This window comes from Sphingobium sp. DEHP117, assembly GCF_030867385.1.
Classification (GTDB): domain Bacteria; phylum Pseudomonadota; class Alphaproteobacteria; order Sphingomonadales; family Sphingomonadaceae; genus Sphingobium.
In genome coordinates this window covers 278,534-336,204 of the sequence record NZ_JAPFBJ010000003.1, presented here as the reverse complement: position 1 = coordinate 336,204, position 57,671 = coordinate 278,534, and the positions used below count along the sequence as shown (strand labels likewise).

General features: G+C 60.4%; 45 protein-coding genes (2 of these 45 running past the window's edge). 33 read left to right on the top strand and 12 right to left on the bottom strand.

The genetic code is table 11. From position 1 onward, the window contains the following. The 18 genes from npdG to OOT33_RS14070 all read left to right on the top strand — a co-directional run. On the top strand, positions 1-490 hold the 3' portion of the coding sequence (gene npdG, locus OOT33_RS14155) for an NADPH-dependent F420 reductase (protein ID WP_307750667.1). Its footprint begins 188 nt before the window's first position; 490 of the gene's 678 nt are visible here — the last part of the coding sequence; its start codon lies off the left edge, out of view; its stop codon occupies positions 488-490. Further along, a complete protein-coding gene (locus tag OOT33_RS14150) occupies positions 487-960 on the top strand; it encodes a MaoC family dehydratase (RefSeq protein ID WP_307750666.1) in 474 nt (157 codons plus the stop codon). Before npdG ends, OOT33_RS14150 begins: the two co-directional genes overlap by 4 nt. Continuing rightward, the gene (locus OOT33_RS14145; RefSeq protein WP_307750665.1) at positions 947-2,353 is read left to right on the top strand and encodes an MFS transporter; all 1,407 of its coding nucleotides are present in this window, start codon (positions 947-949) and stop codon (positions 2,351-2,353) included. Before OOT33_RS14150 ends, OOT33_RS14145 begins: the two co-directional genes overlap by 14 nt. Beyond that, positions 2,350-3,099, top strand: coding sequence for a glucose 1-dehydrogenase (locus OOT33_RS14140; RefSeq protein WP_307750664.1), 750 nt, complete (start codon positions 2,350-2,352; stop codon positions 3,097-3,099). Before OOT33_RS14145 ends, OOT33_RS14140 begins: the two co-directional genes overlap by 4 nt. A gap of 33 nt (positions 3,100-3,132) precedes the next feature. Continuing rightward, positions 3,133-4,311 carry an acetyl-CoA C-acyltransferase gene (locus OOT33_RS14135; protein WP_307750663.1) on the top strand — a complete coding sequence of 393 codons (1,179 nt, stop codon included), beginning with the start codon at positions 3,133-3,135 and terminating at the stop codon, positions 4,309-4,311. Between the two features lie 143 nt (positions 4,312-4,454). Further along, positions 4,455-5,465: an LLM class flavin-dependent oxidoreductase gene (locus OOT33_RS14130; protein WP_307750662.1), complete on the top strand. Its 1,011-nt coding sequence runs from the start codon at positions 4,455-4,457 to the stop codon at positions 5,463-5,465. A gap of 55 nt (positions 5,466-5,520) precedes the next feature. Further along, positions 5,521-6,918 carry an acyclic terpene utilization AtuA family protein gene (locus OOT33_RS14125; RefSeq protein ID WP_307750661.1) on the top strand — a complete coding sequence of 466 codons (1,398 nt, stop codon included), beginning with the start codon at positions 5,521-5,523 and terminating at the stop codon, positions 6,916-6,918. Then, entirely contained in the window at positions 6,915-7,226 is a 312-nt protein-coding gene (locus tag OOT33_RS14120) for a hypothetical protein (protein WP_307750660.1), read from the top strand. Before OOT33_RS14125 ends, OOT33_RS14120 begins: the two co-directional genes overlap by 4 nt. Continuing rightward, positions 7,219-8,433 carry an acyl-CoA dehydrogenase family protein gene (locus OOT33_RS14115; RefSeq protein ID WP_307750659.1) on the top strand — a complete coding sequence of 405 codons (1,215 nt, stop codon included), beginning with the start codon at positions 7,219-7,221 and terminating at the stop codon, positions 8,431-8,433. Before OOT33_RS14120 ends, OOT33_RS14115 begins: the two co-directional genes overlap by 8 nt. Next, on the top strand, positions 8,426-10,540 hold the full coding sequence (locus tag OOT33_RS14110) for an acetate--CoA ligase family protein (RefSeq protein ID WP_307750658.1): 2,115 nt from the start codon (positions 8,426-8,428) through the stop codon (positions 10,538-10,540). Before OOT33_RS14115 ends, OOT33_RS14110 begins: the two co-directional genes overlap by 8 nt. Positions 10,541-10,544: 4 nt before the next feature. Continuing rightward, positions 10,545-11,351 (top strand): enoyl-CoA hydratase-related protein, encoded by an 807-nt coding sequence (locus OOT33_RS14105; protein WP_307750657.1) that lies wholly within the window; start codon positions 10,545-10,547, stop codon positions 11,349-11,351. Further along, positions 11,351-12,400: a phosphotransferase gene (locus tag OOT33_RS14100; RefSeq protein ID WP_307750656.1), complete on the top strand. Its 1,050-nt coding sequence runs from the start codon at positions 11,351-11,353 to the stop codon at positions 12,398-12,400. The genes OOT33_RS14105 and OOT33_RS14100 overlap by 1 nt, the downstream gene beginning before the upstream one ends. A gap of 31 nt (positions 12,401-12,431) precedes the next feature. Continuing rightward, positions 12,432-13,721 carry an acyl-CoA dehydrogenase family protein gene (locus OOT33_RS14095; protein WP_307750655.1) on the top strand — a complete coding sequence of 430 codons (1,290 nt, stop codon included), beginning with the start codon at positions 12,432-12,434 and terminating at the stop codon, positions 13,719-13,721. Continuing rightward, positions 13,721-14,488, top strand: coding sequence for an SDR family NAD(P)-dependent oxidoreductase (locus OOT33_RS14090; RefSeq protein WP_307751009.1), 768 nt, complete (start codon positions 13,721-13,723; stop codon positions 14,486-14,488). Before OOT33_RS14095 ends, OOT33_RS14090 begins: the two co-directional genes overlap by 1 nt. A gap of 11 nt (positions 14,489-14,499) precedes the next feature. Then, positions 14,500-15,261, top strand: coding sequence for a crotonase/enoyl-CoA hydratase family protein (locus OOT33_RS14085; protein WP_307750654.1), 762 nt, complete (start codon positions 14,500-14,502; stop codon positions 15,259-15,261). Between the two features lie 11 nt (positions 15,262-15,272). Next, positions 15,273-16,337, top strand: coding sequence for an acyl-CoA dehydrogenase family protein (locus tag OOT33_RS14080; RefSeq protein ID WP_307750653.1), 1,065 nt, complete (start codon positions 15,273-15,275; stop codon positions 16,335-16,337). Further along, positions 16,334-17,485 carry an acyl-CoA dehydrogenase family protein gene (locus OOT33_RS14075; protein WP_307750652.1) on the top strand — a complete coding sequence of 384 codons (1,152 nt, stop codon included), beginning with the start codon at positions 16,334-16,336 and terminating at the stop codon, positions 17,483-17,485. The genes OOT33_RS14080 and OOT33_RS14075 overlap by 4 nt, the downstream gene beginning before the upstream one ends. A 26-nt stretch (positions 17,486-17,511) precedes the next feature. Next, positions 17,512-18,258 carry an SDR family oxidoreductase gene (locus OOT33_RS14070; RefSeq protein WP_307750651.1) on the top strand — a complete coding sequence of 249 codons (747 nt, stop codon included), beginning with the start codon at positions 17,512-17,514 and terminating at the stop codon, positions 18,256-18,258. Between the two features lie 9 nt (positions 18,259-18,267). Here the strand turns inward: OOT33_RS14070 and OOT33_RS14065 are convergent, their stop codons facing one another. Further along, a complete protein-coding gene (locus OOT33_RS14065) occupies positions 18,268-19,029 on the bottom strand; it encodes an SDR family oxidoreductase (RefSeq protein WP_307750650.1) in 762 nt (253 codons plus the stop codon). A gap of 111 nt (positions 19,030-19,140) precedes the next feature. On the opposite strand from OOT33_RS14065, the gene OOT33_RS14060 reads away from it, so the two are divergent. From OOT33_RS14060 to OOT33_RS14050, 3 genes are all read left to right on the top strand, one after another. Then, positions 19,141-21,606, top strand: coding sequence for a TonB-dependent receptor domain-containing protein (locus OOT33_RS14060; protein ID WP_307750649.1), 2,466 nt, complete (start codon positions 19,141-19,143; stop codon positions 21,604-21,606). A gap of 151 nt (positions 21,607-21,757) precedes the next feature. Further along, positions 21,758-22,564 carry an SDR family oxidoreductase gene (locus OOT33_RS14055; RefSeq protein WP_307750648.1) on the top strand — a complete coding sequence of 269 codons (807 nt, stop codon included), beginning with the start codon at positions 21,758-21,760 and terminating at the stop codon, positions 22,562-22,564. Positions 22,565-22,724: 160 nt separating this feature from the next. Continuing rightward, the gene (locus OOT33_RS14050) at positions 22,725-22,940 is read left to right on the top strand and encodes a DDE-type integrase/transposase/recombinase (protein ID WP_307750647.1); all 216 of its coding nucleotides are present in this window, start codon (positions 22,725-22,727) and stop codon (positions 22,938-22,940) included. 299 nt (positions 22,941-23,239) lie between these two features. Here the strand turns inward: OOT33_RS14050 and OOT33_RS14045 are convergent, their stop codons facing one another. The 5 genes from OOT33_RS14045 to OOT33_RS14025 form a co-directional block, all read right to left on the bottom strand. Beyond that, positions 23,240-25,264 carry an FAD-dependent oxidoreductase gene (locus tag OOT33_RS14045; protein WP_307750646.1) on the bottom strand — a complete coding sequence of 675 codons (2,025 nt, stop codon included), beginning with the start codon at positions 25,262-25,264 and terminating at the stop codon, positions 23,240-23,242. Between the two features lie 16 nt (positions 25,265-25,280). Beyond that, entirely contained in the window at positions 25,281-25,691 is a 411-nt protein-coding gene (locus OOT33_RS14040) for a DUF4286 family protein (RefSeq protein ID WP_307750645.1), read from the bottom strand. A gap of 379 nt (positions 25,692-26,070) precedes the next feature. Further along, a complete protein-coding gene (locus OOT33_RS14035; RefSeq protein WP_307750644.1) occupies positions 26,071-28,008 on the bottom strand; it encodes a glycoside hydrolase family 3 N-terminal domain-containing protein in 1,938 nt (645 codons plus the stop codon). 22 nt (positions 28,009-28,030) lie between these two features. Next, a complete protein-coding gene (locus OOT33_RS14030) occupies positions 28,031-28,981 on the bottom strand; it encodes an SUMF1/EgtB/PvdO family nonheme iron enzyme (RefSeq protein WP_307751008.1) in 951 nt (316 codons plus the stop codon). A gap of 134 nt (positions 28,982-29,115) precedes the next feature. Beyond that, positions 29,116-31,014 carry a sulfatase-like hydrolase/transferase gene (locus OOT33_RS14025; RefSeq protein WP_307750643.1) on the bottom strand — a complete coding sequence of 633 codons (1,899 nt, stop codon included), beginning with the start codon at positions 31,012-31,014 and terminating at the stop codon, positions 29,116-29,118. Between the two features lie 273 nt (positions 31,015-31,287). On the opposite strand from OOT33_RS14025, the gene OOT33_RS14020 reads away from it, so the two are divergent. From OOT33_RS14020 to OOT33_RS13985, 8 genes are all read left to right on the top strand, one after another. Then, positions 31,288-32,592, top strand: a complete 1,305-nt coding sequence (locus OOT33_RS14020; RefSeq protein ID WP_307750642.1) for a glucose/galactose MFS transporter — start codon at positions 31,288-31,290, stop codon at positions 32,590-32,592. A 195-nt stretch (positions 32,593-32,787) separates the two neighbouring features. Then, positions 32,788-34,089 carry a sulfatase-like hydrolase/transferase gene (locus tag OOT33_RS14015; RefSeq protein WP_307750641.1) on the top strand — a complete coding sequence of 434 codons (1,302 nt, stop codon included), beginning with the start codon at positions 32,788-32,790 and terminating at the stop codon, positions 34,087-34,089. A gap of 258 nt (positions 34,090-34,347) precedes the next feature. After that, positions 34,348-36,069 carry a sulfatase-like hydrolase/transferase gene (locus OOT33_RS14010; protein ID WP_307750640.1) on the top strand — a complete coding sequence of 574 codons (1,722 nt, stop codon included), beginning with the start codon at positions 34,348-34,350 and terminating at the stop codon, positions 36,067-36,069. Positions 36,070-36,160: 91 nt separating this feature from the next. Continuing rightward, positions 36,161-37,237, top strand: a complete 1,077-nt coding sequence (locus OOT33_RS14005; protein ID WP_307750639.1) for a substrate-binding domain-containing protein — start codon at positions 36,161-36,163, stop codon at positions 37,235-37,237. Positions 37,238-37,509: 272 nt separating this feature from the next. After that, positions 37,510-40,455, top strand: coding sequence for a TonB-dependent receptor domain-containing protein (locus OOT33_RS14000; protein WP_307750638.1), 2,946 nt, complete (start codon positions 37,510-37,512; stop codon positions 40,453-40,455). A 192-nt stretch (positions 40,456-40,647) separates the two neighbouring features. Further along, positions 40,648-42,141 carry a sulfatase-like hydrolase/transferase gene (locus tag OOT33_RS13995; RefSeq protein ID WP_307750637.1) on the top strand — a complete coding sequence of 498 codons (1,494 nt, stop codon included), beginning with the start codon at positions 40,648-40,650 and terminating at the stop codon, positions 42,139-42,141. Between the two features lie 43 nt (positions 42,142-42,184). Continuing rightward, positions 42,185-43,684: a sulfatase-like hydrolase/transferase gene (locus OOT33_RS13990; RefSeq protein WP_307750636.1), complete on the top strand. Its 1,500-nt coding sequence runs from the start codon at positions 42,185-42,187 to the stop codon at positions 43,682-43,684. A gap of 97 nt (positions 43,685-43,781) precedes the next feature. After that, positions 43,782-44,738, top strand: a complete 957-nt coding sequence (locus OOT33_RS13985; RefSeq protein WP_307750635.1) for a hypothetical protein — start codon at positions 43,782-43,784, stop codon at positions 44,736-44,738. Between the two features lie 29 nt (positions 44,739-44,767). Here the strand turns inward: OOT33_RS13985 and glk are convergent, their stop codons facing one another. Together glk and OOT33_RS13975 are read right to left on the bottom strand one after the other, a co-directional pair. Beyond that, on the bottom strand, positions 44,768-45,733 hold the full coding sequence (gene glk / locus OOT33_RS13980; RefSeq protein WP_307751007.1) for a glucokinase: 966 nt from the start codon (positions 45,731-45,733) through the stop codon (positions 44,768-44,770). Between the two features lie 844 nt (positions 45,734-46,577). Further along, positions 46,578-47,513 carry a helix-turn-helix domain-containing protein gene (locus OOT33_RS13975; RefSeq protein WP_307750634.1) on the bottom strand — a complete coding sequence of 312 codons (936 nt, stop codon included), beginning with the start codon at positions 47,511-47,513 and terminating at the stop codon, positions 46,578-46,580. Between the two features lie 112 nt (positions 47,514-47,625). Here OOT33_RS13975 and pobA point away from each other — a divergent pair, with 112 nt between their 5' ends. Beyond that, positions 47,626-48,795: a 4-hydroxybenzoate 3-monooxygenase gene (gene pobA, locus OOT33_RS13970; protein ID WP_307750633.1), complete on the top strand. Its 1,170-nt coding sequence runs from the start codon at positions 47,626-47,628 to the stop codon at positions 48,793-48,795. Positions 48,796-49,117: 322 nt separating this feature from the next. Here the strand turns inward: pobA and OOT33_RS13965 are convergent, their stop codons facing one another. Next, a complete protein-coding gene (locus tag OOT33_RS13965) occupies positions 49,118-50,881 on the bottom strand; it encodes a cation:proton antiporter (RefSeq protein WP_307750632.1) in 1,764 nt (587 codons plus the stop codon). 387 nt (positions 50,882-51,268) lie between these two features. Then, a complete protein-coding gene (locus OOT33_RS13960; protein WP_307750631.1) occupies positions 51,269-52,534 on the bottom strand; it encodes a DUF3422 family protein in 1,266 nt (421 codons plus the stop codon). Positions 52,535-52,713: 179 nt separating this feature from the next. Here OOT33_RS13960 and OOT33_RS13955 point away from each other — a divergent pair, with 179 nt between their 5' ends. Continuing rightward, positions 52,714-53,325: a c-type cytochrome gene (locus OOT33_RS13955; RefSeq protein WP_307750630.1), complete on the top strand. Its 612-nt coding sequence runs from the start codon at positions 52,714-52,716 to the stop codon at positions 53,323-53,325. Here OOT33_RS13955 and OOT33_RS13950 read toward each other — a convergent pair. Then, positions 53,297-53,857, bottom strand: a complete 561-nt coding sequence (locus OOT33_RS13950; RefSeq protein ID WP_307750629.1) for a rhodanese-like domain-containing protein — start codon at positions 53,855-53,857, stop codon at positions 53,297-53,299. The two genes, OOT33_RS13955 and OOT33_RS13950, sit on opposite strands and share 29 nt — an antisense overlap. 74 nt (positions 53,858-53,931) lie before the next feature. Here OOT33_RS13950 and OOT33_RS13945 point away from each other — a divergent pair, with 74 nt between their 5' ends. Together OOT33_RS13945 and OOT33_RS13940 are read left to right on the top strand one after the other, a co-directional pair. Further along, entirely contained in the window at positions 53,932-54,741 is an 810-nt protein-coding gene (locus tag OOT33_RS13945; RefSeq protein ID WP_307750628.1) for a quinoprotein dehydrogenase-associated SoxYZ-like carrier, read from the top strand. A 20-nt stretch (positions 54,742-54,761) separates the two neighbouring features. Further along, positions 54,762-55,715 (top strand): quinoprotein relay system zinc metallohydrolase 1, encoded by a 954-nt coding sequence (locus OOT33_RS13940; RefSeq protein ID WP_307750626.1) that lies wholly within the window; start codon positions 54,762-54,764, stop codon positions 55,713-55,715. A 7-nt stretch (positions 55,716-55,722) separates the two neighbouring features. On the opposite strand, the gene OOT33_RS13935 is transcribed toward OOT33_RS13940, so the two are convergent. Beyond that, on the bottom strand, positions 55,723-57,671 hold the 3' portion of the coding sequence (locus OOT33_RS13935) for a TonB-dependent receptor domain-containing protein (RefSeq protein WP_307751004.1). The gene runs 337 nt beyond the window's last position; the window shows 1,949 of its 2,286 coding nt (coding positions 338-2,286); its start codon lies beyond the right edge, outside the window; its stop codon occupies positions 55,723-55,725.

Sequence of the window (57,671 nt, the reverse complement as noted above, 5' to 3'; positions counted from 1 at the left end):
CGAAATCGCCAGGCGCGCAGATGTCGTCGTTCTGGCCGTCCCCTACAAGGCGCAGCAGGCGACCGCGATGTCTGTGGCGGCTGAGCTGGACGGCAAGATCCTGATCGACGTAACCGCGCCGTTGGTGCCGCCGAAGGTTGGCACAGTACAGTTGCCCGAAGGTGGTTCTGCCGTGGCCGCGTTGCAAAGGGAGCTTGGCGCCAGCGTGCGTGTCGTCTCCGCATTCCAGAACATTTCGGCTCATCACCTGCGCGATCTGTCGCATGAGATGGACTGCGACGTGCTGGTCTGTTCCGACGATGCCTCTGCGGCGCAAGTGGCGATCGGTTTGGTCGAGGATGCGGGTATGAAGGGCTGGCACGCGGGCCCCCTGGCGAACTCGGTCGCGTCTGAGGCGCTGACGTCGATCATGATCACGTTGAATCGCAAGTACAAGATCGATGGCGCGGGCATCCGCATCACCGGTATCCCTGCCGGAGAAACCAAATGACAGACAAGCGCGAGCGCCAGCTTGGCCAAGGCTTCTACTATCAGGAGATCAGTGTCGGCGACCGTTTTCGCACTCGCCGCCGCCTGATCACCGAGAGCGACCTTGTTGGCTTCATAAACGTGACCGGCATGCTCGAGGAGCTGTTCGTCGATCCCGGGCATGGCGGCATCATCGAAGGGCGACTGGTTCCGGCGGCGCTGACCTATGGCCTGATCGAGGGGCTAATCTTCCAGACCATGATCCAGGGGACTGGTCTGGCGCTGCTCGATGTGACGATGAAGGCGTTGAAGCCCGTCCGTGTCGGCGACGTGGTCAGCGCGGGGATCGAGATCACCCTCGTCAAGCCAACGCGCGACGGAACACGTGCCGTCGTTGCCTCTCGCGTCACGGTGGAGAATGGCGAGGGCGAGGCGGTTTTGACCTATGATGTGACCCGCATGTTACAGGGCCGTCCCGATGACCGGAGCTGAAGCGACGCGGCCTCCCGATGTCCGTGCCGACATTCCGCCTGACCTGACCGGCCCACCAGCGTCGGAGGGCGGCGCGCCCTGGATGGCGCTCCTTGTCCTTACCATGTGCTTTGCGCTGGCCTTTACCGATCGTCAAATCCTGAATCTGGTGGTAGACCATATGAAGCGCGACTATTTGGTTTCGGACAAGCAGATCGGATTCCTGCTCGGCCCCGCTTTTACAATCACCTATGTTTCCGTCGGGCTCTTCGCGGGGTTTTGCGCCGACCGGCTCAACCGCCGCAACCTGCTGGTGGTCGCGGGACTGATATGGAGCCTGGCGACCTTCGCTTCGGCGCTGGCTCCCAACTTCGAAACAATGGTGGCCACCCGCATGCTGGTGGGCGCGTCAGAAGCGTTCCTCTTCCCCTCCGGCATGTCGCTTGTCGCCGACCTGTTCGACCGGCGGCGGTTGCCGTTGGCGACGACGATATTTCTGACCGCGCCCTATATCGGAGGCGGTATTGCGTTGATCCTGGGCGGCATTGTCATCGGCCAGACTGAGGGCATGGCTCCCATCAGCCTGTCGTTTGGTGTGATGCGCGACTGGCAGGTCGCCATCGCGCTGGTCGGCGTGCTGGGCGCAATCCCGATTCTGTCGTTGCTGCTGCTGCGCGAACCGGGACGGGCCGAAAACGCGGTGGCGGGCGAGGACCTGAAGACCTTCGGGTTCTGGGAAGGCACCATCTACATGTTCAAGCGTTGGCGGTTCTTCATCGCTCTGTTTATGGCGGTTTCTTTCAACTCCGTCCTGCTCAATACCGTTCCCGCCTGGGCGCCCACCATGTTCATCCGGCAATACGGCATGGATGCGCAGGGGATCGGGGTGATTTACGGCACCATGATCCTGGTGCTGGGCATCGTGGCGGGGCTGGCATCGCCAGCGGTCAACAGCATTTTTGCACGCAACCATGCGGATGCCCCGATACGCACAACGCTGATTGGCCCTGCGATTCTTCTGGCTGCGGGCCTGGGGCTGGTGCTGGCCGGGTCGCCCACGCTGGCGCTGGTGTGCATCGCCATCATTACCTTCGGCTACGTCTTCCCTCTGCCGATGGCCGGAACCGCCTTGCAATTGGCCTCGCCGCCGCGCCTGCGCGGGATGGCTTCCGCCTATTACTTCGTCATCGTCAGCGTGATCGGTGTGGGCATCGGCCCCACGCTGGTGCCCTTCACGGCAGACAATTTGCTGCGCGATGCCGACAACCTCAACACCGCGATCGCGATTGTCACGATCGTCTGCGCCATCGTTTGCTTCGTCTTTATGCGCGTCGCGCTGGGGGGCTTCCGCATCGAGCGTGGGCTCGCGGGCAAGACGGCCGCGAGCCGAAATGAAACGGGAGTGATCAAGTGAATCTCAAACTGCAAGATAAGGTTGCCATCGTTACCGGGGCGAGCCGAGGCCTAGGCTACGCCGCCGTGCTTGCCTTGCTGGAGGAAGGCACGCGGATCGTCGCGACCGCCCGCTCGACTAAGGATCTGGAGGAGCTGGCCGCCCGCGCGCCCGATCGCATCCTGCCGGTTACCTGCGACATGCGGGACATGGATGCGGTCGCTGCGCTGGTGCCTCAGTGCATTGAGCGTTTCGGGCGCATCGATATCGTGGTGAACAACGCCGGTATCGCACCGGCCGGCGCATTCCTCGACCAGACCGTGGAGGGGCTGGAGGAGCTGATGGCCGTCAACGTCATCGCGCCGGGCGTATTGTCGAAGGAAGCGGGGCGCCACATGATCGAGCAGCGCAGCGGCAAGATTATCAACGTCGCGTCGATCTCCGGCCTGCGCGGCAAGCCGGTGCTCGTCGGCTATTCGGCATCGAAGGGCGCGCTTATCCAGATGAGCAAGGCGCTGGCGGCGGAGTGGGCGCGCTACAACGTGCAGGTCAACGCCATCGCACCCGGTGGCTTTGTGACCGAGGCGCAGGCCGCCGTCGTCAACAACGAGGACGTGTTCAAAAAGCGCGTCCGCAAGATCCCCGCCGGTCGCATGGCTGACCCGACCGAGATCGGACCGATGGTCTGCTACCTTGCCTCGGAACTGTCCGATTTCGTGACCGGCGCGGTGCTGGTCATCGACGGCGGCGAGACTGCCAAGATCTGATCCGTCGCCTATCCCGTTCAAGGAGTTCCCATTATGCAATCGCTGCGCAATCCCCAGCAATCCGCCTACATCGTCGACGCCATCCGCACTCCGGTTGGGCGGGGTCATGCCGACAAGGGCATGTATCGCGACATCCACCCCGCTGATCTGCTGGGCCGCACATTTGTCGGCCTGCTGGATCATGCTGGCCTCGATCCTGCGGCAGTCGATAACGTCATCGCCGGTTGTGTCCACCAGGTGGGCGAACATTCGAGCGGGATTACCCGCACGGCATGGCTGATGAAGGGCCTACCGATTGAAACCGGCGCCACCACCGTCGACATCCGCTGCGGTTCGGGTCAGCAGGCAACCAACTACGCCGCGCTGACAATCGAGGGCGGGATCAACGAAATCGTCGTGTCCGGCGGGGTCGAGAGCATGACCCGCGTGGGCTTTCGCGTGAACGAGGGTTCGCAAAAGCAGTATGGTCAGGCTTTCCCGCCCGAACTGTTCGAACGCTTTCCGATCGGGTCGCAGGGGCTGGGTGCGGAAATGCTCGCCGAGCAATGGAAGCTTTCGCGCGAGGATCTCGATTCATTTTCTGCCCGTTCGCATGCGCGTGCCGCCGAGGCGACCGACAGCGGTGCTTTCAAGCGCGAAATCCTGCCGATCGAAACCGCAGAGGGCATGATGACGGAAGACCAGGGTATCCGCCGCGGTACCAGCGTCGAGACGCTCGCGAACCTCGCGACAGTGTTCAAGGAAGGCGGCGTCGTCACTGCGGGCAACGCCTCGCAGATTTCAGACGGCGCCGCTGCCATCCTGCTGGCCAGCGAGGCGGCGGCGGCGAAACATGGTCTGAAACGGCGCGCGCGTATCGTCGATCAGGTCGTGCTTGGCGTCGATCCGGTTTCGATGCTGAGCGGACCGATTCCGTCGACGCTGCGGCTGCTGGAACGCAACGGGCTGACCGTTGCGGACATTGACGCATTCGAAGTGAACGAAGCATTCGCCTCCGTCGCGCTGGCCTGGGAACGCGAGCTCGGTGCGGATCCCGACAAGGTGAACCCGCGCGGCGGCGCCATTGCGCTCGGCCATCCACTTGGGAGCACCGGAGCTCGGCTGATCACCACATTGCTTCACTACCTTGAAGACACCGACAAGGAATTGGGTGTCGTAACCATGTGCTGCGGTGGTGGCCTTGGCACTGCGACGCTGATCCAGCGTACCTGAGCTCTACGACGCATGCTGCCCCCGAGGCCCGGTCGCAAAAATGCCGGGTCGCGTTTAGGGGGTCTTGCGTAACCGTGCGAACTATGCATATAATTATCTCAATTAGAATCTGAGGGGATAGACAGGTGAAGTACGGATTATTGTTGACCGCAGTATGGAACCGCAACGATCCACCACAGGAACAATTCGCCCAGCACCGTGAACTGCTGCAGGAAAGCGAGAAGCTTGGCTTCGGCCTGATGGTTGCCGGGCAGCATCTGCTCGGCAACGAGCTGCGCTATTACCAGCCCGTTCCTTATCTAACGTACATGTCGCAGTTCGCGCCTTCGATGGAAGTGGCCACCGGCATCGTCCTCATGTCCTTGGTCAATCCGGTCGAACTGGGCGAGCAGCTGCTGTTCCTTGACGCCGTCACCAACGGCAAGGCGATCATGGGCGTGGGGCTTGGTTATGCCGAGCATGAGTTCCGGGCATCGGGCATACCGCACAATACCCGCGTAAAGCGGTTCGAAGAAGGCTTGGAGCTGATCAAGGAGCTTTGGTCCGACAAGAAACATGTCAAGTTCGACGGAGAGTTGTTCAAGGTCGACGGGCCACAACCCTCGGTCGCACCGACGCGCAAACCTCGCCCTCCAATCTGGATCGGAGGGCAGGGCGAAAAGGCGATCCGCCGCGCCGCGCGGATGGCCGATGCCTGGTACGCGCCGCCGTTTCCGACCCATGAGGGGCTCGCCCGGTTGCGTGAGGTGTTTCTGGAGGAGCGTGAAGCCCGCGGCATGGACCCTCTCGCAGGCGGTTTCCCGCTACGGCGTGAACTGATCATAGCCGATACCAAGGCAGAGGCGCGAGAGTTGGCGAAGCAGCGCAGCGCCGCCCGCTACGACGTCTACCTGAAATGGGGTCTGGGGGCAAAGCTCGATTCCGACAACTCTGGTTTCGGCAGCCAGGAAGACGAGGACATCGACGCCCGCTTCATTCTGGGCAATCCAGAGGAAGTGGCGGAAGAACTCGATGGTCTACGCCGCAACCTCGGTATGGATACCTTTGTCTTCAAGCCGCAGTGGCTGGGCCTGCCCCATTCCGAGGCCATGAAGCAGGTCGAACTGTTCGGTGACCGGGTCATACCCTTAGTCGAAAAGGCAGAACGAGGCTGAGCCGTTTGCATGCGCCACCCTGACCCGCAAGCGTTGAGATTTCCGGAGTAAGTCGATGAAAAGTGTAAAACTCGGTACGGGACTGGCGTTCTGGGGCGATTCCATTCGCCCCGCGATAGACATGATCGAACGCGCCGATATCCAGTACATGTGCTGCGACCACCTGGCCGAACTGACGATGTCGATCCTCAACAAGCAGAAGTCGCGCAATCCCGACCTCGGCTATACGACCGACATCATCCCGTTTCTGCGCGGTGTTTTGGTCAAGGCACGCGAACGAGGCATCAAGATCATCTCCAACTCGGGCGGTTCAAACCCTGAAAGCTGCACGCGGCAGGTGGTCAAATTGTGCGAGGAGCTCGGGCTTTACGGTACCAAGGTCGCCTGCGTCACCGGCGACGACATCATGGACCGTATCGACGAACTGCTCGAACAAGGGATCGCGCTAGAGAACACGGATACCGGCCAGCCGCTTGCGGAAATCCGCGACAAGGTGACCCACGCCAATGTGTACATCGGCTGCGAAGGCATCGTCGAGGCGTTGGAAAGGGGTGCGGACATCGTGATTTGCGGCCGTGTCACCGATGCCGCGCTCTATCTTGGCCCCATGCGTCACGAATTGGGGTGGGCCAAGGACGACTGGGATCTGCTGGGCGCGGGTACGGGCATTGCCCACTGCATTGAATGTGGCGGTCAGGCGACCGGCGGTCTGTTCTCGGGCGGCTGGCAGGATCAGCCGAACCTGCCGTCGCTGGGTTACCCGGTGACCACCGTGTTCGAAAACGGCGAGGCGATCCTGTCGAAGACCCCACAGACAGGCGGTTCAGTTACTCCGGGCACGGTTTCGGAGCAGCTTGTCTACGAAGTAATGGACCCGGCCAATTACCTGACTGCTGATTCCACTGCCGACGTCAGTCAGATAAAGCTGGAGCAGGTCGCCGCCGATCAGGTGAAGATCAGCAACATCACAGGCAAGGAAGCGCCCGCGACGCTGAAGGTCAATATGGGCTATCGCGCCGGTTTCGTCGGCGAGGCGCAGTTCACCTATACTTGGCCCGATGCCGTCAAGAAGGCGAAGGCGGGTCTGAAGTTTCTCGAGGAGCGTCTGCGGCAGGTCGACTTCAAAGCCAGCGACACGCGAGTGGAATATATTGGCCGTAATTCGATGTGGGGTCCCGAATTGGTGCCCGACCCGACAGAAGGCGAGGAAGACCTCAAGGAAATCGTCGTTCGCTTCGCTGCGCGCTGTCCCACGAAGGAAGATGCTCGCAAGGTCTTCACTGAGAGTGTGCCCCTCTACAACAACGGCCCCGCTGGCGCATCGGGCATCGGCACACGTCCGCCGATCAAGGAGCTTTATGGCATCTGGCCCTGCCTGATCCCGCGTGAGCTGATCACGCAGAAAGTCGAAATCACCGAAGTTGTCAGGAAGGATGAGGAGCAGCCGGCATGACCAGAGTCTGGGATCTGGCCCACGGTCGTTCGGGCGACAAGGGCGACGTCTGCAACATGGGCGTGATCGCCCGCACTCCCGAGGCATGGGAAGTGCTGCGCAAGCATGTCACGGCCGAGCGCGTGAAGGCGCATTTCGGAGATATGATCAAGGGCAGCGTCGAACGCTTCGAACTGCCGAACATCCGGGCGCTCAATTTTGTGTGCCGCGGCGCGCTCGACGGCGGTGGTACGCTGTCACTGCGGTCCGACCACCTCGGCAAGGTGATGTACACCTGGCTGCTTCACATGGAGATCGACGATGAATGAGGCCAGTACGCCCATTCCCGCAGGCCTCGGTGCCTCCCGCGAGGAGCTGAATTCCCTGCGCGACGTGATGCGTTCGTTCGGACAGAACGAAATCCGCCCCAATATCCAGCAGCTGGAAAAGTCAGGCGAATTCCCGCGCGATATCTATCGCAAGCTGGGCGAGCTGGGCGCCTATGGCACGATGTTCCCCGAATCGATGGGCGGCTCAGGAATGGGCTTTGAGGCGCTGGCCATCGTTTCCGAGGAGCTAGCCTATGCCTATCCGCCGCTTTCGGCGGGCATGAACCTGCAGGCGGCGACGGTACCGCTGACAATCCGCAACTGGGGGTCGCAGGATCAGATCGACAAATATGTCGCCAAGTTGATCAGCGCCGAGATCCTGGGTTGCAACGCCATGACCGAACCAGACGGCGGCACCGATTTCCTCGGCGCGATGCGCACGACGGCGGTTCGCGAGGGCGATGACTATGTCATCGAGGGCAGCAAGATGTGGATCACCAACGCGAATGTCGCCGACATCGCTGTGGTCTACTGCAAGACGGATCCCAAGGCCGCACACAAAGGCGTGAGCGCGTTTCTCGTGCCCACCGACACCCCTGGATTTCGCGCCAGCCGCGTGAAATGTCGGGCGCTGGGCAATCTGATGCCCACGAACGGCATCACCTTTTCCAACATGCGCGTTCCAGCCGAATACATGCTCGGTAAGGAGGGCGAGGGCTTCAAGGTCGCGATGACTGCAATGGACTTCGGTCGCCTAACGGTCGCAGCACGCTCGCTGGGGCTGGCTCGAGCCTGCCTCGATGCTTCGCTCGAATATGCAGACATCCGCACCGCCTTCGGGCAGAAGATCGGGTCGTACCAGATGATCAAGCATCAGCTTGCCGACATGGTGGTCGAAGTCTCGGCCGCGACCGAGCTCGTCTACAAGGCCGCGCGCATGTACGATCAGGGCAACATTGCCACGCGCGAAAGCTCTATCGCCAAATACTTCGCAGGCGAGGTTTGCAACCGCGCGGCGCAGGCCACGTCGGAGATATTCGGCGGATATGCCTTTTCGGACGAACTGCCGATCTCGATCTACCTCAACTATGCCAAGCTTTGGCAGACCGGCGAGGGTTCGGCCAACCTTCAGCGCATTCTGATTGCGGACGATGCGCTGGGTTGGAAGTCGATGGATCGTCATGCTCAGAAGGTGCGAAATGGATAAGCTCCTCGGCTCCGAGGACGCGGTCCTGCGGATGTTCAATCCCAAATCGATTGCCGTCGTCGGCGCATCGTCACGCGAAGGTGCGCTCAGCTGGTGGCCGCTGCATCTGGTAGCGACGAAGGGTTTTGACGGCGAGATTTACCCGGTCAATCCTTCGCGTGATGAGCTCGAAGGGATGAAGTGTTATCCCGACATCGCGTCCATTGGAAAACCGATCGACGTTGCGGTTGTGGTTCTGAATGCCACAATGACGCCCGCTGCGGTCGCCCAATGTGCGGAGGCAGGGGTTAAGACCGTGGTGCTTCCGACGCAGGGCCTGGGCGAGATGGGCCCCGAGGGCGTGGAGATTCAGCGCCGCATGGTGGAGAACGCAACCGCCAGGGGCATGCGCATCGTTGGCCCCAATACCGACGGATTCGCCAACCTGACTAATGGCGCGATCGGTTCGATCCAACCTCTTTATGCCGATGCGATGGCACCCGGGCCGGTCGGGCTGGTGACGCAGAGCGGGGCTACCTCGAGCTCGCTGATGATCCGGCTCAAGCAGGAGGGTATCGGTTGCCGCATGGTCGTCAGCGGCGGTAACGAGGTCGACCTTGGCCTTGCCGATTACATGTCGGTCATGGTGCAGGACCCCAACATCAAGATCATCCTCTCGTTCGTGGAGTCGATCCGCAAGCCGGATGATTTCCTCAAGGTCGCCGATCTGGCTGCCGAACTGGGCAAACCGATCGTCCTGATCAAGGTCGGCCGGTCACAGGAAGGCGCACGTCGCGCCGCTGCGCACACGGGCGCCCTTGCTGGGGCTGACGCGCTGTACGACGCGATGTTCGCCGCGCGCGGGGTGATCCGCGTGAGTGAGCTGAGTGAACTCGTTGCCGTGGCTAAGCTGTTCCTGAGCCAGGGCGCGCCGCATACCGCGGGGGTGGGAATCATGTCGGTGTCGGGCGGACAGGCCGGCACTCTGGCTGACAAGGCAGGCGAGGTGGGCGTGCCCGTTCCCGCCATCAGCGATGCTGTCGAACAACGGTTGACCAGTGCGCTGCAGTTCGGCAAGGGCTTCAACCCCTGCGACCTGACCGGCGAGATAGCCAGCAACCCGGGTCTTGCGCTCCAGGTCTACGAAGGCTTCAGCGAAGAGGACGCGCTGGGAACCATCGTGTTTGCGCGCAAACATCTGACTGCGCGGGCCAGCATCGAGGCGGCGCGCATGCTGGGTGAAGCATCGCACAAGGACTGCAACAAGCCGCTCGCCATCTATGCGATGGACGGTGAGATCGTCGGCGAGGAAGCCGCCGCTTACGCAGCGCACAATATTCCGACCTTCGCGAACCTCAACGATCTCTACAGTGCTTGCCGGAAGCTGGCCGACTGGTCAGCTTTCCAGCAGGCGCGCAAGATCCGGAGCCGCGAACCAACTCCCGCGCGCAGCGATCGCAGCTTTACGGGTGTCGTTCCCGATGCCGCAGGCAAGGCTATGCTGACGGACGCGGGGGTGCGTCTGGTCGGAGAAGCGTTTGCTGCAACCCGAGAGGAGGCAATTGCGGCGGCCGGACGGATCGGTTTTCCCGTGGTGCTCAAGGTCGTGTCGGAACGTATCGCGCACAAGACCGAGGCGGGCGGAGTGAAGCTTAATCTGGCCGATGGCGATGCTGTGGGCAAGGCCTTCGATGAGATCATGGCGAGCGCGCGCGAATATCTTGCCGATGCCGATGCCGACGGTGTGCTAGTCCAGGAACAGGTCGTGGGCGGGGTGGAGATGATCCTCGGCGCTCAGGTCGATCCCGACATGGGTGCCTTCGTCGTGGTCGGCGCGGGCGGCATCTTTACCGAACTGATGAAGGACGCAGTCATCCGGCCGTGCCCGGTGAGCGCAGGGGAAGCGCGCGAAATGATCGCGTCGCTCAAATCGGCGGTGATGCTCGACGGCTTCCGTGGAGCGCCCAAAGCCGACAAGGAAGCCTTTGCGCAAACCATCGCCAGCTTCTCGCGCTTTGCTGCGCAGGAAGCCGGTTGGCTCGCCGAGGCTGACCTCAACCCGGTGCTGGTGATGAACGAGGGACAGGGCGTTCGCGTGGTCGACACCCTGCTTATCGGGCGGGGCTGAACAGATGACGATCCATCGTAACATCATTGTCGATCGTCAGGGGACGCTGGGGCGGATTATCCTGAATCGCCCGGAAGCCCGCAACCCTATGGACAAGGTGACCTCGGGCGAAATCCTTGCAGGGCTGAAGCATCATTTTGCCGATCCGGAAGTGCGGTCGGTCGTGATCAGTGGTGAGGGCGACGCCTTTTGTGCAGGTGGCGACCTGAAGCAGATGGCTGCATTTCAGGAAATGTCACCGGTCGAGGCGTGGCACTGGCCTGCCGCCATCGTCGAAATGCACCAGCTTATGCTGAAGGCCGACAAGCCGGTGATTGCGGCTGTGAACGGCCCTGCGTCGGCGGGCGGCATGGGCCTGGCGGGGATGTGCGACGTAATCGTCGCGCTGCGCGGCGCGACCTTTGCGGTACCTGAGGCCAAGGTCGGCCTGTTTCCCATGATCATCGTGGCGCATCTGGCTCGGGCGATCCCGCGCAAGATCCTGCTCGACATGATGCTTACGGGCGATCCTATCGACGCCGACGAGGCGTGGCGCATAGGTTTCGTCAACCGCGTTGCTGTCGACCGCGAGGAGATGTGGGCCGAAGTCGAGCGTTACGCCAAGCGGTTCGCCGCAGTCGCGCCCACCGCCATAGCGCTGGGCCGCCGTGCCTTTACACTCCTGTCCGACATGCCCGCCCATCAGGCATTGGATGCCGCGCAGTTTCTCAATCTGCCGTTCTTCTTTGGCGACGATATGAAAGAGGGTGCGAACGCCTTCCTCGAACGTCGCCGTCCGGAGTGGTCGCAATATCCGCCTACGGACGACTGATGAAAGCGGCTGCCCCGCACCGTGCCGACGCACTCGATTGCGATGCGCTGGCCGCTTGGCTGGCCGACATTGGCGCGGGCGCAGGCGACATCCGCGAAGTGCGCGTTTTAACCGGGGGCACCCAGAATCTGATCCTGCGGTTCAGCTTCGACAACCGCAATCTTGTGCTCCGCAGCCCGCCGGTTGGTAGTGCTGCCGCTGCCAAGCTGGTCGCGCGCGAGGCCAAGGTTCTTTCCGCACTGGCGGGCAGTGATGTGCCACATCCGCGCTTTGTGGGGTTCAGCGAGGACACGGCGATCATCGGCGGGCCTTTCGTGGTGACCGACGAGGTGGACGGGTTCAACGCCGTCGAGGAGATGCCGGGTGCGGCCGGCACTTCACCCGAGTATCGCCATGCGATGGGGCTTGCGCTGGTCGACGGGATCGCCGCCATCGCGCAGGTTCCGCCGGACGGGCGATTGGAAGGGCTGGGCAGACTCGACGGCTATCTCGAACGTCAGGTCGAACGCTGGGCTTCGCAGCTGGAAGGCTATGCCCAGTATGATGGCTGGCCCGGCCCTGCCGAGCTGGGCCCGGTCGATCGGATCGGTCGGTGGCTCGACGACCACCTGCCGGACGATTTCAAGCCCGGTCTGATGCATGGCGACTATCACGTCGCCAACGTACTTTACCGCCGAGACGCGCCGGGCCTGGCCGCGATTCTCGACTGGGAGATGGCGACGCTCGGCGATCCGCTGCTCGATCTGGCGCGGCTGACCACGGCCTGGCCCGATGCCAACAACATCGGCCTGCTCAGCCTGAAGGTCGAGCCGTGGGACGGCTGGCCTTCGGCTATTCAGCTGGTTGATCGCTATGCCGAGCGCACCGGGCGGTCGATGGATGCGCTGCCCTGGTTCGAGGTGTTGGCCTGCTACAAATTCGCCCTCATCCTTGAGGGCACCTACGCCCGCGCCTGTTCGGGGCTGGCCGAGATGACTGTTGCCCGCCGTCTCCACGCATCTGCCGTGGGGCTCATTGCGCGGGCTGCCGCAACAGTTGGCGCGAACTGACAATGACGACTTCCTAACGAGGACCGAAGATATGACGTGGAGTTTCGAAACCGACCCTGATTTCCAGCAGGAACTCGACTGGATCGAGCGGTTCGTCGAGGAGAAGGTTGCGCCACTCGATTTCGTGCTCGAAAATCCGTTCGACGTGACCAATCCCGCCAACCGCAAGCTGGTGCCTCCGCTTCAGCACGAAGTGCGCAGGCGCGGCCTGTGGGCCTGTCATCTTGGCCCCGAACTGGGCGGCAAGGGCTACGGCCAGGTCAAGCTGGCCCTGATGAACGAGATCATCGGTGCGGCCAAGTTCGGTCCCATTGTCTTCGGCAATCAGGCGCCCGACAGCGGCAACGCCGAAATCCTCGCCCGCTTCGGCACCGAAGATCAAAAGGCGCGGTATCTCCAGCCGCTGCTCAATGGCGATATCGTATCGTGCTTTTCGATGACCGAGCCGCAGGGCGGGGCTGATCCGCTTCTGATCGACACGACCGCCGTGCGCGAGGGCGACGAATGGGTGCTGAACGGTGAGAAATGGTTCTCCACCAACGCAAGCACCGCCGAGTTCTTCCTGGTCATGGCGAAGAGCGAATTCGACGCCAAGCCGCACGACTCGATTTCGTGTCTGATTGTGCCCGCCAGCACGCCGGGCCTGACGGTGATGCGCGATGTGGGTTATGGGAATGCACATCCGACGCATGGCTATGTGCGCTACGAGAATGTGCGCGTTCCGGCAGACCATATGCTGGGCAGTCCGGGGCAGGGCTTCAGGGTGGCGCAGACGCGACTGGGTGGCGGGCGTATCCATCATGCGATGCGCACGATCGCGAAGGCCCGCAAGGCGCTCGACTATATGAAGCGGCGCGCCGTGTCGCGGACGACCAAGGGCGAGTCGCTGTCGCGCAAGCAGCTGGTGCAGCAAAAGATCGCTCAGTCGTGGGTGCAACTGGAACAGTTTCGCCTGCTCGTGCTGCAAACCGCGTGGAAAATTGACAAGGAAGGCGATTACTACAAGGTCCGCAAAGACATTGCCGCAGTGAAGTTCGCCATGCCCAAGGTGATGCACGACATCGCCGGCAACGCACTGCACATCCACGGTTCGCTGGGCTTGTCGACGGAGATGCCCTTCGCCCAGTGGGTGATCGAATCCTATTATTTGGCGCTGGCCGACGGCCCGACCGAGGTGCATGAAATCACGGTGGCCCGCGAGCTACTCAAGGGCGTGGAGCCCGACGAGGTGCAGTTCCCCGACTATCACCTGCTGCGGCGGCGCGAGGCTGCCATGGCGCAGTATGGTGAAGCGCTTGCCGAAGTGAAGGGGGAGGCGTGATGCAGGTTGCAGGCAACGTCACCTTGGTTACGGGCGGTGCTGGCGGGTTGGGCCTCGCCACGGTACGCCGCGTGCTCGATGCAGGCGGCAAGGCGGTGATCGTCGACCTGCCGAATTCGGCGGGCGAGAGCTTGGCCGCAGAATTCGGCGACACCGCTGCTTTCTGCGCAGCCGACATACAGGACGAGGTGCAGTTCCGCACCGCGCTAGACACCGCAGCCTCTCTGGGCACGCTGCGCGCGATGGTGCATTGCGCCGGGCGTGGGGCAACCCTGCGTGTGCTCGACCGCGAAGGCAAACCCGGTTCGCTCGAGACATTCGAGAGCATCGTCCGGCTCAACCTGATCGGGACCTTCAACGTGCTGCGGCTGGCGGCCGAACGCATGGCCACCAACGAGCCCGATGCGAACGGCGAGCGTGGCTCGATCGTGCTCACCGCGTCGGTCGCGGCGTTCGAGGGACAGATCGGGCAAATGCCCTATGCATCGTCCAAGGCAGGAATCGTGGGCATGACCTTGGTCGCCGCGCGCGATCTGGCGCAGCGCGGCATCCGCGTGAACGCGATTGCGCCGGGCATCTTCGACACACCGATCCTCGATCGGCTGGGTGACGAGATCAAGGCCAAGCTGGGTGGAAATGTGCCGTTTCCCCCGCGTCTTGGCCGACCTGACGAGTTTGCGATGCTGGCCACGCACATGCTCGAGAACCCAATGCTCAACGGCGAAACGGTCCGCCTCGACGGCGCGATCCGCATGCCGCCGAAATGAGGGAGCGGATTATGGCAGGCATCGACTTTACCATAGCCGACGGCATTGCGACCATCGCGATCAACCGGCCCGAGGCGCGCAATGCGGTCAATGGCGAAGTCGCCCGCGGTATCCGCGCGGCGGTCGACGAGATCGAGAGCAATGATGAAATTCGAGTGGGCATTCTCACCGGAAATGGTGGCACGTTCTGCGCCGGTCTGGACCTCAAGGCTTTTCTGAACAACGAGGAGGTCAAGTGGCCGGGGATCGGTTTCGCCGGACTCGTCGAACGCACGTTGACAAAGCCGATGATCGCTGCGGTCGAGGGTTTCGCCCTTGCCGGCGGGTTCGAGCTTGCCCTGTCTTGCGATCTGATCATCGCCTCGCGCGAGGCCAAATGCGGATTGCCGGAAGTGAAGCGCGGACTGGTCGCGCGGTCAGGTGGGCTGGTCCGACTGCCCCGGCAGATGCCACAGCGCATTGCCGCCGAACTGGTGCTGACCGGCGACATGGTATCGGCCGAGAGGCTGGCCGGGTATGGGCTGATCAATCGCATCGTCGACGCCGGAACCGCTCTCGCCGAGGCCCAGGCGATGGCACGCACGATTGCCGCCAACGGGCCGATGGCACTGGCTGCATCAAAGAAGGTGCTGGCCGAGGCGCCGGGGTGGACTCTTGCAGAGATGTTCGACCGCCAGCACCCGATCTGCGACCCGGTATTCGCTTCGCAAGACGCACGCGAGGGTGCTCGCGCATTTGCCGAGAAGCGCGCGCCGGTGTGGCAGGGAAGGTAAGGATTTGTGACATGAGCGAAACGCTTGACCTTCTGACCGATGCCGCCGCCCGCCTGTTCGGCAGCGATAGCGAGGACAAGACTGCGCGCGCTGCGCGCGACGGGGGTAACGTGGCCGCGATCTGGGAACAGGTCGTCGATATGGGGCTGCCGCTCGCCCTTTTGAGCGAGGAAGAGGGCGGCTTCGGTCTTTCCGCCTACGAAGCGTTGCAGCTGATACGCATTTCCGCGCGCAATGGCGCGGCTGTGCCCCTGGGCGAGACGATGGTGGCCAACTGGATTATGGCGCGCGCCGGGCTGTCGGTGATGGAGGGGATGGCGACGCTGGCTGTACTGCCTGCCGAGGCGATCGGCGAAGATGGCCGCCTGTCCGCGACCGGGCACTGGGTTCCCTGGGGTCGAGATGCCGAGACGCTGGTCGTTCTGGCCGGGGATCGTGTCGCCTCGCTGGCTAAAGGGTCATTCGAGGCCAAGGCAGTCCAGGATGGGAACAGGCTGCCCCGCGCTGACCTGTCGATCGATACAGTGCTCGAGGATGGATCCGTAGCTGCCCGACCCGCCTCGCTCGATGACGTGACGGTGCGCGCCGCGATGGCGCTGGTCCGCGCGCTGGAGATGGCCGGCGCGATGGCCGCCATCCTCGAAATTGCGGTCGACTATGTGAACCAGCGTACGCAGTTCGGACGCCCGCTCGGCAAGTTTCAGGCGATCCAGCAACAGCTCGCCGTCCTTGCCGACGAGGCCGCCGCCGCCAACGCGGCGTGCGACCTTGCTGCCTCGCAATGGGGCGCAACTGTGCCCGTCTTGTCCGCCGCTGTCGCCAAGGCGCGTGCCGGAGAGGCGAGTGCCCCGGTTACTGCCATTGCGCATCAGGTGCTGGGTGCGATCGGATTCACCGAGGAACATCGGCTGCAGCTGTTTACTCGTGCGATATGGACCTGGCGCAACGAATATGGATCCGAGCGCGAGTGGAACCGGATGCTCGGCCAGGCCGCGTTTGGGGCAGGTGGGACGCTGTGGTCATGGCTGACAGGCCCGGCGCTGTCGCGAACCAAAAACGCGGGAGAAGCCGCATGAACGCTCTGGTCACCTATCCCGCCACGCCCGAGAACGAAAAGGCCGAGGCGCTGCGCAAGGAGATCCGGGCCTTTCTTGAAGCTGAACTGGCTGGTGTGTCCCCGGTGATCCGCGCGAGGTCGTGGACCGGATACGATGCCGAGTTCAGCCGGAAACTGGGCGAGCGTGGCTTCATCGGAATGACCTGGCCCAAAAAATATGGCGGCCACGAACGCTCCAATGCGGAACGCTATGTGGTGATCGAGGAATGCCTTGCCGCAGGTGCGCCGGTCGCTGCGCACTGGATCGCCGACCGGCAAAGTGGGCCGCTGTTGCTGCGTTATGGTACGGAAGGCCAGAAGCAGGAATTTCTCCCGCGCATCGCGGCGGGCGAGTTTTATACCTGCATTGGCATGAGTGAGCCGGATGCGGGATCGGACCTCGCCGCCGTTCGGACCCGAGCCGAGCCGGTCGAGGGTGGCTACCGCGTCAATGGCACAAAATTGTGGACCACCAATGCCCATAACGCGCATGCCATGCTTCTGTTCTGCCGTACGAGCGGAACCCCTGCAGACCGGCAGAAGGGGACGAGCCAGCTCCTCGTTGACCTGTCGCTACCCGGGATCGAAATCCGCCCAATCACCGACATCGCGGGCGACCGCCATTTCAACGAAGTTACCTTCCAGGACGCCTTCGTTCCTGCCGATGCGCTGGTTGGCGAAGAGGGCAATGGGTGGGAGCAGGTGATGAACGAGCTTGCGTATGAGCGCAGCGGCCCTGAAAGATTCCTGTCTTCGATGGCTTTGATTGAAGGACTGGCCGATTTGCTGCGCACCTCTGCGGGCGAGGCGGCCGAGATCGCCATAGGTCGGTTGGTCAGCCACATCGCGACGCTGCGCTTCATGTCGCGCGGCGTTGCGGCAATGCTGGAGAACGGCGAAAACGCAAATCCGCATGCGACTATCGTCAAGGATCTGGGCGCGGTTCTCGAACAGTCGATCCCCGACGTGGCGCGCAGCCTCGTCGATATGTCGCCAGATGATGTGACGACTCGCGACTTCCTGAGCCTGCTGGCCTATACCGAGGCTATTACCCCGGCATTCTCACTGCGGGGCGGAACGCGGGAAATCCTACGGGGGATTATCGCCCGCGGGCTTGGGTTGCGCTAGGCCGACATCGATAAAGGACAGGTATAATGGGTGACAGATCCGGCGTTGTCGTGACCGGCGCGGCACAGGGCCTTGGCCGCGCCATTGCGGAACGATTCATGGCCGGCGGATGCCACGTCGTGGGCGTGGACCTCGCCGCGGAACCCTTGGCTGCGATGGCGCGGGGCCGTGAGGCTTTCACCGCGATGCATGGTGATGCGGGCGACCCGGAGCTGATCGCGGAGGCTTGCCGTATCGCCTGCGTGAAAGGGCAGAAGTTGCGCACTATCGTGCTCAATGCCGCGATCAGCATAGTCCACCCGACCGACGAATACCCCCTCGACGACTGGGACAAGGTCATGGGCGTGAATCTGCGCGGCGTATTTGCCGCTGCCAAGTCCGCGCGTCCATTCCTTGCCGCAGGGTCGAGCGTGGTTCTTCTTTCGTCGATTGCGGCGAGCCACGCGCTGCCTGGCAGGGTCGCCTATTGTGCGTCGAAAGCGGGAGTGGATGGATTGATGCGCGCGCTAGCCATCGACTGGGGGCCGCACGGCATACGCGTTAACGCGGTTGCGCCCGGCACATTCCGTACAGAGATGCTGGCCAAGCTGGTGGAAGAAGGCAAAGCCGACATTAGTCGCTACATCTCACGCATACCGATGCAGCGAGCTGGAGAGGCCGAAGAACTGGCGAACGCCGCGTTTTTTCTCGCCTCGGATCAAGCGTCTTTCATCAACGGTGTGGTGCTGCCGGTCGACGGGGGCTGGGCGGCGGCGGCGCTCTCCAATGTCTGACAGCGTTGCTCAGCCGAAATAAGTGCCGCCGTTCACGTCGATCACGGCGCCCGCGATGAAACCCGCGCCGGGCGAGCAAAGGAACGCCATAGTTGCGCCCATCTCCAGCGGGCGACCGGCGCGTCCCTGCGGATAGATGAGAGGGTCGATCTGCATCGCAGCGGCCATCGGCGTAGCGATCGATCCAGGCGCGACCATGTTGACCAGCACATTGTCGCGGATGCCTCTCTGCGCCAGCCAACGGGTCAGTGACTGGAGCCCGCCTTTCGACACGGCATAGTGGGGGCCGCACTTGATCCCACCCATTCGGCCGGCGACCGACCCGGTCAGCACGATGCGCCCGCCACCGGCTGCGATCATGCCTGGCATGAAGGCACGTGCCAGGTTGATAGGTCCGCGCGTGTTGATGTGCAGCACCTGATCGAAAGCAGCATCCCAGTTCTCATCGGTCCAGTCGTCGAGCGGCGAGATACCTGCCGCGTCGATTACCGCCCAGACAGGACCGATGCGCGCGGCCAGTGCGTCCACGGCTGCGCGGTCCGAGGCATCGACCCTATGATAGGGAACAGAGGCCAGTTCGGGCTGGCACCCGCTGCGCCATTCCGATTCGCAGACGACGTCGGCCGCGATCACATTGGCTTGCTGTTTCACACATATGGTGGCTGCTGCGCGCCCGATCCCGCCAGCGGCGCCGGACACAAGAACGGTCTTGCCTGCGAGCGAGAACGGGTCGGCGAGGGCGCGGTCTATGGCATCAAAATCCAACGACAATCTTCAATTCCTTTCTCGTCCATATTTACCGTTGTCAACGATAATAATTATGCATATAATTATCCCGCAAGAAAAATCGGGCAGCCGGGCCCAGAGTAAGGGAGAGTTCAAATGGCATTTCTGTTGCATAGAGCAGCCACGCGTATCGCACTTATCAGCGCCACTGCGCTGATGCCGGTCCATACTGCCATTGCACAAAGTGCCAGTGAGGCTGACGAAGGCGCAGCGCAGGGAACCGGCTTGGAACAGATCATTGTGACTGCGCGCAAGCAGGAAGAAAACCTGCAGAACATTCCAGTTGCCGAAACCGTCATTTCCGCCAAGCAACTCGACACTTACGGCGTGACGTCGATCGAGAAGCTGACCAACATGGCGCCGCAGCTGATCGTTGGCCGCGCGGGAGCGGGCAACGGCGCCAGCATCGGCTTGCGCGGCGTCAGCGTCGCTAACTCCAGCATCAGCATCGAGCAGTCTGTCGCCACCGTTATTGACGGGGTGTACTATAGTGGCGGCCGTTCGCTCAACGAGGGTCTCTTCGATCTGAGGCAGGCCGAAGTGCTCAAGGGGCCGCAGTCGTTGTTCTACGGCAAGAACACGACTGCCGGGGTCATCTCACTGAACACTGCCAATCCGACCTCAACCTTCACAGGTCAGGTCAAGGCGAGTTACGAATTCAACGCGCGCGAGCCCGCATTGGAGGCGTTCATCGCCGGTCCGATCAGTGATGTCCTGGGCTTTCGCCTTGCTGGCCGCTATTCCAAACAGTTCGGATCTCTGTTCCAGAACGTGACCATCGCACACACCGACTATACCTACGATTCGGCGACAGGGGCTGTGAACCCGCATCTCGTCCCCGCGATTGACGGCGATATGCCCGCGGAAGAAAAGGGCATTGTACGCGGCACCCTGCACTTCGAGAATGATTCTCCGTTCAAGGCCACCGCGAAAGTGACCTACAATTCCTACAGCTCGGCCTCACCCAACAACAACATCATCATCAGCAGCTGTCCGGCGACCGGCGTTCCATCCGACCCCAGCGCGCCATGTGGACGCAACTTCAAGCTCGTCCAGAATGCCGTTCCCGCCGATATCGCGGCCACCAACGCTATGATCGGACGTCACGGCGGCGATCCTTACAACGACTATCGCTCGATCTCCGCGATCACGCAGTTCGAGTATTCGGGCGACCAGGTCGATATCAACGTTGTTCCTGGTTACATCCACTGGACCAACCGGTTTCTTGCCGATTTCGACCATGTGAACTTCTATCCGCTGGCGCCCAATGCGCTTGGCGGACAACAAGGTTCGTGGACCGCTGAAAAGAGCCAAATGGATGCCTTTTCGGTGGAGGCACGCGCTCAGACGAAGTTCGACGGCATGCTGAACTTCATGGTCGGGGGCTACTACCAAAAGAGCAAGCTGGACTTCAATCAGGATACTAACGCGCCGACGGGCTATGAGAACTCTGCGGCAACGGACCCTGCGTCGCGCTATGCCTCGGTGCGCAAACGGTCGCATACCAATGGCGAGACCCTGTCCGCGTTCGGTCAGGTGATGATCGACATCACGCCAGAGCTGAACATCACCGGCGGCTTGCGCTATACGCACGAAACCAAGAAATCGCAGTTCGACCAGTATTATACGAATCCGACAATCCGGGCGACGTACCCCCAAAGCGTGATCGGTGCAGACCAGACGTTCAACAACTGGTCGCCCGAGGCGACGGTTACCTACAAGGTCTCGCCCCATGTCACGACCTATGCGAGCTACAAGACGGGCTACAAGTCGGGTGGCTATTCGGTCAGCGGCCTGATCACGCGCAACACGAAAAACGACGACCCAGCCTTCCTTCCCGAAAAAGCCAAAGGCTTCGAGGCGGGCATCAAATCCACGCTTTTCGACAACCAGCTGCGCCTGAACCTTGACCTGTTCACATACAAGTACACCAATCTTCAGGTGGACTTCCTGGATGGTGCGCTGCTTCAGTTCTTCACTCTGAATGCCGCATCGATGCGGACGAAGGGAGGTGAACTTCAGTTCGAATTCGCGCCGCGTGCCGCAGAGGGGCTGACCCTGCGCGGTTCGATCGGTCACATCGACGCAAAGTATCTTTCGTTCCCGTTCGCCCCGTGCTTGTCGGCTCAAACGGCGGCGCAAGGGTGTGTGTTCGGGCCGACCCCGCTGGGCAACCGGTCATACCAGGACCTTGCGGGCAAAACTCCGCAGCAGGCGCCGAAGTGGACTGCCTCGCTAGGCGTCGACTACGACATCGCGATGTCGGGCGACATGGGCCTGCAGCTGGGTGTCAATACGCGCTACAGCAGCAAATACGCCACTAACCCCTTTGTGAACGACGCGCAGCAGGGCCAGTTCTATCAACCGAGCTATGTGATGATTGATGCCGCCGTGCGGCTCAAGGGACCGGACTCGCGCTGGGAACTGGCGTTGATCGGGCGCAACCTGACTAACAAAATCGTAGCGACCACAGCCTCGAACGTTCCGTTCACTGCGGCTTCTGTGCGCAGTGCGGTGCTCGATCCGCGCACCATCGCGTTAGAGGCTGTATTCAACTTCTGATCTCTCCCGCTGGGGCTGCCGCCTGACGGGGAGGCCGCCCTTCTCGTCACATCCCATATGGGTGAGGGCTCTGCTACAAGTGCGGCGCGCCCGACAACAGCCGATAACGGGCAAGCGGGTCGGAATGCAAAGATAGGAGGATTGCAAGGCGATGACTAAAAAGCTCGACGGATGCGTTGCGTTGGTCACGGGCGGTGTGCGCGGGATCGGGCTTGGCGCTGTTAGGGCGCTGGCGGCCCAGGGTGCGAAAGTCTGGATGACCGATCTTGCTGAAGTAGAGAGCGACGCGGTGGCTTCCGCATTGGCAGAGGTTGATGGAACGGCGCAATATCAGCGCCTCGACGTGACCGATGAAGCGTCTTGGGCGGACGCTATCGCCCGGGTCCAGGCCGAGGACGACCGGCTCGACATTCTGGTCAACAATGCCGGCATCGACGGCACGGGCCGTATTCAGGATATGACCCTCGATCTGTGGCGGAAGGTTCAGGCGGTCAATACCGACGGTGCGTTTCTCGGCGTAAAGACTGCCTTCGAGTTGATGAACAGAAGCGGAAAATTGCGCGAGGGGGGCGCAGCGATCGTCAATGTCAGCTCGGTGATGGGCTTTGTCGCCTTTCCCGAAAGCGCGGCCTATTGCGCGTCTAAGGGAGCGATCCGTACGTTCACAAAAGCATGTGCGGTCGAGTTTGCAGCGTATGATGTGCCGATCCGCGCCAATTCGGTGCATCCCGGCTTTGTCCAGACCCCGCTCGTGGACGAAGGGTTCGAACGCCTCGTTGCGCGGGGCATGGCTAAAAGCGTGCAGACATTGAAAGACCAGATTGCCGACATGACCCCCGTCAAGCGCCTTGCCCATATCGATGAGATCGCGAAGGCGATTGTTTTTCTGGTGAGCGAGGACGCCAGCTACATGACTGGATCCGAGATGGTCGTGGATGGCGGCTACCTCGCCCGCTGAATCATTTACGAATGTCGAAACAGAGATGGCTTGCGCGGTGAATTGAATCGAGGAAGGCTGTCGGGTTGGCGATCGCGACGGGCGCGTGCTCGGGGTGACCCAGATTGCGCTGTCAGTGCTATAACGTTACGTCTCCAAAAAGCGCGATAAATCCGCAGCTTTGAAGTTTTTGAAGAAGCCTTTGAAACGTCACGGTAGAGCTGAGAAGATCTTTAAGTACGGTCTTCGATCCTACCCTGCCGCGAGGCGGGAACTGGGCAATCTTGATCGTCGCGAGGTCGGTGGTTGGCTGAATAATCGTGTGGAGAACAGCCATCGCTCGTTCCGACGAAGGGAACGGGCGATGCTGTTATTTCGACAGATGAAGTCACTTTAAAAGTTTGCTTCAGTTCATGCCTCCTCCAGAATCATTCCAACTTGGAACGTCACCTCGCCAGCAGAGAAATATACAAGGAAAAACGCTTGGCCGCTCTGGCCGAGTGGCAGGATCTTGCGGCTTGACGCCTCTCGCTCCCTGGCGGAATTCCGCCCAATGGAGAACAGTTCGCATCAGTCTGGCAGCGCCGACTACGTAAATCACTTATTCTTGGTCTGACCAGTCCCGAGGAGCGCGAAGGCGATTGCAGTCGCACAAGTGCGACAGCCAAACCCAAGCATTTGCGCGGTATCGCTTGTTCAGAGCGCGCGGCAGATTTGCCAAGCATCGCCAAATGCGCGGCCGATTGTCGCCGGCTCGGCACAGTCGCCGATTGAGTGGCATTCAATGCCCTTCCCGGTGAGCGCCTTCGCGAGACCCTGCTGCGGAATGCGCCCGCCGACGATGATCACCGAATCGATACCGTCTCGAACGGAAATCTGTCCTGTCGTGCTGTCCATCAGTTCGACCCGCATCCCCTCGATCGAGCAAATCGAAGTATCGACACGGGTCACCACGCCAGCCGTTGCCAACCGCTGCATGATGAAAGGCCTCTGGTAGGTGAACTCGAGCGTCGTCGAACCGACGCGCGGATAGGGGGTCAGCAGTTCGACGCTTTTGCCGGCGGTGGCCAGCATCTCGGCGATTCCCGGCGCCTGGACGAACCCAGTGAGATCGAGCACGATGACGGCGTCTCCAATTTCCGCGCCCGCCATCACATCTGTCACCGAAAGGACGTTCGCCTGCGTCGTTCCGGCGATGGGGAGATAGCTCAATGCCGCCAGCCCGCTCTTGTCCCAGTCAGATCCGGTAGCGACGATGACGACGTCAGGCGCGTCGGCAACGACAGAGTCGACGGTGGCCTCCATGCCCAGGCTGATGCGAACCGGCAGGTTGCCGAGCTGTCGCTCCTGCCACGGCAGGAATTTCCCGATATCTGCACGGCCCGGCAACTGCCGCGCAAGCAGCACCTGCCCGCCCAGTTCCCCAGATCGTTCGATCAGGTGGACGTCATGCCCGCGAAGCGCGGCGATCCGCGCCGCCTCCATCCCAGCCGGCCCGCCGCCGACGACCGTCACCCGCCGCTTCTCCGCTGCGGGTTGCAGGGTGCCGATGCCCCACTCGCGCTCGTTGCCCGCCGCCGGATTCACCGTGCAGCCCATCGGCAGGCCCAGGATCGCACGTCCGATACATTCCTGATTGTCGCCAAGGCACGGGCGGATGTCGGCGGTCCGTCCTTCGAGCACTTTGTTGGGCCATTCCGGATCGGCGATCAGCGCCCGCGCCATCGTCACGACGTCGGCTCGCCCGGCCGCGATTATATCTTCTGCGAACTGGGGATCGACGATCCGCCCGGCAGTAAAGATCGGTAGTTCGCGGACGACGCGCTTGACCGCTTCGGCAGCATAGACCTCGTAACCCTGCTCGACGTACATCGGTGGAATGATGTGCTCGAGCAGTTGCGGCTCGATTGAGGTGTCGATATTGAGATAATCGATCCAGCCGCTTGCGGCGAGAAGACGCGCGACTTCGACCCCTTCTTCCAACGGCAGCGATCCGGGTAGAAGGTCGTAGACGCTGAGTCTGGCGCCCAGGACTCGCTCCGTCCCGATCACACCGCGAATGACACTGGCTGCTTCCAGGAAGAATCGCAGACGGTTTTCACGGCAACCGCCATACTCGTCTTCCCGCCGGTTTATCGCGAGGGAGAAGAAATCGGAAAAGAAATCGCCGTGGCCGTGCATTTCGATACCGTCGAGCCCGGCCTCGGCGATGACTTCGGCGCAGCGAGCGTAACTGTCCATCAGATCGGCGATATCCTGCTTGGACATTTCGGGTGTCCAGTCGAGCCCGTTGCCGAGGTGCGGCAGGGCCGAGACCGCCAGCTTCGAGCGGAAGGCGCTTTCGCCAAACTGGAAGAACACCCGTGCACCATGCTCGTGGATCCCGGCCACGATCACGCGGAAATAGGGGATGTTGCGCTTATCCCAGGTGGCGACCATGCCGCCGAACATCGAGGTCGCGACGTCGGGTCCCTTGTGGTTCGCCACCCCGAACGACATGATTACCAGACCCGCCCCGCCCTTTGCCTTCTCGATCTCATAATCGACGTATCGCTGGGTCAACACTCCCTTGTCGGCATAGAAAGGCCCGTGGGGAGCCACCGCCATACGGTTCTTTAGTGTGAACGGCCCGACATGGATCGGCGCGGCGAGATGGGGAAAACTGGTCTGCATCGAAATATGGTCCCAGGAAAAGTGCTGCCAGGTCGGTCGCCCGCTCAAGGCGCCGGATACCGCTTCAGCCCGGATAAGCCCGCTCTTTCTTCATCATGAAATACGCGGCTGTCGCGAGTGTTGATGAGACGTTCATCCGGCCGTCCGACGCTCGGGCTTGGAGATCATCGAGAACCGCCTGGGGATCGTCGCTGTCGATTTCATAGATCGCGGCGTAACGGTACTCTTCGCCACCGCCCAGACTGACGGCTACGTCCCCCCTTACCGCGGAACTGATCCCGTTGATCGCGACGACTTCCTCGAGGTGCACATCATCGTACCAGCGGTTGAATTCCTCGTCCGAGCCAGGGGTGCAGTTGGTCAACACGATGAAAGAATAGGCGGCCATGGCATCTCCCGTTCGCTCGGCTCGTTTTATTCCACCAGCGTAATGCCCGGAGCACCGCAAAAAGCGGTCGAGCAGCCAGCCGACCATCGTCCTCCACCCACACGTGCCGCGTCGGTCTAGCCTCGGCGTCGAACAATTTACAGACTCGGGCTGCGTTTGTGTTTTGTGAAGGCCGGATCCGTTCTTCGTTCGAACGATTGTCACGACGAGAAAAAAGAGTCAACTATTTATACTATTTGGATGGTTCGGGACGGTTAGGTCAGGGTAGCTTTTCGAGCGTCCGGTTTTCCTCCGACCGACGAATTTATGCTGCAGCAGCGGACGCAGCATTACACTCGGCCATGGCGGCGTGGCGCATGTCCATGCAGCAATGGAGGGATGCTTGGGCCGAGTTCTTCACAGGAGCGCCAGCGCGACAGCGGTAACCACGAGCCGCGCAAAAAGGCCGGATAGATGACAGCACCATTCAGTTTCCGCGATATCCTCTGGGATAAAGGGGTTTCACATCGTCATCGGGTTTGGCGGGATCCTGGTTCGTCACCGCTTGCATGCTGCTTGGCAGGTTAAACGGAAGGCGCCCCTCCGCTTTGGCCTTTCCTACCAACACATCGAGGACGGCTCCGTCGCTTGCGCCGAATGTGACCAAAAGGACGGCGGCCTTGTCCCGAATGTCCGTGAGGACCGCAGGCCTGTCTATGTTCACGGATACGATCGTTCGCGTCACGGCAGCAGCCCTATTGATTGCTTCATAATCTGCGTCGCCGTTTCGAAAATCGAGCCTGCCCTCATTCTGGCGCGAGCCAAAGAAGTGGTTGGGATGGAGTATCTCAGATGGCGTTTCCACGCGCAGGATGGCAAGCTCAGCCTCTTCCGGGGTCGCGACCACCGTCAAGCCACGCCGTCGCGCTTCCTCTGCATCCATTTTATAGAGCCAAACCTTGCGCGGCCCCACGACCGGAACAAGACCGCCGCGATTTTCCAATATGATCTGGGCTCGGCGCTGCGCCAGCTCCGCTTGTGCGTGGTTCTGTCCGCTGCCGACAATCTGGGCCGCTTTGGCCTCGTCGACATAGGGGTTTTCGAATAGCCCCAGTTCAAACTTAACCAGCAGGATGCGGCGCACGGCATCGTCGATCCGGCGAACAGACACCTTTCCGCTCTTAACGGCTTCGAGCAGCACCTTGCTCTCGGTCACGCCGCCGAACTGGTCTATTCCAGCATTGACCCCCTTTGCAAAGCGATCGACTTTTGACAGCGCTTCGACGCCCCACGGCATTGCGATAGCGGATGGAGTTTGCGGCCTTTCTGCAGTGGGAGCCGAGCATTCGATCGGACAATCATTGGTGATCGCCCAATCGGACAGGATGAATCCGTTGAAGCGCTTCTTTGTGCGCAGCAGATCGAGGAGAAGTTGACGGTTGAAGCCGGCACCCACCTGCTCAAGCGGTTTGCCATTAAGCGTCACGCCAGCAATCATCGGATAGGTCGGCATGATGCCAGCGGTCTGTTTGGCAAGAACACCATCGAATGCCGCGACATGCTGGGCAAAGTCGGCATTGTTGAGCTTTGCAACGCGGCCGTAATAATTGTGCGCGTCAAAGCCGTCGGGTTGGGCGCCATAGCCGACCCAGTGCTTCGCGACGGTCGCGACCCCGTCTTTGGTCAGGCCCTTGTCGCTGCCCTGGAATCCGGCGACATAGGCACCGGCAAGGCGCGAGACCTGAAGCGGATCCGCCCCGAAAGTGGCGGTGACGCGGGGCCAGCGGGGTTCGGTGGCGAGGTCCGCCTGCGGCGAAAGAGCCATTTGAATGCCAACAGCGCGATATTCCATCCGGGCGATATCGCCAAAACGTCGGACGAGCGCCGGGTCGCCGATTGCCGCGAAGCCGAGCGTTTCTGGCCAAAGGGAAAATCCGCCACCCTTCGTGCTAGCGCCAAATACTGCCTGAAAATGATTGCGCGGATCGGAACTGATCGTGATCGGAATACCCAGCCTGCTTTTCTCGGCTATCCGCTGCACAGCGTTGTTCTGGGCGGCGAGATCGCTTGGAGGTACAGCAAGCCGCGTAATGAAGCTGGTGACCTTATCGGTGTTTATGTAACGCTCTATCAGCGGAAGATCATAGCGCACGCCAGCATGCCCCAGCACGTCGCCGGAGGGCAGGCTGCCGTGCATCATGGTGCCCACTTTTTCCTCAAGCGTCATGCGTTTCAGTAGGTCATCCACACGTTTCTGGTTGCTGAGCCGCGGGTTTTCATAGGCGTCCATGCGACCATTATGGTTTAGATCGCGATACGTCTTGTCCGTGCTCTGCGCATTTGCGGAATGCGGGATGAAAGCCAGACAGATCGCTACCGAGGCGCGCAGTGTGACGGTGAAGACCAATCGGTTGGAAGAGAGCATGATGGATCCTTGCTTGGAAGCCTTATGATTTGTGGGATCGGCTTGATTGCGCGGACGCGCGCGAAGTGCGGATGATGCAGCGAAAGCCGATATGACTGGTGGAACTGTCAATGGCCTGAGGATGACGTGCCGCTGGCCGGTAACGCTGGCAGTAGCTTTCCGCACATAGATGAGAACCGCCTTTGAGGACCTTCCGGGGTATGGACATCCAGGGTGTCGTAGGATCAAGACTTTCCCGTTTCATCGCTCCGCGCGGATTGGCCGGAATGCAGCAACTGCCGCGGCGCTTTTGTTCGATCCTGGGTTGCGCGAACCAGTCGGACGTCCATTCCCAGACATTGCCGATCATGTCGTACAAGCCATATCCATTGGGTGGATAGCTCCGCACTGGTGATGTGCGCTCATAGCCGTCATCCAGCGTGTTTCCATGCGGGAACGGCCCTTGCCAAAAGTTCGCGAGGATATGGCCCTCGGGTGCCAGCTCGTTACCCCAGGCATATTCCGTGGCGCTGCCGCCGCGCCCGGCAAATTCCCACTCGGCTTCGGTGGGCAGTGTCTTGCCGGCCCACCGCGCATAGGCCACGGCATCTTCATAGGCTACATGCACGACGGGATGGTCTTCGAGCCCGTCCAGATTGCTGTCCGGCCCATGGGGATGTCGCCAGTCCGTGCCAAAGCTGAACGTCCACCACTGGCTGTAGTCGGACAGGTCGACAGGGCCGGGTGTGGGCACGAACAATAATGATCCCGCGATGGCCATGGCAGGGTCCATGTTCGGATACTCTTTTGGATCCGGCGGAATCTCCGCAAGCGTCCGATAGCCGGTCGCATCCACGAACTGGCCGAATGCGCGATTGGTGACAGGTGTTTCGTCGATCCAGAACCCATCGACATGCACCGGGCGCGCGGGCGCTTCTTCCGGATAGAACCGATCCGATCCCATTTGGAAGGTGCCGCCATCCACCCAGCGCATGTCGATTTTTTCCGTCTGGCTCACCGCAGATCTCTCCGCTTAGCGCCCTGAAATCCGCACCGGGACACAACGGAATACAAACATGGGCACCATTGCTTATGTGCCGGCATATCAGCCCCCACGGACAGCATTGCCTAGTCTCCGCCCTTCCAGTCAAACACCGCTGCAGATGGTGTGTACGCACCCGTCAGCTTCAACACGAGGTACCGCGCCGCGCTCTTGATAAACACCTTGCTGTCGTTCGATGCCGCCATTGCTGTTTCGAGCGCGGGACGTGCGCGGTCGCCGATAAACGTCAGAACATTGAATGCGTGGAGACGGATCTGCCAAGGGAGGTTTGCCTCACACAGAGCAATCAATGTGGCGACTGGACGCCCGACCTCGCCAAGGTTCGCCAGCGCTTCGCTCAATTGGATCCGCACGTGGGGAGATGTTTCCCGGTCAAATTGCGCGAGTATATCGTCCCGGGCAGACGCTGCGTTGCTACCTTGAATCACCAGACCCATCGCCGCCCAATATCGCATGATCTCGATTGGGCTTTGCAGGGCGCGGAGCAGGATGGGGAGTGCATCAGCTCGCCCGGATGCAGCTTGGTGCGCAAGCTCCATCACCTCCTTGAGCGGATAAACCCGTTGGTCGCGCGAAGCGACCCAGCCTTCGCCCGCCATGGCTTCGGGAATGAAACCATTGTCATGAATCGCAATCATATGTTCGTCGAGGACGCGACGCATCTTGGCCAGCATGGCTGCGTGCACCGGATCACGTGCAAGATCAGTTATTTGGTGAGGATCGTTTGCGAGATCATACAGCTCTTCGTAAGGCTTGGGCTGAAAGAAGCGATCCTGGACGGCACTGAGCTTACCGTCGATATGGGCCTGCTCCCACTCCTGATATCCTTTGGCGAGCCATTCAAAGGCCTGATGTTGGCCCCAGGGGCGATGCGGCATGTAGTTGCGGATGTAGCGCCAGCGGCCGTCGGTCACGGTACGCTGAAAATCGATGCGTTCGTCCATGCGATTGCGCATTCCATAGGCATAGCGCTGCGGCCTCGCGCCGCTGCCCAGGAAAGGCGTCCCACGCATCTGCTTGGGCTTCTTCGCGCCAGCAAGGGAAAGGATGGTCGGCGCAAGGTCGATCAAGCTTACCGGAGTCCGGATCTCGCTGCCCGGTGCTGCCGGCATTAAGTGGCGCCACTTCGGCGGCACATAGACGACCATTTCGCAGCGCAATCCCTCATCGTAGCAATAGCGCTTCGACCGGCCGAGTATCCCGCCATTGTCAGAATAATGGAACACGATCGTATCGTCGGCCAAACCGTCGGCCTCCAGCTCCGCAAGTCGTTCGGCGAGTTGCCCGTCCATGCGTTCCATGAGGTTGTAGTAACTGGCGAAATCCTGCCGGATTCCGGGCGTATCAGGAAGGAAAGGTGGCAAGTTCACCATCTCCGGACTCACGTGTCCCGGGGTTGGCTTGAACAGGCGCGATTCATGTGTAGTCTCGTAGTTGAAGACCGCCATGAAGGGCTTTCGGGCGTCCGTCCTCGACCGCCAGTGGGCATCCTTGCCATGGACATCCCAGATCGCGGCGGGGTCAACATCGCAGTTGTAGTCCGTCTTGGCATTGTTGGTGCAGTGATAGCCTGCTGCGCGCATCAGTTCTGGATATGTTTGAATGCCCCGGGGCAGGTGGGCAGCTGCGCGCATTTGGTTGGCAGGGGCGCAGCTCTCCGGATAGACGCCGGTTAGAATCCCGAACCGCGAGGGCGCACACACAGGCGCGGTGGAATAAACATTTCGGAACAGCAATCCCTTCTTCGCCAAGGCGTCGATCGTTGGTGTGCGGGCAATCTTATCTCCATACGCACCGACATAGGGATTGTTGTCCTCACTGACGAGCCACAAGATATTGGGGCGCTCGCTGGCAGCATGCCTGACGGCCTTCACCGGGTGGGCTACGACAGCTGCCAGGCCCGCTGCCGAACTTAGGATTGCCCGACGTGTCGCCATGGCGCTCATCGACAAGCCTTTGCGCATTCGCTCCATGCGAAGCCGACTGTCACCTGTGGCGCCATTGTGCCTCTCCGTAAAACTGTTCCGTGGGTTGAGTCGGAGTCATGTTCTTTGTCGTTTCCAGCTCGCTTCGCCGGCCTGCATGTTGGCGCAACGCCCGAGAAAGAACGCCTTCTCCTCAAAGGAATAACCAATTTGGCAGCGTTGTCAAATTTGTCGTGACAGCGGATTTTTTTTGTGCATGCTCATGTCTGAGAGATGAGCGAACCGATACGCGCATCCGGCTGGAGGATGGAAATGGCAATCGTGTCTGCGAGCGGCGCCGGTCAGCAAGGCAATACTGTTGGCGCAGGCGGGCATATTGACGCGCCCGGACTGCGGCCGTTCGTCATGGCCCTGTTTTTCATCTTCGGCGGTATCACATCACTTAATGATGTGATCATTCCGAAGCTGAAGGATTTGTTCACGCTCAATTACATGCAGGCGATGCTGATTCAGACGGCCTTTTTCGCTGCCTATGCGATTGTGGGCCTGCCGGGAGCGGCGCTCGTCAAACGTGTGGGCTATATGCGCGGAACTGTCATTGGCTTGCTGACCATGATGGCGGGATGCCTTCTTTTCATACCCGCTTCCTCCAACGCAATCTTTGGGCTTTTTCTCCTGGCTTTATTTGTGCTGGCGAGCGGCGTCACGATTGTCCAGGTTGTTGCGAACCCGCTCATATCCCTGCTCGGTCCGCCCGGCACCGTGCATTCTCGCCTGACCTTTGCCCAGGCGTTTAACGCGCTTGGGACGACGGTCTTTCCCTATTTCGGCGCAATCATCATCCTGGGTGGCCTTGCCAATGTCGACTCCAGCGCGTTGGAGGGTGTGGCCCTCGACGCCTATCGCGCCGCCGAAACGCAAACCGTCGTACGTGCATATCTCGGCCTGGCCTTGGCACTGGCAACCGTTGCGCTAGTGGTGTGGATCAATCGCCATCGGCTAAAGAACGAGCAACATGACCAAGGGTCGATCCTGGCAATATTCGACCTCCTGAGGCAGCGCCGTTTCGCGTTCGGCGTGCTATCCATATTCCTTTACGTGGGTGCAGAAGTCGCGATCGGTTCCATTATCGTCAGCTATCTGAGCGAAGAGCGGGTTCTGGGGCTGACGGACAGGGCCGCCGGCCAGCTGATCCCGCTGTATTGGGGCGGTGCGCTCGTTGGCCGCTTTATCGGATCGGCGCTCCTGCGTGCCATCAGTCCCGGCAAAGTGCTGGCGTTCAATGCCATGGGGGCGGTTGTTCTGCTTGCCATATCCGTCAGCACAACCGGCACAGTCGCCGGCTATAGCTTGCTCGCGATCGGCCTCATGAATTCCATCATGTTTCCAACGATCTTCAGTCTTGCAAGCGAAGGACTGGGTGCTCGCGCTGCAGATGGCTCCGGTGTTATTTGCGTAGCTATCGTCGGCGGCGCGATCATCCCGCCGCTGATGGGCCACCTTGCGGACGTGAGCGGCAGCCTGGCCATCGCGATGGCGTTGCCGGCATTTTGTTATGTGCTGATAGCGGCCTTTGGCATCTATGCCCGCCGGGGAGTGGCCGCTGCCGTGGAATAGCGGGCCGGAAGAGACAGCCGCCGGAAGGCGGAGTTGCAGCTGGGTTTCGCGACCTAATGAAACCGCAACACGCGCTGTTGCTGGCGGAGGCATTATGTTCAAGCCGTGAAAGGCAGTATAATGGATAGACGGAAAGTTTTGGCCGGAGGGCTTGGGATCCTGACGGGCGGACTTGCACATGCAGCCGTCCCGAGAATGAAACGGCAACCGAATTTTATAGTCATTTACTGCGATGATTTGGGATATGGCGACATCGGACCGATGGGTGGCCGCGACATCGCCACTCCGCATTTGGACCGCCTGGCGCGCGAAGGCGTGACACTTACAGATTATTATGCGCCGGCCAACGTCTGCACCCCATCGCGCGCCGGACTGTTGACGGGGCGCTACCCTATCCGCACCGGCCTATCGAAGGTGTTGCTCGCCGGGGACAAGGCGAACATGCCCCGGTCCGAGGTTACGATCGCGCAAGCGCTCAAACCGGCTTACACCTCCGCGCTGATTGGAAAATGGCACCTGGGACATAGTGGGCCGGCATGGGCACCAACTTTCTACGGGTTCGATCTGTTTTACGGCATACCTTATAGCCATGACATTGCGCCGCTGAAGGTGTTTGAATTTGATCGGGCCGGGCAGACTGGGGAGTGGGATCCCGATTATCCCCGCCTGCAGCAACATTTCTGCAGCCGAGCAGAAAAGTTCATCGAAGAGCAGCGCGATCGGCCATTTTTTCTCGAGCTGGCGCTGAGTTCGCCCCACCTACCAAACTTTTCGGCTCCAGGATTCGAAGGCAAATCGCGCGTGGCGGGGGCATATGGCGACACTGTCATGGAAATAGACGCTATCGTCGGTCGCTTGCTCGACAAGTTGAAGGCGCTCGGTATTGATCGCGATACCCTGCTGGTGTTTACCTCGGATAACGGCCCGTGGTTTGAGGGGTCTACAGGTGGCATGCGCCAGCGCAAGGGCGGTGGCGGCTATGATGGCGGCTACCGCGTTCCCTTCATCGCACGGTGGCCAGGGCGGATCCCCGTCAATCGTCGGTCTGGTGCCATTGCGATGGGTATAGACCTGTTGCCGACATTCTGTGGCTTGGCTGGCATTCCACTGCCTTCTGGCGTAGAAATCGACGGGAAGGATATCACGTCGGTCCTGACGCGTGGCGGAGCCTCGCCGCATGCTGATCTTCTTCTGTTTCAGGGAGAGGAGATCGTTGGCGTGCGCACCCAGGCATGGAAGTATGTGAGCGCCGATTTCTACATGGAAAGGTTGATGCTGCTCGAAGGGCGCGGCTATCCCCAACTTTACGACATGGCGAGGCGCGACGAGCAATATAGCGTTGCATCGCTGCATCCGAAAATCGTTGAGGCTATGCAACATCGGCTTCGGGCAGCCCAGGCGCTGTTTGCGCCTCTAAAAACGGGCCCAAGTCCCCTCGACAGCCAGCGCGCCTTGCCACCCAGACGAAATGTGCCGAAACAATGGCAGCTCGACTGACAACGCTGCTGCGCGAGATCGAACTATTCCATGGGCAGTTCGGCACTCGCGATCCGGCAACATCCATCTGATCTAAGCCAATTGACAACGCTGCCAAAAGCCTTAGGTCTAAACAGGTATATATGGGAATCGAGCACTTCGGGTCGCTTCGGGTGCGAGTGCCGCTGGCGGGAACGGGCGTAGGCACACACGTCCGCATGTCGGTTGTTTTGCTTAATAAAGCGGTACCGAGCGTGCCGAAAACTAGGAGATAATGTCATGGCAAAGCTGTCGAGAGCCATTGTCCGGATTGCCATGACGGGCGCCGCCACGTTCGCAGCTTTTGCTGGCACCGCGACGGCCGGAGAGCGCGCGAAGCCTGTCGCCGCGTCGGCGGTCCCAGTCGTCCAAACGCCGCGCAACATCATTTTTGTTCTGGTCGATGACCTTCGGTACGATGGCATGGGCTTTTTGCAGCCAGGTCTGCTGAAAACGCCCAATATTGACCGCATGGCGAAAGAGGGATCCTATTTTCCCAATGCGGTAGTGACATCGTCGCTGTGCAGCCCCAGTCGTGCTACGATCCTCACCGGGCAAACCGCGCGAAATCATCGCATTGTCGACAACAACGACAGTAGCGAAGCGGCGCTGACGTTTTTCCCGAGCTATCTTCAGCAGGCTGGATATCAGACCGCATTTTTCGGCAAATGGCACATGGGGGCCGCAACTGACGCGCCCCGTCCAGGCTTTACGAAATGGGTTAGCTTCAAGGGGCAGGGCACTTACTGGCCGCAAAAGGGCGCAAGCGCCGAGTCGGGCGACGGTGCAACGCTGAATGTCGACGGGAAGGAAGTCGCACGAACCGGCTACATTACGGATGAGCTTACCGATTATGCCATGAACTGGCTGACGAAGGAGCGCGACCCCAGCAAGCCGTTCTTCCTCTACCTTAGCCACAAAGGCGTGCATTCCGATCCGTTGCCGCCGCCCCGCTATGCGCATCAATACGACAATGTAAAATTCTCACTTCCAGCCAGTGCCGCCGACACACCGGCCAACTACGCCGGCAAGCCGCGCTGGGTTCACGATCAGCGCAACACATGGCATGGCATCGAGTTTTTCTACAACTCCGATGTACCTATGACGGAATATCTCAGATATTATTATGGAACCTTGTCGGCGATAGACGACAGCCTCGGGCGCATCATGGATTATTTGCGCAAGAACAAGATGGACAAGAATACGCTCGTCGTGTTTACCTCCGACAACGGCTACATGATCGGCGAACATGGCTTGATAGACAAGCGTAACGCCTATCAGGCTTCAGTCCGTGTGCCTCTCGTGGTGTGGGAGCCGGGGACGGTTCCAGCCGGGAAGGTCAACGACGGCCGCGTCCGCAATCTCGATTTCGCTCCCACTTTTCTGGAGGTCGCCGGCGTAACGCGGCCGCAGCACTTCGAAGGACAGAGCGCCTGGTCGCTTTGGAACGGCACAACCCAGGTCGCCGACTGGAAACCGGGTGACTTCGTCTACGAATATTTCTGGGAGTATAATTTTCCGATGACGCCAACAACCTTCGCGATCACGCGGGGGGACCTCAAATATATTCAATATCACGGCATTTACGACATCGACGAACTTTACGATCTGTCCAAGGATCCTGAAGAGATGGTCAATCTCGCCGATGATCCCAGCTACTCAGAATCGAAGCGGACGCTAAGAGATGCTCTGTTTCAACAACTTGCCAATCGACAGGGCGAGCATCTCATCCCCTATATGAACCGGCGGTCAATCGGCGCGGTTCGGCGGATGAAGGGGGGAACGGGAGCTGCTCCCTTTCCCGATTCATGGTATATCAAACCGAATCCGACCGACCGCTTCGACAATATCGTGCCGGATAGTGCGGCGAAAGATGCGGCCCATGCGGCGGGCAAGCCCTTGACTTACACTCCCCCTTTGAATGAGGAACTCAGGCGCCAGATGACGGATAGGGGGCATTAGATCCAACGGCTTCCGAAGCGTCTGGCGGCAAGGGCCAGCCATTTTCAGAAAATGGTCAGCTGAGCACGACTGTTAGGGTGAAAGGGAACTGATGACCAGGGGGGGGAGCGTTTCACAGGCCACTGGCAATTCCACGATTGCCGACGTCGCTCGACGCGCGGGGGTTTCGCTCAAGAGCGTTTCTCGGGTCATCAACAAGGAACCCCACGTTTCGCCCAAGCTGCTGGCGAAGGTCTCGGCCGCTATTTCTGAGCTAAACTACGTGCCGGACCCTGCAGCCCGCTCATTGGCGGGGCAACGATCGTTTACAATCGGCCTGCTCTTCGACAATCCCAGCCCACATTACACGATGAAGGCCATAATCGGCGCCTATCGTGCTTGCGTGGCGCAGGGTTATCATATGCGGTTCGATACGTTGAATTCGCGGTCAGGTTCGGCGCTTCTTTCCAGTCAATTGGATGCCGTGGTACGCAATGGACGGACCGATGGTTTTGTATTGACGCCCCCTTTGACTGATAATCGAGAGGTTCTTGATTATCTTGAACGCCACAATATCCAGTATGTCCGGATTGCTCCTGCTATCGATCCTGGACGCTCCGCCGCCGTATCTATCGACGATGTAGCGGCGGCGGCGCAGGCGGCGCAATATTTGTGCGATTTGGGGCACAGGATCATCGGGTTGGTCAATGGCCCCCCGGACCATGGCGCCGCCATCACGCGGCGGCAAGGGTTCATCGAGAGACTCAAATCCATAAGCCCGGATATCGTTCTGCACGAGGCCAAGGGCGATTTCCTGTTCGAGAGCGGTATTTCCGCCGGCGAGGCCCTGCTCTCAGAAGATCCTCGGCCAACTGCCATATTCGCGACCAATGATGATATGGCGGCGGGCTTGCTTGTGGCATGTGGACGATGTCGGCTCGTGGTGCCGGACGATGTTTCCCTCGTCGGTTTTGATGACAGCTGGATCGCGACGTCCGTATGGCCTTATTTAACGACCGTGCATCAACCCATAGAGGATATGGCGGCCGAAGCGGTACAGCTACTGCTGGCCCAAACCAAGCATGGTCAGCCATACGAAGATCATATGCTCGATTACCACCTTGTAGTGCGGGAGTCCTCCTCACCCCCGGCTGAGGTTACGTCCGACGAACGGACGGCGCACCGGTGAGCGAATGCGGCTCGCTGGCAGTGCCAAGTCAGCCAATCGATTGACTCCCGGCTAGGGCGGAACTGAGGCCGCCCCGCCAGGGGGGGGCAGCTCCAGCCAGTTCGGCTTTAATCGCTAATGCAGAACAAAAGACAGCGATGTCAGAATCTGTTTGACAGCGATGTCAGTTTAGCTATGGATGACGGTGCTTGCGGGCGATTTCGTCTCGTATTTTGAAGCATGTTTATTGCCAGAGGATCGCCGGGCATCGGCGGCGTGATAGGGAGGACGCTATGACTCAAAGGACTATCGGTCATCTCCGTACAGTTTTGTTAATTTCCGGCGCGATGATCTGCCATCCATTTGCGTCATACGCGCAGGAAAAGCCGGAGGACAGCGCCGCGACGGCGGAAGCGACATCTGAAGTAGGTGAAATCGTCGTCACCGGTTCCCGTCTGGCGCGCTCGGGTGTCGACATGCCTACGCCCGTTACGGTAATCGGGCAGGATGTCATCGCCCAGACCGGCGCCACGCAACTTTCCCAGGTTATCAACGATCTGCCGGTTGTGCGGGCGGATGTTAGCTCCACGACGGCCTTCGTCGGCGGGGGCGGCAATGGGCCGGGCAACAACCTGATAAACCTTCGCGGCCTGGGCGCGGTGCGAACCCTCGTTCTTGTCGATGGTTTCCGCTATCCTGCAACGACGTTCACAGGGCTGTTCAACACGGACCTGATACCCAGTTCGCTGGTATCGTCCCTTGATGTTGTAACCGGCGGTGCGTCTGCCGCCTACGGAAGCGACGCGGTTGCTGGTGTTGTCAACATCGTGCTCGATCACAATCTGAACGGAGTGCGCGGGTCCGCCCAATATGGTGTTACAGACGAAGGGGATGGCCAAGAACAGAAATACTCTGTCGGTATCGGTCATCGCTTCGCCGACGATCGCATCCATGTGATTGGTGGTCTGGACTATTCAGACAGAAGGGCAGTCGGCAACTGCTACACCCGCTCCTGGTGCGCCGAAGAATGGGGCGTGATGTCAAACGCAAATTCCGCTACCAATGGGCTTCCCGCGCTCATCATTTCTCCTGATGTGCGCTGGTCGCAAAACACGCCGGCCGGACTTATAGTCAGCTCGAAGCTCACGAATGCCTATGGTGGCCAGCAGGTTTCCGATGATGGTTTGACTTTGCTGCCCTTCACGTTCGGGCAGCTTTACGCACCCAATAACAACCAAATGATCGGCGGCAGCCGCCGGGGCATCAACCCTGCCGCGGGTGCGTTTGATTTGCTGGCTCCGCAGACAAAGCTGGCAACCTATTTCCGGGCCGAAGCGGACGTAGCCGATTCTCTGCAGCTCTGGGTCGATGCCTCCTATGGCGAGACGGAAACCACCGGCACTTTTGCCCAGTTGCGTTCGGGCAATCAGAACGCAGCCGGTACGGCGCGCTCGGGGCCGCTGAACACCGGCGCGATCACCCTGTCGATCAACAATCCGTTTCTGCCGAGTACTCTTGTACAACAGATGCAGGCCCAGAACATGACGACCGTGAACATCGGCAAGTCCGGTGACGGGCTGCGCGTCCCGATCGTCGACTATGACGTAAAAACCTATCGGATCGCCGGTGGCGTGAAAGGCAAGATCGGCAACTGGGACTGGGATGCAACCTATCTCCACGGGCAGAGCAAGATCGACAACGTCGCCAGAAACATCATCAACCAAACCAACTTCACCAACGCGGTCAATGCGGTCAACGGAACCGGCGCCAATGCCGGCAAGATCGTGTGCGCTATCAACCGGACCGCAACCGTCGATCCCGCTTGTCAGCCGCTTAACCTGTTCGGTGTCGGCACCGCCAGCACCGCTGCACTCAATTATGTCTATGGCACAGCAACTCAGAATTCCAAGGTGACGTTGGATGACGTCAGCTTCAACATCCGGGGCGTGCCGTTCAGCACCTGGGCAGGTGAAGTACCGATTGCCGTCGGCGCTGAATATCGGGTCGAAAAAATCGCCGCAGATGTCGATGCTGTCTCTCTGACGGGCGCTTTCGTTCAAAACTACAGCCCGCTGCACGGTCGTAGCAAAGTGCTGGAGGTTTACGGCGAGGTGAGCGTGCCGCTGTTGGCGAACGTTCCGCTGGCTGAATCCCTTGAGGTGAACGGCGCGGTTCGCCACGCCAGATATAAGCTGGCCAGCCCGGAAGCCCCCCTCGGCAACAGCGTCGGTCCTGCCCGCTCCAGCTTCAACGCGACGACCTGGAAGGCCGGAATCGTCTACAAGCCACTCGACTGGCTACGCTTTCGCGGTACAATCTCCCGCGATTTCCGGGCGCCAAATATCAACGAGCTCTTCGTTTTGCCAAACACTCAGAATAGCGCCATTCTGGATCCGCAGACCAATACGAGCACCCAGGTGGCTACGCAGACCAGCGGAAGTCCCTTCCTGAAACCTGAAATCGCGCACACCAAGACGGTGGGCTTCACGATCAAGCCGAATGGCGCTTTGCGAAACTTTCAGCTGTCGGTCGACTATTACAACATCAAGGTAACCGGCTATATTGCTGCGGTCGGCGGTCCGACGCTGGTCACGCAATGTTTCCAGGGAGTTCAAGCAGCGTGCGCGCTTGTTACGCGCGATGCGAACGGTGTGCTCACCTTCATTCGCAACCCCCAGGCTAACGCCAATGAACTGCAGGTTGCTGGTACTGATGTGGAAATCGGCTATCGCAATCAGATCGGCGGTATTGGCAATCTGGACATCAGGGTGTTGGCCACGGCCTATTCCAAGCTGAAATACGTAAATGGCGGTTCGGCTGTGAGCGGCAAATGCCAAAACGGCACCGTGACGCAACAGGCCTTCCCCAGCATGCCCTGTTACGAAATCAGCTCACGCGTTACACTGAAAACCGGGCCGGTCATCCTCGGCGCGCAGGTTCGCTATATTCCCAGAGGCAAGTTCGGCAACATCTATGTCGGCCCGCAGGATAAAGGCTACAGCCCGACGCTGAGTAACAGCATCAACAACAACCGCGTTCCGGCGATCACCTATGTCGACGTGAATGGCAGTTTCCGGGTGCTGGAACGCAACAAGTCTTATCTTGAGGTGTTCGGCTCGATCAAAAACGCCTTTGACAAGCGTCCACCCAACGCGCCGGCCAACAATATTGGTACCAACGCAAATCTTTATGACGTGGTGGGCAGGATTTTCCGTGTCGGTGCGCGGTTCGCGTACTGACCGGACCAGTTGGCGGCCGGGTTGCGGAAGCAATCCGGCACGTCGGGGATAGGCACCGATCGGTTCGTTCTATCCTAATCGGGTGATACTCGCGCGGATGAATGGTAGCAGTAGTTTAGATGATCCGGGAGGAAGCTTGAATGGCACGTCCTTTTTGTTCCATGTCTTTGCCATTCCCTTGGATCAGCTAGCATGAGAATTCGGCCCATCTTTATCACAGCGCTGCTGAGTGCCACGGCCGCAGCTTCTATTGGTGCAGCCACGCCCACGCAGTCTCCTAAATCCCCCCGGGTTGCGCCGCAACGGCACATTGTGGCGCAACCGACCGGGGCGCAACCGAATGTCATTGTCATATTGGTGGACGATCTAGGTTGGCCTGACGTCTCCACCTATGGCCGTGCGGAGGTGCCAACGCCCAACATTGACCGGCTCGCACGCACCGGCGTTGCATTTTCCAGCGGATATGTGACGGCGTCGGTATGCGCGGTCTCACGTGCCGGATTGTTGACCGGCCGTCGCCCCGCCGAAATCGGGTTTACATACAACATCACGGATCGGGGCAATGCGGACGCCGGTGCCGGCCTTCCGGTGGGGCAGGCAACCATGGCGGATCGACTGAGAGCTGTTGGCTATCGCACAGCGGCCTTCGGCAAATGGCATCAAGGGGCCGAACGGCAATTTTATCCAACCAATCGCGGTTTTGATGAGTTTTTCGGTTTCCTGTCAGGCGAGACGATTTACGTCGACCCAAAGACGCCAGGAATAGTAACCACTCCTACCAAGTCAGACCGTTATCCGATCGACAAGCGCGAAGGCAACGCCCAAATCGTGGAGGGACCAGAGGCGAAGGCAGTCGATAATTTCGACAAGTATCTGACAACGGAAATTACCGACCGGGCCGTCGACTACATCGGGAGGAACCATAAGACAGGACGCCCCTTTTTCGCTTACTTGGCCTATAATGCGCCCCATTGGCCGCTTCAGGTGCCACAGCGGTACTATGATCGCTTCAATAACATCAAGGACCCCGTCAGGCGAACCTACATTGCGATGATTTCCGCCTTGGATGACGGGGTTGGCCGCATTATCGATACGTTGGACGCGACCGGCCAGCGCGACAATACCCTGATCGTTTTCCTGTCAGACAACGGTTGCCCTGAACAGTTCGGGTTCTGCGCTACCGATCACCCCTGGTCCGCAGGCAAGTTCACGTATCTGGAAGGCGGAACCCGGGTGCCGTTTGTCGTATCCTGGCCAAAAGGAATCAAGGCGCGGGGTGTGATCGACACGCCCGTTACTTCGCTCGATATCCTGCCGACAGCACTGCGTGCAGCAGCGCCCGGCCGCCCTTTGCCGAAAGATCTGGATGGCGACGATCTGGTTGCCCTCCTCAAGGACGGTGGTAGGACGACGCGGACGCTGTTGTGGGGGCAGGAGCCTGTCTTCGCGGTGCGCCAGGGGCGCTACAAGCTCTGGCGGTCGAATGACTGGAACCAGACCTATCTTTACGATCTGACCACGGACCCGGGGGAACGCAAAGATCTGAGCGCAGCAAAACCCAAGGTGCGCGCCACTCTGGAAAAACACATGAATGAATGGCGCGGTACACTACCACCACCGCTCTGGCCGCTCCATCAGACCAGAAAGGTCATGATCAACGGCAGAGAGACCCAGTGGGTCTACTGATACAGTGTCGGGCGTACAATTGGCACCCGGCCAGGAGGGTTGAATGAGCTCGTTTTCCATTCGTAAGCGAGAGTTTCTACTGGGCGGCGCAACGACGGCGCTTGCGGGATTCCTTCCGGGCCGAACATTGGCCCAAGCCGCAGTATCGATAATACCACGCAAGCGGATGAATTTGCTGCTCATTACAGCCGACGATCTCGATTGGTCGCTTCCGGGGTTCATGGGCGGCAAACCCAACCTGATGCCCAATCTTGACGCGCTGGCGCGACGGTCTCACCGGTTCGTGGCTAACCGGACTGTCGCGCCGATCTGTATGCCTTCGCGCGAGGCGATGATGACCGGGCTGGTTCCGCATCGCAGTGGTGGCACTGGTTTCACACCAGTCAACCTGGGTACGCCGACGCTTGTCACCCTGTTGAAGGATCAGGGCTATTACACTGCAGCAATCCACAAGGTCGATCACATGCTGCCGCAGGAATGCTTCGCCTGGGATTACGTCCAGCAGAGCAAGGACCGCAGCACGCTCGTTCATGCCAACGGATTTCGCGTAGCATTGGAGGAAGCCAGAAACGGCAAAAAACCGTTCTTCATCAACTGCAACAGCAACGATCCACACCGCCCGTTCTACGGTAGTCCCCAAGCGGACAAGGTGGACCACAACCACACTGGCGCCTACAAGGTCGAGCGGGAGGTGCGTCCGGATGAGGTTGTTGTCCCGCCGACACTTGAGGACCTGCCGGACATTCGCCTCGAGCTTTCACAATATTGGAACAGTGCGCAGCGACTGGATATCGCAATCGGCAACATATTGCGCGCGTTGGATGAAAGCGGTGAGCGCGACAACACGATCGTGATGTTCTGTTCGGATCACGGTATGCCGCTGCCCTTTGCAAAGGCGACCTGCTACGATCATGGAAGCCGTGTACCTGTGCTTATTTCATGGCCGGGCATGGGCGAGCCCCGCGAGTTCACGGATCTGACGACGCATTGCGACATCTTGCCAACTCTTCTTGACCTTCTCGGCGTGCCCGCTCCGAGCGATTTGGACGGACAGTCCTGGCTTCCGCAGATCGAAGGGAAGGCAACGGAGAGACGTGAATTTGTTGTTACCTATGTCAACACCTTGTCGAGCGGTTTCTCCTATCCCATGCGGGCTATTCAGGATCAGCGCTACGCACTGGTCTTTTCCTCATGGGCAGACGGCAAGCTGAAGTTTCGCTCTGAAAGCATGTTTGGCTTGACCTTCAACGCCATGGTCGAAGCAGCCAAGACAGATCCGAAGATTGCCGCCCGGGTCGAGCAATACACTCTCGGCATCCCGATGGCATTTTATGACCTCAAGACCGACCCCGGGCAGCGACTCAATCTGGCGTCGGACAAACGCCATTCCGCCCGCATCAGGCGGATGACTGAAGCCTTGCTCCAGGAAATGGAGCGGACCAAGGATCCCGAGCTGGCGAACGTTAGGGCTATACTGGACGGCAAACCTACGGTGGTCCCCCAGGATCCAGAGCGGTATCGCCTAAGGGGCGGGGGTGACTGACACTGTGTCGTCACCCACGTCGACCATGCGCTCCATTCTCCTCTTGTCCGCCATGCTGAGTGTGACGTCGCCTTTCGCCACGTTGCAGGCGCAGACATTGCCGGCCATCGCGCGTTGCTACGACGTCGACCGGAATGGTCCCTTGGTCGAACTCCGGCCGGAGCGGGACCGATTGTCAGCCGTCATTGCGCCGGGACTGGGCGGGGCGCTGGTAGGCCTGAGCGTCAAAAGCAAAGGAATTTCGCGCGAGCTGCTTTACAGGGGCATGGACTTCTGCCCGCACCAAGGTTGGGATGGCAAAGCTCCGATCCTGTGGCCGGCTACGGGACGGAACTTCGACAAAGCGGTGCCGGGGGGCCAGGGTTGGTCTTGGCAGGGGCGTCCGTTGCCTATGCCTATTCATGGATTCGCCCGAGACATGGCCTGGCGTGTCGTGTCGCATTCTGCCAATCGCGATTCGGCCGCTGTCACATTGCGGCTTACGGACACAGCTTCGACGCTGGTGAGCTATCCTTTCGGTTTTGAATTCACGATCACCTATCAGGTAACGGGTAGCCTGTTGTTGATCAGGCACAAAATAGTGGCTTCCCCTCGGAACGAAACCGCGATGCCGTTTTCCATCGGCAACCATATTACGTTCCGTCAGCCACTGGCGGGCCAAGGCACAATGACGCTGACTACATCGGCTCGAAAGCGCATTTTGCTGGACCCATCCGGCAGACCGACCGGCATCGCAAGGCAGCCCAAGCTGGTCCGATACCCTGTTGCGGCACTGGGGCGGGAAAAGGCGCTTCCTCTCGCGGACTTTCCGCAGTCGCCATCTGTGCGCCTCGACGATTCAAGCGGATTGAAGGTGACGCTATCGCACTATGCCAGCGGGAACCCGACCGGCCAACCAGTGCTGTTCAATCTGTGGGGCAATGCCGAAGCGGGCTTCTTCAGCCCAGAACCATGGGTTGGCAGGCAAAACTCCCTGTCAGATCGCAAGGGGCTGATCATGCTGCCCCCGGGGCGAACGTTTACCTGGCTCATCAAGATACGCGTTGACGGGTAGGAGCGGCGAAGCGGCCTGGCGAATGGGCGTCAAAAACGGGTGCCGAACGCTGCGGCCGCGCCAAAAAGCCCGATATCATCATGTGCGGCGAAGCGGATGGGGATGCCGCGCATCAGATTTTCGTAGCGACCCTTCGCGATAAAGCGGGCGTGAAAGTTGCTGGTCAGAAGCAGCTCCTTCATCCGCGCGGTCAGGCCTCCGGCCAGCACGACAGCGCTGGGCCCATGTGCAAGGGCGAGGTCGCCCGCAACCGAACCATAACACATGCATAATCGATCGAGTGCCTGTCTCGCCAAGGGGTTGCTGCCATCCAAGGCCGCTGCCCATAAAGCGGCATCGTCCAGCATGTCGATGTTGGCCCGCGTGATAAGCGCCAGACCACGATAGATTGCGTTGAGCCCCGGTCCTGAAACCAGCCTTTCCGCGGAAACGCGTCCGTGCTCGGCGCGCAATTGCTCCAGCAATCGCGTCTCGATGGCATCTAGCGGGGCGAAATCCATGTGTCCGCCTTCTGCGGCGATCACGATAGGTCGACTCTGGGCAAAAGCGATGAGCGCAACGCCTAACCCGGTTCCCGGGCCGATCACTGTTACGGCGCCGTGGGCAGGAAGCGGGATATCCGGACCGAACAACAGCTCCATTTGGTGCATCGGCAGGCGCGAGATTGCGTGACCGACCGCCTCGAAGTCGTTGACAAGTGTCAGGTCGTCAACGCTCAGTTCTTGCGCGAGGGTCGCAGGCACGATCAGCCAATTGCTGTTGGTGAGCTTGATCCGTTCGCCTCTCACTGGCGCGGCGAACGCTATACTGGCTGCTGTGGGCAACGGCATGCCGTCATCAGCTGCGAACCGCCGCCAGCAATCGGGCAAGCTCGGAAAATCCGCAACCTTGTATTTATGCACCGGTCCGAGTTGTGGTGTATTAGCGGCGTCCAAAGACGCTCGGCAGAAACGCACATGCGTTCCGCCCACATCGACGGCAATAATGTCTCGCATCATATCAAAGTCAGGTCCATGGCAGCGTGTATGGGGACCCGGGAGCTGACATCGGCTCGATGCGGGAGGATGACTATCGCCCGCTGGTCGGTGCAGTGACCAAGCGGGCGATAGTCTCCAGTCCGTCTCGGGCGGGCGAGACGGTGGGTTGCGGTGTGCGTAAAATCTTGACCCGGGGCCGAATGGGTGTGGATGTAGGCTGCATTCCTATGCGCGCGACCTTTGTCGCCGGAATTGTCGAAACAGACTGATGTGGCGGCAATATGGCCTGACAGCTGCCGAACCGACGCAAGTGGATGCGAGGAGCGTAACGGTATGCGCTTTGCCCAAAAGCCCATCACGCCGAGACCGGCGAGAGTTGCACTTCGCGAGCCAGTCATGCGCGTGTTTCTTGCTCTCCGCTCACTTCCGCGCGCCATCTTGCAAGGCCCCCTCGAACTCATGTTCCCGTTCCTTCCGAACGGAGTATTACGCCGAAATGCCAAATTATGACATCGCTGTCAACGAGGTATTGAGGCCTGTCGATCTGGTTCCTGGCCTTGCCACTCACAGCCCTGACCTCAACCCGGTTGGAAGCGAAGCTGAATGGAGGCCGAAGGCCGCAGGGCAAATGGCCTTTTCCCAACTCAAGGCGCATCTGCGCTCCGCCAAAGCCCCGGCTCGCCGGCCGCCCAAGCGCGCATCCAGCCAGTCTTGCGGGGACTCGTCTACCAACATCCCGAGGGTGTCTCGATCGATGCGCCCGCCAACAAATATGCGGCTGTGATGATAGGGTCGCACCCTCCATCCAACGAGATAAGCGGGGGCCCACTCTGGGCGCTATCAGGGTAATTAGAGCCGTCTGCTAATTCTCCCCGCCGGTTACAGCGCTTCTTTCGTCTGACGACATCAAGGCACGATATCGGCGCGGCGGCTGGCCGATGTGGCGCGTGAAAAAGCGTGAAAAATAGGCGGGATCCTCAATCCCCACCGCATAGCCAATCTGGGCGACTGTCAGGTTTGAATAAAGCAGCAGCCGGCATGCTTCCAGCAACGCGCGATCGTCGAGCATTGCCGCCGGGCTGCGGCCCGCCACCTTGGCGCAGGCGACCCGCAGCACGGTGGGGCTGACGCCCAGCGCGACGGCATAGTCGCCCACGGGTTCGCGCAGGCGAAAGCGTGCGTCGATCCGCTCGCGCAGGCGTGCGACAAGGGTGGCGTGCTGGGCGGGGGGCGTGGGCGCTTCAGCAAGCGATCCCATCAGGCGCAGGCTGCATGTCATGATCGACAGTAGCTCGGTCTCGATCGCGGCGCGCTGGCCCGGCGCTTTCCAGCCTAGTTCACGGTCCATCTCGGCGATCGCGCGCTTGATCCTGGTATGATGTTCAGAAGACAAAAGGACGACGTGTGCAGTGGCGAAGAGGGGGGCAAGATCGGCATGGCGCGCCAGCAGATCGGCGAGATAGCTCACGGCAAGGGTTATGACGAACCCGCTCGACTCCGAAACCCAGCGGAAGCCATGGACAATGCCCGCCGGCACGAAGAGCAGGCAGGGCGCGTCGAAAAGCATATCATATCCCTCCGCACGCATCGCGCCGCCTCCTTCGGCGATCAGGATGATATGCGCCAGCTCGCGATGGACGTGCGGTTCGATCGTCCATTCACTGGGGCGTGACCGATCCTCGAGGCTTTCCACATGGACAAACCCTTTGTCCACGTCCCGCTGCGGTTCGCCATAGAGATAGAAGGCCGGAACCGGCAAGAATGAGGCGGGGGCGGGAGGAGAGGCGGCTGGTTTCATATCCGTTCAATTATCCAAGTAATCCGTTCGAGCCGCCATGTCCAACGCTGCGTAGGCCAAGCAGGATGACTCTAATTGAATTTTCCCGGTTCGAGTGGAGAGGAACAGACCCATGCGTACCCAAGTCGCCATCATCGGTGCCGGTCCTGCCGGCCTGCTTCTGGGCCACCTGTTGCGTGCGGAAGGTATCGAGGTAACTGTAGTCGAGCGTGCTACGGCGGAATATGTACTGGGGCGCATCCGGGCCGGCGTGCTTGAGACGACGCTGACCGACCTGCTCCACCAGCTTTGCATCGACCAGCGCCTCAATGCCGAGGGACAGCTGCATGATGGGTTCAACCTGGCGGATGGGGAACGGCTGATCCGTATCGATGTCGCTGCGCTGACCGGTCGTAACGTGACTGTCTACGGTCAGACCGAGGTGACGCGCGACCTGATGGACGCGGCTGAGGAGCGCGGGCTACAGGTCTTCTACGGCGCGGCAGATGTAGCGTTGCACGATATCGAGAGTGACGCGCCCTATGTAACCTTCACGAAGGACGGCGTTGAACACCGGATTGATGCACGCTTTATCGCAGGTTGCGACGGGTTCCATGGCCCGTCGCGCCAGGCGATGCCCGCGAGCGTGGCGCGGCCGTTTGAGAAGGTCTATCCGTTCGGCTGGCTCGGCATTCTCGCCGATGTGCCGCCCTGCAATCATGAGCTGATCTACGCCAACCACGCCAACGGCTTTGCGCTGGCTTCTATGCGCTCCCATGTGCGTAGCCGCTATTATATCCAGGTGCCGCTCGACGAGAAGATCGAGGACTGGCCAGATGATCGCCTGTGGGACGAGCTGGCCGTGCGCCTCGGGCCCGATGCGGCGGCACACATCACGCGCGGCCCTGCGATCGAGAAGTCGATCGCGCCCTTGCGCTCCTTCGTATTCGAGCCGATGCGCCATGGCAGCCTGTTCCTTGCTGGGGACAGCGCACACATTGTGCCGCCAACGGGCGCGAAAGGGCTCAATCTCGCCGCTTCGGACGTGGCCTATCTGACCAACGCGCTGGTCGCTTTCTTCAGAAAGAATGACAATGATGCGATCGCGGGATATTCGGACAAGGCGCTGAACCGCGTCTGGAAGTCCGAACGCTTCTCCTGGCAGCTCACCACGCTCATGCATCGGTTCCCGGGTCAGACGCCGTTTGACCGACGAATGCAGCTCGCTGATCTGGACTATATCGCCTCATCGGTCGCGGCGCAGACCGCGATCGCGGAGAATTACGTCGGACTGCCACTCTAGGGCGGATCGACATTCAGCCCTGACGGCCTGCAAATGCCGGTCCCCCGCGCTTCCGGTGCTCACGTACCTTAAGTACGCTGCGCTCCGGGTCACGGAAAACCGACATTTTGTCCTGCGGTCGTCTACGACTCCGGCACGTCATCATCTGAATGTCGATCCGCCCTAGTGACCCGAATCTGAAGTCCGCCACATTATCTGGATGGCGCAGAGCGGACTTCAGATTCAAAAAGGTCACTAGCAACTCTTGATTCTAGTGGGGTTTAAGGATTTGAAATTCGTTCTGCTCTCGCCCCATTATGTAACGAATTTCAAATCCACCCCACTAGGCGCTCGCCGAATCAGTCCTCTTCGGTTGCACCAGGATACGGTCGCGAGCTGCACGAAAATCGCCCGTTTCGACCTGCTTGTGCAGCCGCTCGCGGTCACGCGCGCGATACATGTCTTCCGCCCGGTCAATGGCTTCCTCGCTCACAGCCACTGCATCCAACGCCATACGCGCCATCTTGATCGCAGATTCCATGACTTCACGGACCATATAATTCGCGGGAGTAGCCTGCAGCTTGATCACGGCCCTGCGGTCATAGGCGCGGATGTAAATTGCCGCGTTAGGAAAGGCTTCATGGATGCTCTCCACAAACTCGGCCGATAACTGATCGCCATCGATGCAGAACAGGATCAACTCGGCTTCATCCGCCCCTGCCTGCCGCAACAGCTCGATCCGAGTGCCGTCTCCAAAATAGACCTTAGCGCCGAAGCTGTCCGCCACGTCGATCATTTCGATGTCATTGTCTATGAGGGTGACGGGAATGTCGCTGGCGATCAGCATCTGTGCGACCGTCTGGCCGAAGCGGCCATAGCCCACAATGATCGCGTTCGCACCGTCTACGCTGGGCCCATCGCGCGCTTCGTCTGGTTTTGCCGGTACAGAGCGCAGATTGCGCGTAGCCGCCATCAGAAATGGGGTTGTCGCCATCGATAGCGTCACGACAGCCCCGAACAGGCTTACGCTCTCCGGCGCGATCAGTAAGGCAGACTGCGCCTGGGCAAACAATACAAAGCCGAATTCACCGCCCTGGCTGAGCAGCAGGCCAAGCGCCAGCCCACTGCGCCAGGGCATTTTTGCCAAACGGGCGATAGCGAAGATCACCAGTGTCTTCACGGCGATAAGCAGGAAGGCCATGCCGATGACGAATAGCGGCCGCGCGGCGATCACGCCAAGATCGAGCATCATGCCGACAGTGAGGAAAAACAGGCCGAGCAGGATCGATCTAAAAGGCTCTACATCTGCTTCCAGTTCATGCCGGTAAGGCGAGTCCGCCAACATCACGCCGGCAACGAATGCCCCCAGCGCCGTCGAGAGCCCCAAAAGCTCCATCAAAGCGGCGGAACCGATGACGGTAAACAGCGCCGCCACCACGAACATCTCGCGTTCACCCAGATTGCCAATCAGGCGGAACAGCGGACGGATAACGAAACGACCGGCGGCGATCAGCCCGGCTATGGCCAGCACTGTATAGATAGCGAGCTGCCACCCCGGTGTTCCTGCGGTGTCCGCAGGATTGCGGCTCAATGCTGCTATTATCGTGATCAGGGGAATGATCGAGAGATCCTGGAACAACAGGATCGCAAAAGCTCGCTCGCCAAAGGGTGTGCGCAGCCGACCGGACGAACGCAGCATCGGCAAGACCTGAGCAGTCGAGGACAACGCCAGTGGTAAACCAAGTGCAACCGCTGCACCAGCGGAATACCCGACAAGGGCTATCACAGCGGATACCGCCAGCCCGCATGCTATGACCTGCACCAGACCAATACCCAGGATTTCCTGCTTCATCCGCCAGAGCCGCGAGGGATTCAACTCAAGGCCTACTATGAACAACAGGAGAGTGATGCCCAGCTCGGCGACACCCATTTTGGCGTGGGCGTCACCAACAAGTCCCAGCACTCTTGGACCCACAACAATACCTGCGATCAGGTAACCCAGCGTTGCGCCCAGGCCCAGGCGGCGAAACAGAAGAACGAAGCCCAGCGCGAATCCGAGCAGAAGGACAGCTTCACCCAGCAAAGACGGCTCGGATGCTGCATGCATGGTACAAGGCTCTCCGGATGATGAAGGCGTGGATGTCGGAACCACACTTGGGCGTTATAGATCCATGTACCATAAAGCCATCATTGTTTGAATGCACCGTCCGCAAACTCGCTGATACAATATAATAAGGGTCTGATATCCAACGTAATCGAGATGGACGAAGGGCAGGGCAAGATGCACTCCCGGCGAAGTTGGCGTTCGGCTTGTCAGCATTTGTTGAAGTGGAGCTCTTCTGCTTTGCCTGCATCTTCGGTGATGGGTTAGACGGGGTACGGCAGAATGACGTTGTCGCGTCATTGAGCGGTTCAACCGACTCCGCGCGAACCGCCGCCATGGCGAAATGGACAGCCGAACGTCAAAATCAAACTTGCAGGCTCTGCAGATGGTTCAGTCTGATTGGTCGACGAAGCGATGCTTTACCATCTTCACCGACAGCCAGATGATGAGAAGAACGATAGGCACCAGCGCTGCGGTGACATGGGTCTTGGTTTCTTCCGACAGGCTGGTCAGGCCATGGAGAATATAGTGCAGAAGGCCGACCGCATAATAGCTGAGGGCGAGGATCGAGAAATTCTCGATCAACTCCTGCAGGCGAAGTTGCCGTCTGGTGCTGCTTTCCATCGAGCGGAGCAACCGGGCGTTCTGGTTTTCGATGCGGGTTTCGACCCTGGTGCGCAGAAGCGAGGTAATTTGACCTGCCCTGGCGGACAAGGTCTTAACTCTGCTGGTTAGAGCCGCGCATGTCCTGACCGCGGGGCGGAATCTTCTCTGGGTGAAGTCCACCAGTGACGCGTGGCCTTCAATCGAGCTCGACGCCAGCTCGTCCAGACGCTCCTCTACCAAAGTCGCGTAGGCAGCGGTTGCGCTCATGCGAAAGTTCGTTGCGGTTGCGACCGCAGTCAGCCTGCCCTGTATTTCGCTGATCTCCATTAACAGGCTGTCGTCGGTCCGGTCTGGGTCTGAGAGGTGGCTCGATATCTCCTGCAGCCGTGTTTCGATCTCGTTGAGCTTGGGCCAGTTCTCCTGCGCTATCGGCAGCCCCAAGAGCGCGCGGTTGCGATAATTGCCCAGTTCCTGCAGCCGTTGCAGCGACCGGGACAGGTCTCGTGGATCAGCTCCGTTCGCCGCGATAACGAGCGAACCATAGCCGTCGGCGTGGATCCTGAAATCGGACCACAGCCGTGCGCGGTTCGCGATCATGCATGATACCAGTTCGTCAGATCCAATCCCGACCGCGCTCACGGCCCTTTCCGCGTCCTCGTCATTGTCGGCGACCCAGATCCGAGTTGCGCGAACGACGCGTCCCGGGAAGTGTTCACCCCAATGCACCAGCTTTTTCCACTGCGGCCCGAGCGCCTGATCGATGAAGAAGTCCATCCGCGCGTTTGGAATGAACAGTGTCAGGCTGCTGCCTTCGCTTTGCCGCTCCCACGCGAACATGATGCCGTCCTGCAACATGCCCTCCAGAAATGAGGGGCGCAAAGAGGTGTCGGCCTTGCCGGAGTGCTGATGGAGGTGCAGAGCTTCTTCGTCCCGTTCCTCTGGCAATACGGATCGAACCCACTGAATAACAAGGCTTGGAGGTTGGACTACCGGCCATTTCCGCAGATGCATTTCGGTCACCACCCGGCGGCGAAGTTCATGCTCGATCATGCAGGCATCCCCTATATCCTGCCCCCAAAGAGAGGGCCGCAACCGCCGTGTCAGCCCAACAGGCAATTATGGAAATAGACTGAAGCACCTATTGGCGCTCGCCCCTATCGGCCAATGGTATAATGTCGCCGATCAACGGGATTGGGCATAAACTTCCCAGTAAAGATCGGGAGGATGCCGTGAAAACCACAATGAATTTATGGGCTTTGAGTCTGTCCGTGCTCGCCGTCGCCTGCTCAGGTTCCGAGAAGGCGCAGCCGCCGCAAGGCAGCGAAAGCTCGTCCGAAGGGCAGGTTCCCGCTGTCAATGTATCGAATCTCGACGCGGGGGATGCAGCGAGCAATGCCGCCGCGCCAGCCAAAGCCGCGCCCGAGGAAGCGACCAAGAAGGAGGAAAAGGCCGCTGCCGAGAGCAAGGACGCCACAAAGCCTGCAACAGCCATCGCGGCAGCTGCCCCCGCTCCGGTGGCCCCGGAACCGCCCAAGGCGGAGGTGGCGCCACCGTCCACCTTCGCGCGTTGCGCGGTCTGCCACGATGCGAGCAAGGGTGGCGAAGACAAGCTCGGTCCAAATCTCTATGGCGTCTTCGGCATGAAAGCCGCCAAGCATCGCCCCGGCTTCAACTATTCCGCCGCACTGAAGAATTCCGGCCTGGTGTGGAATGAGGCCAATCTCGACAAATGGCTGACCAAGCCGATGGAGATGGTCCCTGGCACTACGATGAGCTTCCCTGGACTCAAAGACCCAGCGAAGCGCCAGGAACTTATCGATTATCTGAAATCGCTGAAATAATCTGCGGGCGGACGGGGGCGAGGGGCATGCCCGCCTCTCGCCATCCGTCGACACCCTCCGCCAGCCACCAGACATTGCTGTAACCGGAAGACGCGAGGCGGCGCGCGGCGTTCCAGCTCAGCCAGCAGTCCGCCTTGCAGAATAGGACGATCATCTTGCCTTTCTGCCCTCGCGTCAGGCTGGCAATGCCCCTCGCGAACCAGAAGGTGATTGCCGTCTGGGGTTCGCCTGCCCCTGCGCCCGGAAACCAGAATGCACCCGGAATAGAGCTGTGGGGCTCGGCCAGCCGCCATCGGCCAGTCTTCGGATCAGCTGCGCCACCTTCTGCCGGCAGCACATCAATGAAGATCGCTTCCCGTGATCGCCAGATGTCGGCCGCCGCCGGCACGGCGATTCGAGCGGTTCCATCCGGCGCGCGGCTGACGGGCGAACGAACATGCGCAGTGCGATATCCTGCTGCGTTGAAGTCACCATCGGCGTTCCCGGCCAGCAGGAACAGCATGGCAGCGAGCGTGGTTGCGCGAGCGGGCATGGAACGGCATCCTTCCAAAGTTCTATGTTAGCGCCAAAGCAAAGAGGCTAAAAACTGGACTTTGGGAGAATAGGATGAGGACGCTTTCGGGCTTGGCACTATTTGCCGCGAGCTTGGCGGGTTCCGCATCCGCGCGCGATTTTCCCGCTGACCCGCTCAACTCTCCGATGTGGGATTATCGCGCGACGCGACTCTTTGGCGCAGATCCGGTTCGGTTTGACCCGAGGGTAAAGATCATCGTGCCGGTCATCGCTGAAGATCAGCACCGCTTCCCGGTCGCGGTGGACGCGCGCGGCATAGAGGGTGTCCGACGTATCCTGATTTTCGCGGATCTCAACCCGATACCGCTAGCGGTGGATTATCGGCCCGTCGGAGCCCAACCCTATATCGAAACGCGCATTAAGCTCGATCAGCGCACACCGGTGCGCGGTGCTGTGCAGATCGCCAGCGGCGAGTGGCTGGTCTCCGGCATATGGGTCGATGCCGCAGGAGGAGGGTGCTCAGCCCCGCCGTTGAGCAGGGTCAGGGGCGACTGGGCCGATCGTCTGGGCGAAATGCGCGGCGGAGCCTGGTCGATTCAGGGAAAATCCGATGCCGCCCGGCTGAGAGTTTCCTTCCGACATCCGATGGACACAGGTCTCGTCGAAAACACCGCTTCTTATTACATCGACCATCTGTCCGTGCGAAACGCCCGAGGCATGGAGCTGGCCACGCTGGAGATGCAGGCTGCCATATCCGAAGATCCATCGATCACGGTGCTGCCCAATGCCTCAGCGGGTGAGCGGCTGATCCTTGCGGGGAGAGATACGGGGGGACGGACCTATGCGGCGATTGTTACGGTAGAGAGCGGGGCAATCATTCCCCCCGGTGGTGGCAGTCAGTGACTCTCGCCACTAGACGAACCATGCTTGGCGCGCTCGCGCTTGCGCCTGTTGCGGCAGCTATTCCAGCTTATGGGCAAAAACCCTTCATCTATGCGCTCAAGCCTGAGCGCATCGCGGATCAGATTTGGGTGGTGCGCGGCGACGATGCCCCGATCGCGATGGCGAACGGAGGCGCAATCGCCAACATCGGCATCATCGGCACCGCCGAGGGCGCGGTGCTGTTCGATAGCGGTCCTTCCCTGCGCTATGGAGACGCTTTGCAATCGCTGGCGACGGAGCTTACCGGCAAGCAGGTCGTGCGTGTGTATGTCAGCCATCTGCACCCGGATCATGGCTTTGGTCTTGGCGCATTTCCCGCTTCTGTCACAACCGCACTGCCGGAAACGATCCGTGAAATTGAGCGCGACAGCCCCGGGTTTTCGGATGGCATGTATCGCCTGCTCGGAGACTGGATGCGGGGCACGGAGGTCAAGACGCCGGCCCAGCCCCTCACGCCGGGGGTCGAGGTTATCGGCGGGCGCCGTCTACGCACTATCGCGTTGTCCGGCCATAGCGGCGCGGATCTCTGCGTTGTGGATGACACGAGCGGCGTCTTGTTCCCGGGCGATCTTGTCTTTCACAATCGCGCTCCGGCGACGCCGGAGGCCGATTTCAGCAAATGGCGTGCCAGCCTAGATGCACTGATTGGCCTGTCTCCAGTGATCACGGTGCCCGGCCATGGCCCGGTGGACAGCACAGGAACGGCCGCGATCCGCCAGACGCGCGACTGGTTGGAGTGGTTGGAAACCAGCATCGGGGATGCAATCTTGCGCGGGCTGGACATGGTCGAGGCCGGCAACATGCCGATACCGGACCGCTTCGCCGGAATGGCGGCCGCGCGCTATGAGCTACAGCGCAGCATCAGCCATTTCTATCCCCGCATGGAAGCCGCGCTGCTGCCTCGCATCGATGTGAGCGAGAGCGCGACGCAATAAACTTCGCTCAGAACACCGCCTTCATGCCGAGACGCCAGCGACGCGGCGCGCCGGGGCCATAAGCGCGCGGGTCGCTCGCATTGGGTGCCTCGTCGAGTGGCACCTCGCCCACATCCATGAAAGTGCCGAACGTCGCATAATGCTTGTCGAACAGGTTGTGCACTTCTCCGAACAATGTGAGGCCTGGAAGGATATCGAACCCTCCTCGCACATTGACCACCGCATAGCCCGGCGTGCGCCCAATGAGATTGGCCTCGTCACCGACATAATATTGGCCTGACCTTAGCTGAACATCGCCACCGATAGTCCAGCCCCGGCCTTGATAGTCGGCCGAAAGCGTTGCGCTGTGGCGCGGTATGCCGGGGATGTGGTTGCCACGGCTCACTGCTATCTCGCCATTTGCATCAGCGGCAGGATTCGCTGGGCTGGATACCGTGAAAGGGCTGCGGAAGCGGGCATCGGTGAACGCATAGCCCGCCCGGACCGCAAGCGCGCTCCGGCTGATGTCCATCGTCAGCTCAAAGCCCTGCCTCCGGGAGGTTCCGACGTTGCGGAAATAGCCTCTGCCCCGGATTGAGGAGGCGATGAAATGGATGTCGTTGCTGCTGGTGGTGCGATAGCCGGACAGCAGCCAATGCAGTTTCCAGCCGCCTGTGGTGATCCCTGCCGAAGCGCCCAGTTCCCAGTTTTTGGCGACAACCTGCTTGAGTGGGGGGTCGGCGACGAAGAAATTGGCGAGGCTGCACGGGGCGCCCTCATCGGCGCAGGAGAGTTCGGCCGGCGTGGGCGCACGGTTGCTTTCGGCATAGCCAGCGCGCAGCGTCAGGGCGTTGGAGATTTCATAATCCAGTTCGATGCCGGGGTTTAACCGCTTGAAATGATGCTTGCCGTTGAGGGCTGTGCCGATCCGGTCCCGCAGGCGTATCCGCGCATCATTGTACCGCAGGCCGATTTCTGCTGACAGCCGCTGGGAGATGGGCAGCGTTTCAGAGAGGAACAGGCCGGTATAACGCGTGGTTGCCTTCAGCGAGACCGGCGCTATGGACCCGCTCGGCTGAATGATGAAGGGCCCCAGCGCATTCACCGCCCGGTCGTCATCGATGAAGCCGAGCTCTGCAGAGCTGGCAAAACCCGTGCGGCTGCGGTCATGGCTGAGGCCGATGGCGAGATGGTTCTCGCCCCCCAGCAATGGCCGCTCGTCAATAAGCTGTACCAAAATTCCCGCGCTGCGTGTGCGGGCCGTGCCACGGTTGAGGACGCCGTAAAGCTCATCGCCCGTATCCGTGATCGGCGCCCCGGCACTATCGGTGAGCAACTCCTCGGGTTCGCCGTCTATCTGGCTTTCCAGGCAAAGCATGCCCGCATTCAGCGGATCTTCGCACGCCTCAATGTCGGCCGCGTCGCCATTGACTGTCCGCTGCCGAAGGTGCTGCGCATAGATGCTTGCCTCGATGTGGCTTTGCTCGGACAATTCTACCCATGGGTGCACGCTCGCGCGCCAATAGCGGCTGCGCGCTCGGTCCGGCACAGTGAATACCGCGTTCCAGTCCGCGGCGAGCAGCTCTACGGGTGCAACGCCATTGCCGCGCAGATCGGTGTCCGCGCCCACGAGCTTGATATGGACGCCTACCTGTTCGCCATCGAACCCGAAATCGGCATAACCGTTATAGAGGGTGGACTTGCTCTCATAGCGCCAGCCGCCGTCATGCCGCAGGCTGCCCGCCAGGAATGTGCTCCACTGTCCGGAGGCCCAACCTGCACTGCCCTCTATGTCATAGGCGTCGTAGCGCCCGCCCGCAGCGCCCAGCATGACGCCGGGCGCAGAATGCCCAGTCTTGGTTTCGATCGCGATCGCGCCGCCCAATGCGTTGAGGCCATAGACCGCGCTGCTATCGAAAAGATGCATCTTTTCCACTGCCGCATCGGGCAGAAGATCGAATGGGACGGTGTCGCCGA

Excerpts from the sequence above, each read along its gene's own strand:
- OOT33_RS13945 (WP_307750628.1), top strand. The coding sequence starts at position 53,932 with ATGAGGACGCTTTCGGGCTTGGCACTATTTGCCGCGAGCTTGGCGGGT.
- OOT33_RS14115 (WP_307750659.1), top strand. The coding sequence starts at position 7,219 with ATGAATGAGGCCAGTACGCCCATTCCCGCAGGCCTCGGTGCCTCCCGC.
- OOT33_RS14035 (WP_307750644.1), bottom strand. The coding sequence starts at position 28,008 with ATGCTCTCTTCCAACCGATTGGTCTTCACCGTCACACTGCGCGCCTCG.
- OOT33_RS14055 (WP_307750648.1), top strand. The coding sequence starts at position 21,758 with ATGACTAAAAAGCTCGACGGATGCGTTGCGTTGGTCACGGGCGGTGTG.
- OOT33_RS14015 (WP_307750641.1), top strand. The coding sequence starts at position 32,788 with ATGAAACGGCAACCGAATTTTATAGTCATTTACTGCGATGATTTGGGA.
- OOT33_RS14100 (WP_307750656.1), top strand. The coding sequence starts at position 11,351 with ATGAAAGCGGCTGCCCCGCACCGTGCCGACGCACTCGATTGCGATGCG.
- OOT33_RS14125 (WP_307750661.1), top strand. The coding sequence starts at position 5,521 with ATGAAAAGTGTAAAACTCGGTACGGGACTGGCGTTCTGGGGCGATTCC.
- OOT33_RS14025 (WP_307750643.1), bottom strand. The coding sequence starts at position 31,014 with ATGCGCAAAGGCTTGTCGATGAGCGCCATGGCGACACGTCGGGCAATC.
- OOT33_RS14095 (WP_307750655.1), top strand. The coding sequence starts at position 12,432 with ATGACGTGGAGTTTCGAAACCGACCCTGATTTCCAGCAGGAACTCGAC.
- OOT33_RS14080 (WP_307750653.1), top strand. The coding sequence starts at position 15,273 with ATGAGCGAAACGCTTGACCTTCTGACCGATGCCGCCGCCCGCCTGTTC.
- OOT33_RS13990 (WP_307750636.1), top strand. The coding sequence starts at position 42,185 with ATGAGCTCGTTTTCCATTCGTAAGCGAGAGTTTCTACTGGGCGGCGCA.
- pobA (WP_307750633.1), top strand. The coding sequence starts at position 47,626 with ATGCGTACCCAAGTCGCCATCATCGGTGCCGGTCCTGCCGGCCTGCTT.
- OOT33_RS14000 (WP_307750638.1), top strand. The coding sequence starts at position 37,510 with ATGACTCAAAGGACTATCGGTCATCTCCGTACAGTTTTGTTAATTTCC.
- OOT33_RS14150 (WP_307750666.1), top strand. The coding sequence starts at position 487 with ATGACAGACAAGCGCGAGCGCCAGCTTGGCCAAGGCTTCTACTATCAG.
- OOT33_RS14070 (WP_307750651.1), top strand. The coding sequence starts at position 17,512 with ATGGGTGACAGATCCGGCGTTGTCGTGACCGGCGCGGCACAGGGCCTT.
- OOT33_RS14135 (WP_307750663.1), top strand. The coding sequence starts at position 3,133 with ATGCAATCGCTGCGCAATCCCCAGCAATCCGCCTACATCGTCGACGCC.
- OOT33_RS14010 (WP_307750640.1), top strand. The coding sequence starts at position 34,348 with ATGGCAAAGCTGTCGAGAGCCATTGTCCGGATTGCCATGACGGGCGCC.
- OOT33_RS14075 (WP_307750652.1), top strand. The coding sequence starts at position 16,334 with ATGAACGCTCTGGTCACCTATCCCGCCACGCCCGAGAACGAAAAGGCC.
- OOT33_RS14060 (WP_307750649.1), top strand. The coding sequence starts at position 19,141 with ATGGCATTTCTGTTGCATAGAGCAGCCACGCGTATCGCACTTATCAGC.
- OOT33_RS13960 (WP_307750631.1), bottom strand. The coding sequence starts at position 52,534 with ATGATCGAGCATGAACTTCGCCGCCGGGTGGTGACCGAAATGCATCTG.
- OOT33_RS14030 (WP_307751008.1), bottom strand. The coding sequence starts at position 28,981 with ATGCGCTGGGTGGATGGCGGCACCTTCCAAATGGGATCGGATCGGTTC.
- OOT33_RS14005 (WP_307750639.1), top strand. The coding sequence starts at position 36,161 with ATGACCAGGGGGGGGAGCGTTTCACAGGCCACTGGCAATTCCACGATT.
- glk (WP_307751007.1), bottom strand. The coding sequence starts at position 45,733 with ATGCGAGACATTATTGCCGTCGATGTGGGCGGAACGCATGTGCGTTTC.
- OOT33_RS14120 (WP_307750660.1), top strand. The coding sequence starts at position 6,915 with ATGACCAGAGTCTGGGATCTGGCCCACGGTCGTTCGGGCGACAAGGGC.
- OOT33_RS14105 (WP_307750657.1), top strand. The coding sequence starts at position 10,545 with ATGACGATCCATCGTAACATCATTGTCGATCGTCAGGGGACGCTGGGG.
- OOT33_RS13975 (WP_307750634.1), bottom strand. The coding sequence starts at position 47,513 with ATGAAACCAGCCGCCTCTCCTCCCGCCCCCGCCTCATTCTTGCCGGTT.
- OOT33_RS14040 (WP_307750645.1), bottom strand. The coding sequence starts at position 25,691 with ATGGTCGGCTGGCTGCTCGACCGCTTTTTGCGGTGCTCCGGGCATTAC.
- OOT33_RS14085 (WP_307750654.1), top strand. The coding sequence starts at position 14,500 with ATGGCAGGCATCGACTTTACCATAGCCGACGGCATTGCGACCATCGCG.
- OOT33_RS14110 (WP_307750658.1), top strand. The coding sequence starts at position 8,426 with ATGGATAAGCTCCTCGGCTCCGAGGACGCGGTCCTGCGGATGTTCAAT.
- OOT33_RS14020 (WP_307750642.1), top strand. The coding sequence starts at position 31,288 with ATGGCAATCGTGTCTGCGAGCGGCGCCGGTCAGCAAGGCAATACTGTT.
- OOT33_RS13940 (WP_307750626.1), top strand. The coding sequence starts at position 54,762 with ATGCTTGGCGCGCTCGCGCTTGCGCCTGTTGCGGCAGCTATTCCAGCT.
- OOT33_RS13965 (WP_307750632.1), bottom strand. The coding sequence starts at position 50,881 with ATGCATGCAGCATCCGAGCCGTCTTTGCTGGGTGAAGCTGTCCTTCTG.
- OOT33_RS14145 (WP_307750665.1), top strand. The coding sequence starts at position 947 with ATGACCGGAGCTGAAGCGACGCGGCCTCCCGATGTCCGTGCCGACATT.
- OOT33_RS14090 (WP_307751009.1), top strand. The coding sequence starts at position 13,721 with ATGCAGGTTGCAGGCAACGTCACCTTGGTTACGGGCGGTGCTGGCGGG.
- OOT33_RS13950 (WP_307750629.1), bottom strand. The coding sequence starts at position 53,857 with ATGCCCGCTCGCGCAACCACGCTCGCTGCCATGCTGTTCCTGCTGGCC.
- OOT33_RS13995 (WP_307750637.1), top strand. The coding sequence starts at position 40,648 with ATGAGAATTCGGCCCATCTTTATCACAGCGCTGCTGAGTGCCACGGCC.